Below are 56762 nucleotides of genomic sequence, written 5' to 3'. Positions count from 1 at the left end.
CGGGCGTCTGCCCGGAGCCCCAGGACTTCGCCGCCGCGTGGCGCCTGGACCGCCGCTTCGAGCCGCAGATGGACCCCGCGAGGCGCACCAGAAAGCTCGTCGGATGGCGTGGCGCGGTCCGCCGAACCAAGACGATCTCGGACTAAGTAGCCAGATCTCCACGCAAACGCGCGGACGGGAGGCCCCGGATCACGCGGCCGGCGTAGCCGTCACGGCGGCCTCGTCGCGGCGATAGCCGCGGCGGTGGTAGAGCAGTCCGTCGCGATGGTCGTCGGAGGCGTCGACGGCGTCGAGCTCCACGATCAGGATCGTGTGGCTGCCGATCTCGCGCGCCTCGATCACCCGGCCGTCGAACACGGCCACGGCGTCGATCAGCGTCGGCGCGCCGGTCGCCAGGACGCGCCACTCGCCTGTGGCGAAGCGATCGTCCTCGCGGCCGCCGGACGACCGAGCGAAGGCGCGCGCCACCGCCTCCTGATCGCCGGACAGCACGTTGACGGCCAGCACGGCGTTCTCCGTGACGCGGGTGTGGATCGTGCTGGCGCGGTTCAGGCAGACGAGCAGGGTCGGCGGCGAGTCCGTGACGCTCGCGACAGCCGTCGCCGTCGCGCCGTGCCGTCCGCCGGGGCCGTCCGTCGTCACCACATGCACCGGCATCGCCACCCGCGACATCGCCTCGCGGTAACGCGCGGCGTTCTTATCCTTGACGGTCAAAGCGCATTGCTCCGGGGATCACCTGCGGGGGCGCCTGAGCGGCGGCCGCTTGATCCCATATAGGCGAGGGCGTTCGCAAACGCAGCGCTTATCGCGCGCCATCGGCGCCGATCAGGTCAGCGGCGCGTTCGCCGATGAGCACGCAAGGGGCGAGCGTGTTGCCGCCCGCGATCGCCGGCATGATCGAGCCGTCCGCCACGCGAAGGCCCTCGATCCCGTAGACCTTGAGCGAACCGTCCACGACCGACAGCGCGTCGCGGCCCATCTTGGCGGTGCAGGTCTCGTGGAAGTAGGTTCCGGCGGCGTTGCGGAGAAAGTCGAGCCGGGCGGCGTCGGGCAGGACGCCGGGCATCAGCTCGCGCTTCACGAAGGGACGCAGGGCCTCCGAGTTTCCAATCTCGCGGCAGAGCTCGAGCGCGATCATGAGCGCGCGCACGTCCGCCTCCTCGCTCAGGAAATTGGCGTGGATCCGCACCGGGTCCTCGGGCCGCGGGCCCGTCAGCTCCAGATGGCCGCGGCTCTTCGGACGGATCAGGCCGGGCGCGAGCGTGAAGGCGAGCGAGGGATCGACCGGCAGGTCGTAGGCCGGCCGGGTGATCTCGGACCCGAAGGCGGTCTCCTCCAGCATCGGCTGGAGGTCGGGCGAGGGGAGGGCCGCGTCGCTCTTGCAGAAGAAGGTGAACTCCGCCGAGTTGTTTCGCGGCGGCTCCGGTGTGCGGTACTCGAAGACGCAGCCCGCCACCAGGATATGGTCCTGGAAGTTCTGGCCGACGCCGGGCAGGTGCTGGACCACGTCGATCCCGTGGCGCTTCAGCTCGCGCTCGTCGCCGACGCCCGACAGCATGAGGGTTTTCGGCGTGTTCACGCCGCCGAGTGACAGCACCACTTCGCGGTCCGCGCGGACGACCCGGATCTCGCCGTCGAGCTCGAACTCGACGCCGACGGCGCGCTTGCCCTCGATCACCACCCGGCGGACCGTCGCGCCGGTCAGGACCGTGAGGTTCGGCTGGTCGAGGCGCGGCGCGAGATAGGCCGCGGCGGTCGAGACCCTCGTTCCGTCCTTCGCCACGTTGACGTTCGCCACCGCGCAGCAGCCGTCGCCGGCCATCGCCTCCGCGTTGTGGTCCGCGACCTGCGGCACCCCGAGCGCCGAGGTCGCCTCCAGCAGTGCGCCGACCACCGGCACGGGATCCTTCGGCAAGGTGATCGCCATCGGCCCGGCGACGCCGCGCAGGGGGGAAGGCGGCCCGTCCCAGCTCTCGATCCGCCTGTAGAGGTCGATCGCCGCGGCGTAGCCCCAGCCGGCGTCGCCGCTCTCCGCCTCCCAGAGATCGAAGTCCGCCTTGTGGCCGCGCGCCCAGACGAGGCCGTTGACGGCCGATCCCCCGCCGAGCGCCCGGCCCATCGGCAGGGCGGCGCGGCGACCGTTCAGGCCGGGGCAGGGCTCCGAGGCGAAGGCCCAATCGCGCTCCGAACCGATGTTTCGCATCCAGATCGTCGGGTCGCGAACCTCGGGGACGTCGCCCCAGCCGCCGGCTTCCAGCACGAGCACCCGAAGCTCGGGATGGGCCGCGAGCCGTCCCGCGACGACGCACCCGGCCGCGCCGCCGCCGCAGACGACGATGTCGAAGGTGGCGATATCACGTGCGGTCATGGCGTTTGGTCCGGTGTGGTTAAAACGGAACGGCGCTGGCGCGCCGATTGCAGGCTTGATCGCCGTATCGTGGCGTGGCGAGGTCGCGGCGGACCTGCGCGAAGGGGCGAACCAAGGTGACATCAGCGGACACGAGCGCCACGACAGGCGACGACGCGCCGGGCGATTGGCGCCTGCGGCCGCTGCAGTCGCGGCCGGGCTTCCTGATCCGCCGCCTGCACCAGATCCATGTCGCGCTGTTCCTGGAGGAATGCGCGTCGGAAGGGCTGACGCCGGTGCAGTACAGCGTGCTGACCGCGCTCGACCAGATGGGGCAGGTCGAACAGGTCGCCCTGTCGCGCGCGGTCGGCGTTGACCGCACCAACGTCGCCGAGGTGATCGCGCGGCTGGAGCGCCGCCGCTTCGTGCGCCGGCGGCTGTCGCCGGACGACGGCCGCAAGAAGCTCGCGGTGTTGACGGACCTTGGTCGCTCCGTGCTCAAGCGCGTCGAGCAGGGCGCGGCGCGCGCCCACGAGCGCACGCTCGCCGCGCTCCCGGAGGCCCGGCGCGAGGGTTTCCTCGACGATCTGGCTCTGCTCGTCGAGAGCAACAACGCCATCAGCCGCTCGCCCGTCTCAGGCTGATCCCCCACGCGCCGACGCCCAGCGCGCAGTCCCGCAGCTTCGCGGCGTAAACCGCGCACTCCAAAGCCTCGTTGACCGGAGGCGCTTCGGGTCTCGTTCCGCGGCGCGCGGCTCTGCGACGTTAAAATCGTCAGTACCATGACGATTGCCTTCGGTTGAGGCGCCGGTGCGGCGTCGGAGGGCAGATCGACCCGCCGCCGTCACGCAGCGCCGGACGGCGTCTCGGGATTTCAGAACGGGTCCAAGGAACTCACCATCTGGCATGCAATTTGATTGCCAGCACCCCGACGGACGACGCCAAGCGAGCACGACGGCTGATCCGCAGGGCGCGTCTGCCAGGGCGGCCCCGAAACAAAATAGGACGTACACTGATGACCGTGGTCCGGTTCGAGGCTGTGTCCAAGCGATATGCGGGCGTCGAGGCGCCGGCCGTCGCGGACCTGAACCTCGTCTGCGGCGACGGCGAAATGATCGCGCTGCTCGGCCCCTCCGGCTGCGGCAAGAGTTCGACGTTGAAGATGGCGGCCGGCCTCGAGGACCTGTCGGCGGGCGAGATCTTTTTCGACGACGAGCCGGTCGCGCGGCTCGAGCCCGGTGCGCGCAACGTCGCGATGGTGTTCGAGGACTACAGCCTCTATCCGCGCATGACGGTGCGGGAGAACATCGCCTTTCCGCTCGCCGCCCGCGGCGTCGACCGCGCCACGGCCCGCGCCCGCGTGGACGACGCGCTCGACCTTCTGGGCCTCGTCGAGCTGGCGGATCGCCCCGTGACCGGCCTGTCCGGCGGCGCGATGCAGCGCATCTCGATCGGCCGGGCGCTGGTGCGCGACCCGCGCCTCATCCTGTTCGACGAGCCGCTGTCCCATCTCGACGGCGACCAGCGCGTGCAGCTCCGCACCGAAATCAAGCGGCTGCAGAAGACGCGCCAGGTCACATCGATTCTCGTCACCCATGACCAGACCGAGGCGACCGCGATGGCGGACCGCATCGCCGTGATGCGACACGGCGTGCTGCAGCAGGTCGACACGCCGGCCGCGATGTACGAGCGCCCCGCCAACGTGTTCGTGGCGAACTTCATCGGGGAGCCGCCGATGAACATGCTGGCCGGCCGCCCGGCCGGCGCAGGCGCGGTTCATGTGGAGGCGTTCGGCCGTGCGATCGCGGTCGAGCCGCTCCGCGCGGCGCGCGCGGAGCGCGGCGACGGCGAACTCATCGTCGGCATTCGGCCCGAGCATCTCGCCATCGCGCCCGCCGACGGCGACCGCGCCGACGCCGTCGTCAGCTACCGCGAATGCCGCGGCGACGCCGACTCCCTGATCCTGACTCCACGGGCCTCGCCCGACGTCCAGATCCTCGTCGAGATTCCAGGCCCCGCGGCGTTCCGGCCCGGCGACGCCGTCTCCGTGTCGGTCGCGCCGGACCGGGTCCACCTGTTCGAGCGCGGGAGCGAGCGCAATGTGGAGGCGCTCACGTGACGTCGTTTCAGCCGCGCGCCGGTCTCGCGCTCACGGGCGTCCGCAAACGCTTCGGCGCCACGCTCGCCCTCGACGGCGTCACGCTGTCGGTCGGGCCGGGAGAGGTGCTTGCGATCACCGGTCCCTCCGGCGCGGGCAAGACCACGCTCTGCCGCGTCGTCGCGGGCCTCGAAACGCCCGATGAGGGGTCGGTGCGGTTCGGGTCCGAGCCGATGGACGACGTAGCCCCGGGCAGGCGCCGCGTCGCCTTCATGTTCGAATCCTACGCGCTCTACCCGCATCTTTCGGTGCGCGACAACGCGCTCTCCCCGCTGCGCGCGCCGGGCGGCGGCATCCCGCGCGAACGTCACCGGGCGATCGTCGACGAGACGCTCGGACTGCTCGAGATCGCGCATCTGGCCGATCGTCTTCCCGGCGCGCTCTCCGGCGGCCAGAAGCAGCGCGCCGCGCTCGCCCGCGCGCTCGTCCAGCAGCCGCGCGCGTTGCTCCTGGACGAGCCGATCTCGCATCTCGACGCCAAGCTGCGCCACAAGCTCCGCGGCGCGATCCGCCAGCGGCTGATGACCCGCGACAGCCCGTCGATCTGGAGCACGCCGGACGGGTTGGAGGCGCTGTCGGTCGGCGACCGGGTGGCGGTGATCGACCGCGGCCGGATCGAGCAGATCGGCGCGCCGGAGGACATCTGGCTGCGCCCGGCGACCATGACCGTGGCGCGGCTGATCGGCGATCCGCCCATGAGCGTGCTGAACGGGGAGCTCGAGGGCGATGGCGACGGGCTCGTCTTCGCGCGCGAGGGTCTTCGGCTGCCGCTTCCCGCCGGGCTCGCGGCCGACGCGGCGCGGGCGACGAGCCGGCGGGTGTCGCTCGGCCTGCGCGCCGGCGCCTTGAGCCTCGCCGCCGAGGACGCGGCGGGGGCGGCGCGCGGCGAGATCTACTCGCACGAGCCGTTCGGCAAGCACGAGATCATCACTTTCAGCGTCGCGGGCGGCGCGCAGATCAAGATCAAGACGCGAACCGCCGCCCAGGTGCGCATCGGCGAGGCGGCGGGGCTGATCTGCCCGCCCGAGGCGCTGGCGCTGTTCGACACCGAGACCGGCCGCTCGCTGCCGGCCTCGGCCGCATGACACACGACACACGCGACCACGCCCGGCCCCGAGAGGCCGCGGCGACGACGGGGGACTTGGGACGATGACGAGCAGGACGTTCATGGCCGCGGCTTCGGCCGCCCTTCTGGCGGCGGGGCTCGGTGCGAGCGCGCGCGCCGCGGAATTCTCCTACGCGGAGGCGGCGAAGCCCTACAAGGGCGTCTCGATCCGCGTGCTGGACGAGGTCACGCCGCTGCAGGAGGTGCTGGCGAAGCTGGTTCCGGGGTTCGAGCAGGAGACCGGCATCAAGGTCGACTACCAGCTGCTCGGCCACATGGAGGTCATCAACCGCGGCCAGGCCGACATGCTGTCCGGCCGCGGCTATTTCGACGCGGTGATGCTGCATGGCTTCCAGATGGGTCAGATGCTGGAGGCGGAGGCGCTGCTGCCGATCGACGGCCTCGTCGCCGACACGAAGCTCTCGAACTCCAACCTCGAGACCGCGGACCTGATCGAACGGCCTTACAAGACCGTCGCCTTCTTCGGCGGCAAGCAGTACGGCTTCGTCAACTGGAACTACAACCACGTCTACTGGGCGCGCGCCGACCTCCTGAACGACGAGGGCGAGAAGACCGCGTTCAAGGCCAAGTACGGCTACGACCTCGCGCCCGCCAAGACGCTCGAGCAGCTCCGCGACATCGCCGAGTTCTTCACCCGCAAGAAGGGCGCGACGCTGGCCGGCAAGCCGCTCGACAGCGACTTCTACGGGGTCGTGTTCGACGGCGTGAAGGGCTCGGCCTCGCTGTTCTCCTTCGTGAACAACATCCTCAAGAACTACGGCGGCGACATCGTCGACGCCTCGGGCAAGCCGAACTTCGACACCCCCGCCACCGTCGCCGCGCTCAAGCTGTACGCCGACCTGTGGAAGTTCGCGCCTCCCGGAACCGCCGAGTACTCGCTGCTCGACGTGCCGACCGTGATGGGCAACGGCATCGCCGCGCAGTCGATGGCGTTCTCGGACTTCGTGCTCGGCGTCGATAAGCCGGGCGCCTCGCCCTTCGCCGGCAAGTTCGTCTACGCGGGCATCCCAGTGAAGGCCGACGTCGACCCGAAGTTCGCTTCCGCCGAAGCCGAGCCCTCGCTGGTCGCGATCGGCGCGAGCAGCAAGCATCCGGAAGCGACGTTCCTCTTCATCCAGTGGTTGACTGAGAAGAAGCAGCAGGAAGCCCTGCTCAACGCCGGCCAGGGCGGCGTGCCGATCCGCGAGAGCTCGTGGGAGCTTCCCGTGCTGAAGGCCTCCGCCAACCCCACGCTGTTCAAGGCCATGAAGGACACGCTGTCCGTCGCCGAGGCCAAGCCGCGCATGCCGAAGTATCTCGAGCTGTCGGACGCGCTGTCGACGGTCGTGCAGCAGGTCGGCATGGGCCGGCTGACGCCGGAGCAAGGCGCCGCCGAGGGCCAGAAGGCGCTCGTCCGGGTCTGCGGCGACAAGTGCACGCTCTGAACGCGACACGCGTGAGGCTCCGGGCGCGTCGCCCGGGGCCTTGGTCCGAGACCCGAACGGGACCTTCGCCATGTCCGTGATCACCGACACAGCCGTCGCGCCGGCCCGTGAAAAGCGGCGCTCCGGCCGGGGAGTCTGGTACCCCTACCTGCTGATCGCGCCGACGATGATCACGCTCGTGCTGGTCTCGCTGGTTCCGTTCGTCTACGCGATCTACCTCAGTTTCCATAAAGCCAAGTACGGCCGCGTCGGCGACTTCATCGGCTTCGACAACTACGCGAAGCTGCTGGCGGACCCGCAGTTCTGGAACTCGCTGAAGGTTGCGGGGCTGTTCGTCGGGATCGCGGTCCCGATCGAGTTCATGATCGGGCTGGGCGGCGCGCTGATCCTCAACTCGGGCGTCCGCGGCCGCTCCGTGCTGGTGCCGCTGCTGTTCATCCCGACCATGATGGCGCCTGTGGTCGTCGGCCTGTTGTGGAAGATCATGCTGGCTGGCTCCTGGGGCCTGATCTCGTACAATCTGCTGGAGCGGTTCGGGTGGCTCGGCGATCAGTCGATCTTCGCCTCGCCCGACCTCGCGCTCTACGCGCTGATGTTCGTCGACATCTGGCAGTGGTCGCCGTTCATGATGCTGGCGTTCTTCGCAGGGCTGCAGGCCCTGCCGCTCGGGCCCTACCGCGCGGCGGCCGTCGACGGCGCCTCGACCCTGCGCGTGTTCTTCAAGATCACGCTGCCGATGATGGTCCCGCTGCTGGCCGTGATCGGCCTGCTCCGGCTGATCGACGCGTTCAAAGTGTTCGACACGATCTTCATCCTGACCGGCGGCGGCCCGGGCGTCGCCACGCAGTCTCCGAGCGTGCTCGCCTACAAGATGACCTTCGAGTTCTGGAACATCGGCGAGGCGTCCGCGCTCGCCGTGCTGGTCTGGGCGGCGTTCTTCGTCTTCTGCAACGTGTTCTACCAGATCGCCAAGAAGAAGCTGAACGCCTTCTGAGAGACGGAACGACCATGAACGCGAACAAGACGAGCCTGCTCTGGACGACGGTCGCCGTGCTCTATGCGCTGGTGCTGCTGTTTCCGGTGCTGTGGATGGCGACGATGATGGTCAAGCCGGCGGACGTGATGTTCGCGCGGCCGACCGAGTTCCTGTTCACGCCGACGCTCGCGAACTTCGACTACGTCATCGCCGAAGGCTTCGCCTGGAACCTGCTGACGTCGTTCGTGCTGTGCACGGTCTCGACGCTGCTCGTGGTGTTGATCGGCACGCCGGCCGCCTACGCCTTCGCGCGCTTCGAGATGAAGGGCAAGGACGACCTGTTCCTGTTCATCCTGGCGAGCCGGATGGGGCCGCCGGTGTGCCTCGTCATCCCGTTCTACCTGATCTTCACGAAGGTCGGCCTGCTCGACACCTTCGCGGGACTGACCCTCGCTTACATGACGTTCAACCTGTCGTTCTACGTCTGGGTGCTGCGCAGCTTCTGCCGCGATCTGCCGGTCGAGCTGGAGGAAGCCGCCGCGCTCGAAGGCTGGTCGCGACCTCAGATCTTCATGCGCGTGGTGTTCCCGCTGCTGCGGAACGGCATCGTCGCGACGGCGGTGCTGTGCTTCATCTTCGCGTGGAACGAGTTCCTGTTCGCTTTCATGCTCGGCGGCGACCGCATCCAGACGCTGCCCGTGGCCATCCCGAAGCTCATCACGGCGCAGGGCGTGCGCTGGGGCGAGGTCGCCGTGGTCGGCATCGTGGCGCTGCTCCCCGTGCTCGCGGTGGTGCTGCTGCTGCAACGTCACATTGTCCGCGGCCTGACCCTCGGCGCCGTGAAGGGCTGACGGCAGCTCCGCCTGATTTCGACACGCTCCGCGGCTGACCGGGCCGCGATCCTCGCAGGAGACCGACATGAACCCCGCAGCCTTCGACGTCATCGACGGCGTGCCGCACTACAAGCTGTTCATCGACGGGAAGTGGACGGACTCGTCCCGGAACATGCTGGCGGACGACGTCAACCCGGCCACCGGCGAGGTCTTCGCCCGCACCCAGCAGGCCGGCGTCGAGGAGGTCGACGCCGCGATCGCCTCCGCTCACGCGGCGCAGGCCAAGTGGGGCGCCGCGATGGTGGGCGAGCGCGAGGCGATCCTGCTCAAGACCGCTGACGTCATCGTGCGCCGCACGCCGGAGATCCGCGACCTGTTGATTGAGGAGTGCGGCTCGGTGTTCTCCAAGGCGCTGTGGGAGATCGACTACGTGGTCGACGCCCTGCGGGTGGCGGCCGGCGACGCCCGGCACGTCATGGGCGAGACCATGCCGATGACCATGCCAGGCCAGATCTCGATCTCGGTGCGGAAGCCCCTCGGCGTCATCGCCGGCATCGCGCCTTTCAACTCGCCCTTCCTGCTGTCGATGAAGAAGATCGCCTACGCGCTCGCGGTCGGCAACGCCTTCATCCTCAAGCCCTCGGAGGAGACCCCGCTCTCGGGCGCGATCATCGCCGACCTGTTCGACGAGGCGGGCCTTCCCGCAGGGCTGCTCAATGTGGTGCCGGGCGTTCCGGCCGAAGTGGGCGAACGTCTGATCGCCGACCCGCGGGTCAAGATGATCACCTTCACCGGCTCCACCCGCACGGGGCGCCACCTCGCGGTGCAGGCGGCGACGCACCTCAAGCGATTCACGCTGGAGATGGGCGGCAAAAGCCCGCTGATCGTGCTCGCCGACGCCGACCTCGACTACGCCGTCGACGCCGCGGCCTTCGGCGTCTACCTGCACCAGGGGCAGGTCTGCATGGCGAGCTCGAAGGTCATCGTCGAGGCGCCGCTGTTCGACGCCTTCGCGGAGAAGTTCAAGGCGAAGACCGCTGGCATAAAGGTCGGCGACCCGCGCGATCCGGAGACGGTCATCGGGCCGCTCATCCGCGCGCGGCAGTGCGACTTCATCGACGGCCAACTTGAGGACGCCAAGCAGAAGGGCGCCGCCATCGTGTACGGCGGCACGCACGAGGGGCAGTTCTACCAGCCGACTGTCCTCACCGGCGTCACGCCCGAGATGCGGATCTACCACGAGGAGAGCTTCGGCCCCGTGGTCTCGCTCATCAGGGCGGAGGACTCCGAGGACGCCCTCCGCATCGCGAACGACACCGAGTACGGCCTCTCCGCCGCGCTGATCACCAACGACATGCAGAAGGCGCTCGACCTTTCGATGCGCCTCGAATCCGGCATGGTTCACGTCAACGACACCACCATCTCGGACGAGCCCCACGTGCCCTTCGGGGGCGTCAAGAACTCCGGCTTCGGCCGCGAGGGCGGACGCTATTCGCTCGAGGAACTCACCGAGGTGAAGTGGGTGACGCTGCAGATGGGCAAGCGGCAGTTCCCGTTCTAAGGCGCGCCCCGGCGCGACGGACCTTGCGCGCCTCCCTCGAAACCGGGCGCCCCGGCCCCAGAACCTCTGCGGGACATTCTGGCCGGGAGGAGACGAAGGCCCATGGCGCATTCGCTGTCGCACGATGGTTCGCTTCAGGCGTCTGACGCCGGCGCCAACCAGCCCGACCTCGACTCCGAGGCGGTCTGGGAGGCCAAGGTGGATCTCGCGGCGTGCTTCCGCATGGCGGCGCGCTGCGGGTTCGAGGAGGGCATCTGCAACCACTTCTCGGCGCTCGTTCCCGGCTACGACGCCCTCTTCATCGTCAATCCCTACGGCTACGCCTTCAGCGAGCTGACGGCGTCCAAGCTGCTCGTCTGCGACTTTCACGGCGCCGTGGTGGCGGGCGAGGGCGCGCCGGAGGCGACCGCCTTTTACATCCACGCCCGCGTCCATAAACGCGTGCCGCGGGCCAGGGTCGCGTTCCACACCCACATGCCCTACGCCACGGCGCTGTCCATGACGGAGGGCGACCCGCTGATCTTCGCGGGGCAGACGGCGCTGAAGTTCTATGGCCGGACGACGGTCGACCGGGACTACAACGGTCTCGCCCTGGACGAGCGCGAGGGCGACCGGATCGCCGCGGCGGTGGGCGACGCCGACATCGTCTTCATGAAGCACCATGGCGTGATGGTGCTGGGGCCGACGATCGCGGAGGCCTGGGACGATCTCTACTACCTCGAACGCGCCTGCGAGGTTCAGACGCTCGCGCTCTCGACGGGGCGTCAGGTTTTGCCCGTGGCTCCCGAGATCGCCGAGGCGGCCTACCGGCAGATGCGCGAGGGCGATCCGGACTCGGCGCGGCTCCATCTCGCGGCCGTGCGCCGGACGCTCGACCGCCAGGAACCGGAGTACAAGAGTTGACGCCGCGTTCGAGAGGCTCCCGACGAGCGCCGGTATGACCGCGGCCGCTGACGTGGAGCCTCGAACGCTGTCGCGCGGCTCCATGGCGATCGCGGCGTTCTCGACCGTCGTCGAGTGGTACGACTTCACGCTCTACCTCTACTTCGCGACGGTGCTGTCGCGGGTGTTCGTCGGGTCGGGCGAGGGCTCGCTGGCCGCCATCCTCGCAGGCTTCGCCGTGGCCTATCTGCTGCGGCCGCTCGGCGCGGTCGTGTTCGGCCACATCGGCGACCGGTTCGGGCGCAGGCGGGCGATGCTGCTGTCGGTCGTCGTCATGACGGCCGCGATGCTCGCCACCGCCCTGCTGCCGACGCACGCCCAGATCGGCCCCGCCGCGGCGTGGATGCTGCTGGCGCTGCGCTGCGTGATGAGCTTCTCCGTCGGCGGCGAGTACGTGGGCGTCGTGGCCTATCTGCTGGAGGGCGCGCCTGCGGAGCGGCGCGGTCTGATCACTTCGTCCGCGTCGGCCGCGAGCGAGGTCGGCGCCTTGCTCGCGGCCGGCGTGTCCGCCCTGACCGTCCACTGGCTCAGCCCTTCCGATCTCGACGCCTGGGGCTGGCGGATCCCCTTCTTCGTCGGCGCGGCGCTGGCGGGCAGCGTCTGGATCGCGCGCTCGGCCATGCACGAGTCGCCGGATTTCGAACGCCAGCGCGCTTTGGGGAGCGCGCCGGCGCAGCCGCTGCGCTACGCGCTCGCCCATCACCGCGCCGGCATCTTCCGCGGGTTCGCCATCTCGGCCCTCGGTTCGATCACCTATTACGTCGGCATCACCTACGTGCCCTCGTTCCTCACCTCGACGGGAGCCTTCGCGGAGGGGGCCTCGCTGTGGCTGTCGACGATCGCCGCCGTGGTCGTGATCCTGGTGACGCCGCTCGCGGGCGCGCTCTCCGACAGATGGGGGCGCAGGCCCGTCCTGACGGCGCTCGGCGTCGGCAGCGCGGTCCTGCCCATCGTCCTGTTCGCGCTCATGGCCAGCGGCTCGGGGACGCAGGCGCTCCTCGGCGCGGTCGTGCTTGCGGCCCTCGCGGGCGGCGTCAGCGCGGTCGGCGCGGTCGCGACCGCCGAGCAGTTCCCGGGCGAGGGGCGGCTGACCGGCCTCGCCCTCGGCGCCACGACGGCCACCGCCGTGTTCGGCGGCCTCACCCCCTATCTCGCGCATGTCCTCACCGAACGCACCGGCTGGGCGATGGCGCCGGGCGCGATGATCGGAGTCGTCGCTCTCGCGGTCCTACCGGTCCTGATGACGTTGAGGGCGCCGGCGACGACGTCGGACTGACGTCCCCACGCGTCCGCCCCCGACGGACCGGCGCAGCAAACGCTTCATCTCGCGAGCGCGCCAGAGTTTCCCAGACATCTGCGGAAACAAACGGCGCGATGTTCGGTCGAAGCAAGCTCGGCAAAGCGGCGAACGCGATGCAGTCGTCGCGTGCGGGCAGGACGTCCGGGCGATTTGAGAGTGCAGACCGCGTCAGAATCAGCCAATTATCTTGCTGTGCGACAAACGGTTCGAAAGATATCTATTGCGCTAGAGCGGCGGATGGATCATCTGACCACCATCTCATATGGAGTTTCCCCCAAAATGGAATACGAGACCGATTTCGTTTCGCTCGCCGCAGATGTCGTGAGCGCTTACGTCGGCAACAATTCTGTGCCGTCCGCCGACCTTCCCGCCCTGATCCAGTCCGTTCACGCCGCGCTCACTGCAACGGCGAAGGGCAAGGTCGAAGAGCCGGTCGTCGAGCTGAAGCCCGCGGTTCCGGTGAAGAAGTCCGTCAGCCCGGACTACATCATCTGCCTCGAGGACGGAAAGCAGTTCAAGTCGCTCAAGCGTCATCTGCGCACGAAGTACGACATGAGCCCCGAGGACTACCGCGCGAAGTGGGGCCTTCCGGCTGACTATCCGATGGTCGCCCCGAACTACGCGGCCGCACGGTCGGAACTCGCGAAGAAGATGGGCCTCGGGCAGCAGCGCGCCGCCGCGGCCGCCGCGCCGGCTCCCGCCAAGCGCGGCCGCAAGCCCGCTGCGAAGGCGGCGTAATCGACGTGCCGACCAGCGAGCGCTTTCGCGGCGCTCGCTGGTCGTTCTCGAGGCGGGAAGCCCAAGACCCGTCAGCGGCCGCGCGTTAACGGACCGTAAACCATGAAAGCGCTCCTCTATCGTGGTCGGATGAACACGATAGAGGAGCGCTCCATGGGCACGATCAGCGTCGGCGAGGTGATGGAACTCGTCGCGGCGCGGGCGGCCGTCTACGCCGCCGGCGGCGCCTCGGACCTTGAAGACCGCGTGTCCGCGCTGGCGGATGAACTCGAGCCGCTGATCAACGCGCCGATGGTCAACGTGCCGCGCTACTTTGAGGCCCTGTTCGAACGCCTCGACGCCGCGGCGGTTTCGCTGGCGGCCGTCGACGAGAACAAGCGCGGCCAGCCCACCGAAGACGAACTCCAGCGCCAGCGGCTGTTCTTCGCGGCCCTGGCGGAGCACTTCCATAAGCGGCTGGATCTCGCCGCCTGATCGCCGCGCGAAAGCGCCGTGCTGGCAGGCCTCGAGAGGCGCGTCTCCAGGCGACAACGCTTCAAAATCGGTCGCTTTGTCGGCGACTCCGGTACGGACCCTTCGATCGTTCTCGTTCCGGTCAGAGAATGACTTTGCGGGCGCCGCCTTTTTTAGTGATCATATGACTAAACAGAAAGTCTGATCCCGCAGGCGCCCTGTGACGTTGAATTGCCCAGCGATTTCGCTAGAGCAGACGCCCAAGGCTGCTAAAATCCTTATTATCCAGACACGTAGCAAACCACGAAATTGGTTCCGCTCCTTGGCTTTTTTGGGCGAATTTCGGGGCTGCCCAACCTCGATTCAAATGCAATCCTTCATGTAAGGAAATTGATCATCCGCCTAGTGATCTGCTGATCAACATCAGTGCACACCGATGTGGATGGTAACAATGTCAACGTACACCTCTGGAAGCTCGGCCGGTTTCGACAATCGTGATTTGTGGATTAACAATACGGGACAATCGACCGCAGAGACGTTCGCCAATCGGACGAGTGCGTCCGGCAATATTCTGACCGGAAATGCCCAGGAGACGTACTCGGAATACACGTTCGTGGCGAACGGGCTGACCTATCACTACATCGGCGAGTTCACTGCGAGCTTCACCGGATCGCTGCTGGCGGGGACGGTGAGCGCCAGCGGCTACTACGACCACATCACGGTCACCAACAGCAGCGGGGGGGTCGTCGCGAGCTATGCCGGCGACGCCGTCAAGGTCGATTTCGGCAGCGAGGCGAGCGGGGTGATCGGCACGGTCACCGGGCTGCTCGGGCTCGTCGGCGGGCTGCTCGGCGGCGAGGGCACCGAGGCGATCGACAACCTGCATCTCGACGCCACGCCGAGCCTGCCCGCAAGGGCCTTCAGCGGCGCGGACAACCTCAGCGGCGGCTCCGGCGGCGATCATTTGTTCGGCTACAACGGCAATGACGTGATTTCGGGTCTCGCCGGCGCTGATACGATCGACGGCGGCGCTGGCTCCAATACCCTTGACTACAGCGCGTCGAACGCGAAGGTCAGCATCAATATCAGCAACAGCAGCGCCTCAGGCGGGCACGCCACCGGCGACAGCTACACCAACATTCAGAACGTGACTGGCTCGGCGTTCAACGACAGCCTGGTAGGTGACTCAGGCGCCAATACCATCAATGGTGGGCTGGGCAACGACCAGTTGCGGGGCGGAAGCGGAAACGACCGTCTCGTGGGCGGCGCCGGCGATGACGCGCTCACCGGCGGCAGGGGCGTCGACGCGCTCTATGGTAAGGCTGGCGCCGACACCTTCATCTTCACCAACGTTGCCGATAGCGGCCTGGCTTCGACCACACGCGACACGATCGGCGACTTCAAATCGGCGGAGGGCGACAAGATCGACCTCAGCGGCCTCGACGCGAACGACGAACTTAGCTTCATCGGCACCGGGAGATTCACCGGCGCCGGCGACGAAGTGCGCTATCAAGTCTATCAGAACGCGCTCGTAGTGTTCACGGACGTCGACGGCGACCGTGTGGCCGACTTCTCGGTCAAGCTCGCGGGCCTCGGCAGCGTCGCCGCCGACGACTTCATTCTGTAGTCTTCGTCGCGACGCACCAAAACCACCCTGGATGGGGCGCTCCGCTTTCGGCTTCGGCCGAGCGGGGCGTTCTGGCGTCGATGCGGCGGGCCCTGACGGATTAGGTCAACTGCGCCGAGACGGCTGGCGCTCGCAGCGCAGGCCGATCTCGCCGCGCCGCGGACGGCGTCTCCGTCGCGGGCAGCATGATCGTCGCACGAAGACCGGCGGCGACGTTCGCGAGCGCGACGTCGCCGCCGTGGCGTCGCGCGATGGTGCGGGCGATGGCGAGGCCGAGGCCCATGCCGCCGGTCTCGCGGCTGCGGGATTCCTCCAGGCGGAAGAACGGCGCGAAGACCTGCTCCATCGCCTCCTGCGGAATGCCGGGTCCACGGTCTTCGACGACGATCTCCACGCTCTTTCCCACGCTCGCCACCCGCACCCGCGCCTCTCCGCCGTAGCGCACGGCGTTCTCGACCAGATTGCGGACCGCGCGGCGCAATGCGTCAGGACGGCAGCGCTGCGTCACGCGCGCGCTGTCCTCGAAGGCGACGTCCTGACCGATCTCGGCGAGGTCGTCGCAGAGGCTCTCCACCAGCGACCGGAGGTCGACCGCCCGCGTCTCCTCGACCAACGATTCCTCGCGTGCGAAGGCGAGGCCGGCCTCAGTCATGGACCGGAGCTCCTCGATGGTCGCGAGCATCTTCTCGCGGGTCTCCTCGTCCTGCACGAACTCGGCGCGCAGCCGAAGCGAAGTGATCGGCGTGCGCAGGTCATGGCCGATGGCGGCCAGCATCCGCGTGCGGTCATCGACGAAGCGCTGCAGGCGCGCCTGCATCAGGTTGAACGCCTCCGCGGTCCGCCGGATGTCGTCGGGGCCGGTTTCGGGGAGCGCGCTCTGCTCCCCGCGGCCGAGCGCTTCGGCGGCGGCCGCCATCCGGCGCATCGGCCGCGTGATGCCGCGGGCGATGAAGGCGGCGATGGCGCAGAGCAGGACCGCCGTCAGGCCGATCGAGACCATCGACTGCTCGGTCCAGAATCCGCTCGGCGCGGGCTTCGCGAGCGCAGTGTTGAGCCAGCCGCCGTCCTTCAGCCGCACGGCGAGGCCCATGCCGTTGGCGTCGTTCAGCGACAGGAATTTCGCCGGGCGGGACAGCGGCCACGCGTGCGCCGGGAGCTCGCGCCAGTTGGGGTCCGCGGGCGGGGTCGTCGGAGGCGTGAAGACGTTCGGGCCCGCGAGCTTCGCGGGGCTGCCGAGGCTCGTGAAGCTCGGCAGCGGTTGCGTCAGCTGTCGGAACGCCTCCTCGCGCCATGCCGCGGCGTCGCCCGGAGCCTCGGCTGTCACCCAGAAGCGGGAATAGGTCGTCCCGCTCGCGCGCAGAATGTCCTCGTGCACGCTGGCCGGCGTGGTCTCGAGCACCTGTGCGATCGACGCGCAGCGGCTGAGGAATTCGGACTTCGCGGCCTTCTGCAGCGCCTCGCCGCGCTCGCCGAGGAACATCGCGGCGCCGATCCCCTGGGAGACCGCGAGCGCCAGCAACATCAGGCCGATGAACTGCACCGTCAGGCTGCGCGTCCAGATCTGGATCATGGCGCCCGCACCTCCGCGCCGAAGCTGTAGCCCCCGCCCCAGTGGGTCTTGATGAGCGTCGGCGCCTTCGGATCCGCCTCGATCTTCTTGCGCAGGCGGCTCACCTGGTTGTCGATGCTGCGGTCGAAGGGATCGGCCGTGCGGCCGACCGTCAGGTCGAGCAATTGGTCGCGGCTCAGCACCAGCCCGGAATGGTCGATGAAGGCGGAGAGCAGCCGAAACTCCGCCGTGCTGAGGGGCACCGCGAGCCCGTTGTCGTCCACCAGTTCGCGTCGACCGACGTTGAGCAGCCACCGGTCGAACCGGATTTCGCGCGCCTTCGGCGTCGCCCGCTGCGGCGGCAGGCTCTGCACCCGGCGCAGCACGGCTTTGATCCGGGCCAGCAACTCCCGAGGGTTGAACGGCTTGGTCAGATAGTCGTCGGCGCCGATCTCGAGGCCGACGATGCGGTCGGTCTCGTCGGCCATGGCCGTCAGCAGGATGACCGGGAGGTCCGCGCCGCTGCGCAAGTCGCGGCAGAGCGACAGGCCGTCCTCGCCCGGCATCATCACGTCGAGCACCACGAGGTCGATGCCGTTCTTCTCCATCAGCCGGCGGAACGCCGCGGCGCTCTCGGCCTGACTGACGCGGTAGCCGTGCTTCACGAGATACTTGCCCACCAGATCGCGGATGTCCCGGTGGTCGTCGACGACGGCGATATGCGGTTGAGCGTCCATCTCGTCTTCGTTCTTCGAGCAGCGCTTCACCATAGCCGCATCGCCAGGCGCGCTCCTGGGAAAAGTGTATCGGAATGTATCGACACCGCGCTCCGCGACATCTGGCGACCAAGCCCGCGTTCCTTGGCAGAGCTCTGCGACAGACGGCGGTTAGAACGTCAGCATCGCCAGAGACGCTCTCCACGTCTCGACGACGGATCGTCCGACGGAGAAACAGAGGAGAAGATCGATGAAGAGCATCCTTTCAGCCATCGCCGCCACTCTGCTCGCGACCGCCGCGGCCCAGGCCGCCGAGCGCAACGCCGAGCCCGCCCGCGAGCGGACCCAGCAGTCGCGCATGCTCGACGAGCGCCTGCGCGATCGCGCCCCGGTTTCTCTCGAGCGGGCCTACGAGACCCAGCGCCCGGCGACGCCGGACGCGGCCTACCGCACCACGATCGAGTGGAGCGGAAACGACAACGAGGGCTAACCCCTCAGACGTTGGGGCGTGGATTCAGCGTCCCCGCCACGTCCCGAGGGATGCGAAGCCCCCCGCATCCCCGGCGGCCGTCGACGAGATAGTGATCACACGTCGACGGCCGCCGCCCTACCTTTGTTGCATTGCGACATTCAACACCGGTTCGGAGAGCAGCCCATGCGGGTCGTCCGCGTCATCGGCCTCACATGCGCGGGCCTCCTTGCCGCGGGCGCTGGATTCTACGGATGGGGACGGATGGACGCCTCGACGGCGCAGACCGCGGCGCCTCCGCCGCCGACGGTGACGGTGGCGAACCCCCTCGTGCGCGAGGTGACCGACTACGACGAGTTCACCGGGCGTTTCGAGCCGACGGCGATGGTCGAGGTGCGGCCGAGGGTGTCGGGCTATCTCACCGAGATCAACTTCAAGGACGGCCAGATCGTGGAGGCCGGGCAGGCGCTGTTCGTCATCGACAAGCGCCCCTACCAGACGGCGCTGGCGCAAGCCGAGGCGCAACTCGCGGGCGCGACGGCGCAGCTCGCTTTCGCGGAGGCGGACGCCAAGCGCAGCCAGGAACTGGTGAAGAGCTCCAACATCGCGGTCGCGACGCACGAGCAGCGCATCCAGCAGCGTCAGGCCGCCGACGCCGCGCGGAAGACCGCGGAGGCGGCGGTCGCGCGGGCGCGGCTGGACCTCGAGTTCACCGAGGTCCGCTCGCCGGTGCGCGGCCCGCTGCTCGTCTTCCTGCTGCTCGCGGCCCAGTACGAAAGCTGGACGCTGCCGCTCGCGATCATCCTGATCGTGCCGATGTGCCTGCTCGCGGCGGTCACCGGACTGACGATCCGCGGCATGCCGGTCGACATCCTCGCGCAGGCCGGCTTCGTGGTGCTCATCGGGCTCGCCGCGAAGAACGCCATCCTGATCGTCGAGTTCGCGCGCCAGAACGAGGACCGCGGGATCGGCCGGGCGAAGGCCGCGATCGACGCGGTGAAGACCCGGCTCCGGCCGATCCTGATGACCTCGCTCGCCTTCATCCTCGGCGTCGTGCCGCTGGCGCTCGCGACCGGCGCCGGCGCCGAGATGCGGCAGTCGCTCGGCACGGCGGTGTTCTACGGGATGATCGGCGTGACGATCTTCGGCCTGATCTTCACGCCGGTGTTCTACGTCGTCTGCCGGGCGCTCGCCCGCGACGGCAAGGCCGATGGCAAGGCCAAACCGGGCCTCGAACCCGAGACGCCCGCGCTCGCGCCGGGGGAATAGGCTCAGCCCGCGGCGTCGCGCCAAGCGGCCGGGGTCCGGCCGATGATCTGGCGGAAGACCCGGGTGAAATGGGGCTGATCCGAAAACCCGGTCTCGGCGGCGATCTCGGTGAGCGACGCGTCGCTGCGCGTCAGCAGGTCCTGCGCCTTGCGAATGCGCGCCTGCATCTGCCAGCGATGCGGCGGCACGCCGGTCGCCGCCTTGAAGGCGTGGCTGAAGTGGCTCTGCGTCATGCCGGTGAGGTCGGCGAGCTCCTGCAGACGGATGGGGCGGCCGCAGTGCGCCTCGATGTAGCCGATGGCGGCGTCGAGCTTGCGCTTGGGCAGGCCGCTGCGCTTGCGGGCGACCGGAACGGTCGCGCCCATCGCGGCTGAGATCAGCGCGGCCGTCAGGCTGTCGCCGTAGAGCGGGGGCAGGGGCGCTGCGCTGGCGCATTCCGCGGCGAGCATGCGCGCGAGCGATAGCGCGCGCTCGTCGCTCGCCATCAGCCGGGGTTCGCTCAGCGCGCCGTCCGCCCCGATCATCTCGCGGAGCCACTCGGCGGAGAGATGCACGTCTAGATGGAGGATCGACGTGGCGCCGGCGAAGCGGGAGGACAGTCGCACGCCTGCGGGCACGAAGCTGAAGCCGGAGCCCGTCGACACCGCGACCTGCCGCCCCGCCTCGCGGAACGCCATCGGAGCGGCGAGCGGCTCAAGCACCACGAACAGTCGGGGATCCTGCGAGACATAGTCGCCGCTGGCGCCTGACGCGCAGTTCGCCCGCCACAGCTCCACGCAGCCCGAGGCGCCGGAGCGTCGCCAGCCGTCGACGACCTCGATCCCGTCGCGCCGCGACTCCATCCGCGGTCGAAAGGCCGCCATCGCCCGCCTCCTCTGGCGTCCGCACTGTTGCGCCGCGGCATCGCTCAGCGACGCTTTCCCTACATTCAGCGAAACTGCCCAAAAGGCGACAACGTTCAAGCAAAAACGATCAATAAAAACTGAGATGCCGCTGTTAGGACACAATCTCCACGGGCGGCGTTGGTTTTAAGAGTTCTAATCTAGCTCTTTATAGTCGCTCTAAACTAACAATACATGGGCGTACGATGAGAAAGAGCCGCGGCGCTGGATTGAAGAGCGCACTGTTGATCGGGGTTGCAGCGTCCGCTCTCCTCGTTGCTCCGGCCGTGGCGCAGCAGGCCGCGGATGGCGGAACGGTCGCCCTCGACGAACTCACCGTCACCGGCCGCGGCGAGCAGACGGGGTCGGGCACGGCGCCGGTGCAGGGCTACGTGCCGGCCGCGACCACGACCGGCTCCAAGACCGACACCCCGGTCCAGCTGATCCCGCAGTCGATCGGCGTTGTCGGCCGCCAGCAGATGGACGACATCGGGGCGCAGAAGGCCGACGAGGCGGTGCGCTACTCCGCCGGCGTGTTCGCGCAGCCCTTCGGCGAGGACAGCGACAATAACTGGTTCTACATCCGCGGTTTCGACGCCACCCAGACCGGCACATACCGTGACGGCATGCAGTTGATGAACTTCGCGTTCGGCAACTTCTACACCGACAGCTATCTGCTGGAGCGCGTGGAGGTGCTGCGTGGCGCGTCGTCGTCCCTCTACGGCGGCGGCAACATCGGCGGCATCATCAACTACGTCAGCAAGCGTCCGCTCGATCATGACTTCAATCAGATCGAGGTCGGGATCGACAACTATCCGACCGGCTACGGCGCGTTCGACATCAACAGGGTCGTGCCGAGCGGCGTCGAGAGCAAGCTGAACCCGCTGCCGCCGGTCTGGAAGTATCGCTTCACCGGCAAGCTCGAGGGCGGCGACGGCTATTCGAAGCACGAGGACGGCATTCGCGGCGTCATCCAGGGCGCAGCGACCTATTCGCCCGACGCCGGCACCGACTTTACGTTTTACGCCAACTACCAGCACATGGATCAGAACCATGGCGGCGGCGACTTCCTCCCGTATTACGGGACGGTGAAGCGGGCGCGATCCCTGGACGGTTCGATCGATCTCGGCCACATCAACCGCAAGGAGAATTATTCGGACCCGGACATCGACCGGTTCGACCGCCGTCAGGCCATGGTCGGTTATGATCTGCGGCACGACCTGATCGAGACTTGGACCGTGAACTCGAAGGCCCGCTTCGCCTACGGCCATGTCGAGGAGGCCCAGCTCTACCCCTTCGGCTACGGCTTTGCGGAGAGGCCGAGCGCTGGCAACACCCAGCTGGCCCGCATCCGGTTCGACCACGACACTGAAGTGTTTAACTTTACGGCCGACAACAGCGTCGTCGGCAAGTTTGCGACCGGCGGCCTCGACCATACCTTGCTGTTCGGCGTCGACTACAAATTCTACCGCATCGACGAGGTTCAGGCCTCGACCTCCTTCGCCACCCCCGTCGACGTCCACAATCCTGACCTCAATCAGCCGCAGCCCGGCACGCTTCCCTATGTCGACGAGAACACCAACCTGCATCAGGCCGGCGTCTACATTCAGGATCAGATCCGCTTCGGCCGCGGCTTCATCGCGACCTTGAACGGCCGCTACGACCGCATCTGGCTCGACGCCGACTACAAGCGCCTTCCCGACGCCTTCGGCGGCCTCAACGACACCGGTGAAGACGCCAGCCTGAACAAGGGCCGGTTCAGCGGCCGGGCAGGTCTCGGCTACGAATTCTCGAACGGCCTGGTGCCGTATGTCAGCGTGGCGAGCACCTTCAACCCGCTGATTGGGTCCAACGTGGTCAACGTTCCCGGCGGCGTGCGCCGTACGCCGTTCCGGCCCGAGACTGGCATCCAGTACGAGGCTGGCGTCAAATACGCGCCGACCTGGTTCTCGGGGCTGTTCAGCGCCGCGATTTTTGATCTTGAGAAGGAGAACGTCGTCTCCGGGCCGTTCCGGGAGCAGACCCAGCTCGGCAAGGTTCGCTCTCGAGGGTTTGAGTTCGAGGCCCAGGCGAACCTGACCGAGAATTGGAAGTTCATCGGCTCGTTCACGGCCTATCAGCTCAAGATTCTGAAGGGCGTCGGCACGGACCCGTCCACGTTCGGGCCAGTCGACCTCAAGGGCGATCAGCCCTTCCTCGTGCCCGAGATCATCGGCTCGGCATTCCTAGACTATACGTTCACGACCGGATCGCTGAAGGGCCTTAGCCTCGGCGGGGGCGTACGCTACCTCGGCAAATCCAAAGCGACTCAGCCGAACGCCTATACGCTGCCGAATGGAACCAGAGTTCATCCCGAGGTCCCGTCCGCCACGCTGTTCGACGTCGCCGCTCGCTACGAGTGGGACGCCTACAAGGTCAGCCTCAACGTGACGAACCTGTTCGACAAGCGCTACGTGTCGGGCTGCCAGGGCATCAACGTCTGCTCCTACGGCGAGGGCCGCCGGGCGCTGGTCAAGGCGAGCTACACCTGGTGATCTGAGACACGTCTTCGATCTGGAAGGGGCCGGCTCGCCGGCCCCTTCGTGCGTTTGAAAGAGCTGGGCGTTTGAACGGACCACACTCCTTCGGCCTCACGCGGCGCTCGCTTTTGGCGTCGCTCGCGGGGACCGGCCTAGCCGGCGCCCTCGGCGCCCCCGCCGGCGCCGCAAACCTCCGGATCGCGGCGATCGACTGGGCGATGCTGGAGACGGCGCTGGCGCTCGGCGTGACGCCCGTCGCGGCGACCGAATTGAAGCTGTTCCGCCGGGCCGCGATCGAACCCGCCGTGCCCGCCGAGGTGGCGGACTTGGGGCTGCGGGGCGAGATCAACGCGGAGATGCTGCTCTACGCGCGGCCCGACCTGATCCTGAGCTCGCCCTGGTACGAGAAGTACCGCGCGCAGCTCGAGCGCGTCGCGCCGGTCGAGAGCTTTTCGATCTACGAGCCCGGCCGCTCGCCCTACGCCGCGGCGGAAGCTGCGAGCCGGGCGCTGGGCGCGCGCCTCTCCCGGGCGGCGGAAGCCGAAGCGCTCGTCGCCCGGGCTGACGCCGCCCTCGCCGCCGCCCGGAGCCGGCTCGCGCCGTTCGCGAACCGTCCGTTCCTCGTGACGAACTTCGGCGACGCCCGCCATTTCCGCGCGTTCGGGGCCGACAGCCTGTTCGTCGACGTACTGGCGCGGCTCGGCCTGCGCTCCGCCTGGGCGGGCGGCAGCGCCTATGGCGCGGTGGCGAGCGTGGGGTTGGAAGCGCTCGCCGGCATGCCCGAGGCCTGGATCGTCATCGTCGGGCCGACTCCGCCCGGCGTTTTGACGAGCCTCGACGGGAGCGCGTTCTGGCGGGCGATGCCGCAGGTCGCGGGCGGGCGCGTGGTCGATCTCGGCCCGATCAATCCGTTCGGCGCGCTGCCGGCCGCCCTGCGCTTCGCGCGCCTTCTCGACGAGGCTCTGGCGGGCCGCGACCATGCGTGAGGCGGCCTTGCGGGGATGGGCGCCCTGGCTGTTGCTTGGCCTCGTCGCGGCGGCCCTCTGGGCGGCGACGCTGGGCCGTCATCTCGGCGCCGGACTTACGCCGTCGAGCGAGCTCGACCGCCTCCTGCTGCTGCACAGTCTGATCCCGCGGGCGGCGACGGCGCTGCTCGCCGGGGCCGCGCTCGGGCTCGCCGGCGCGCTGCTGCAATCCGCGCTCGACAATCCGCTGGCGGAGCCCGCCACGCTCGGCGTTTCCGCGGGAGCGCAGCTCGCGCTGACGCTGGCCGCGCTGCTGGCGCCTGGTCTTGGCGGCTTGGGCCGCGAAGCGGTGGCTTTCGCCGGGGGCGCGGGGGCCGTGGCGGCCGTGCTGGCGCTGACCTGGCGGCGCGGGCTCGATCCGGTCTCGGTCGTCCTCACCGGCATGATCGTCGCGATGGTGGCGAGCTCGCTCAGCGCCGCGCTGATCCTGTCGCAGGGCGAATATCTGTTTGCGCTGCTGATCTGGGGCGGCGGTTCGCTTAGCCAGCAGAGCTGGGCGCCGGCCGGCGCGATTGCGGCGGCGCTCGCTCTCGCGGCGCTTCCCGCGGCGCTTCTGGCGCGGCCGCTCGGCGTGATAGCGACCGGCGACTCCGGCGCGCGCGGCCTCGGCGCGCCCGTCGCGGCGATCAGGCTTGCGGCGCTCGGCGTCGGGGTCGCCTTGGCGACGACGGTCGCGGCGGAGGTCGGGCTGATCGCCTTCGTCGGTCTGGCCGGTCCCGCGCTCGCCCGACTGTCCGGGGCGCGGACCACGAAGGCCGTCCTGCTGGCCTCGCCCCTCGTGGGCGCCGTGCTGCTGTGGCTCGCGGACGGCTTGGTGCAGAGCCTGCCCGCGGGCTTCAGCCAGATCCCCACGGGCGCCGCGACCGCGCTGCTCGGGGCGCCGCTGATGCTGTGGCTGCTGCCGCGCCTCAAGATGGCGGACCGCCCGCAGAGGCCGGTGCGCGCCTCGTCCCGACCGGCCGCGCGCACCTTCGCCGTGCTCCTCGCGCTCGCGGCCCTCGTGCTCCTGGCCGCCGTGGCCCTCGGCCGTGCGCCGGACGGCTGGCATGCGGCGACCGGCGCAGGCTTCGCCGAGGTCTGGCCGTTCCGCTGGCCGCGCACGGCCGCGGCGGCGGCGGCCGGCGCCATGCTGGGGGCCGCGGGCGTGATCGTGCAGCGCATGACGGGCAACCCGCTGGCGAGCCCCGAGGTGCTGGGCGTCAGCGCCGGCGCCGGGCTCGGCCTCGCGGTGGTGATGCTGCTTTCCGCCAGCACGGAGCTGCCGCTGCGGTTTGCAGGCTCGGCCTGCGGCGCGCTGGCGGCGCTCGTGCTGATGCTGGCGATGTCCGGCGCGCGCGGCGTCGGCGCCGAGCGCTTCCTGCTCGCGGGGGCGACGCTCTCCGCGCTGTGCCTCGCGGCGTTGAACGCGGTGATCGCCACGGCGTCGACCCGCGCCTTCGCGCTGCTCGGCTGGATCTCCGGCTCGACCAGCGCCATCGGGCCGGACGAGGCGCTTATCGCCTGCGCGGCCGCGGCGGCGCTCGCTCTGCCGCTCGCCTTCGTCGGCCGCTGGCTCGACGTGCTGCCGCTCGGGTCCCCGGTCGCCCGCAGCCTCGGGCTTGGGCTGCGGCCCGCGCGGCTCGCGCTCACCGCGCTCGCGGCCCTGCTCGCCGCCGCGGCGTCCCTGATCGTCGGGCCGCTGAGCTTCGTGGGACTGGTCGCGCCCCACGCCGCCTACGCCAGCGGGCTGACGCGGCCGACCGCCCATCTCGCCGGGGGCGCGCTCATCGGCGCGATCCTGATGGTGGCGGCCGACGTCCTGGCCCGCACGGTGATCTTCCCCTACCAGCTGCCGCTCGGGCTCTTCGCGTCGTTGATCGGCGGCGCCTATCTGGTATCGCTGCTGCGCACGCGGTGAGGCGGCGCGGCCGGCCTCCGCCCCGTTCAGCCGACAAGCACCTTGTCTAGCGTGATCGGGAACTCCCGCACCCGCACGCCCGTGGCGTTGAACACCGCGTTCGCGACGGCCGCTCCCGCGCCGCAGATGCCAAGCTCGCCCACGCCCTTTGCGCCCAGCGGGTTCGCCTTGTCGTCATGCTCGTCGACGAAGAAGGCGTCGACGTTCGGCACGTCGGCGTGGGCCGCCACGTGGTACTCGCCGAGGTCTCCGTTCACGACGTGGCCGAAGCGCGGATCGACCACCGCCTCCTCGAACAGCGCCGAGGACACGCCCCAGATCATGCCGCCGATCATCTGGGAGCGGGCGGTCTTCGCGTTCAGGATCCGGCCGGCCGCGAAAGCGCCGAGCATCCGCCGCAGACGGATTTCGCCGGTGTCCTCGTCGACCGCGACCTCGGCGAAGTGCGCGCCGAAGCAGTATTGCGAGTAGTCCTTGTAGGACTGGGTCTCGCGCATGCCCTTCACCGAGCCTGTCGCCTCGAACACCCGCGCCTCGTCGGTGCGCGCCATCTCGGCCTTGACCTTGCGCGCGGCGTCCAGCACCGCGGAGGCGGAGCTCGCCGCGCCCCAGGAGCCGCCGGAGCCGGGGCTGACGGGAAAGCGGCTGTCGCCGAGCTCGACCGTCACCGCCTGGAGCGGCGCGCCCAGCTCCTCGGCGGCGACCTGCGCCAGGATCGTGTAGGTGCCGGTGCCGATGTCGGTCATGTCGGTCCGCACCCGAACGGTGCGGTCTTCGGCGACGCGCACGGTCGCGGCGCAGGGGCCGAGATAGTTCGGGCGGATCGCGGCCGCGACGCCGTAGCCGATCAGCGTCGGCCCGTCGCGGCGTTCGCGCGGCGCCTTCGGCCGATCGCTCCAGCCGAAACGGGCCGCGCCCTCGCGCAGGCACTCGACCAGCTTGCGCGACGAGAACGGGACCTTCTTCTCCGGGTCGATCTGCGTGTCGTTCAGGATGCGCATCTCCACCGGGTCGAGGCCGAGCTTGTGGGCCAGTTCGTCGACCGCGCTTTCGAGCGCCAGGAGGCCGGGCGCTTCGCCCGGCGCCCGCACCGGCTCGCCGCCCTGCATGTCGAGATTCACCAGCCGGTGGCGCGTCAGGATCGACGGCGCGCCGTAGAGCGCCCGGGTGGAGCTCGCGGTCTGCTCGGCGAATTCCTCGATCGGCGAGGACTGCATCCAGACCTCGTGGGACACTCCGGTCAGCTTGCCGTCGCGCGTCGCCGACAGACGCACCTTCTGGATGGCCTCCGGGCGGTGACCGACATTCGAGAACACCTGCTGGCGGCTCTGCGCCACCTTCACCGGCCGCTTCAGCGCCCGCGCGCCGAATGCCGCGAGCACGACTTCGGCTCGCATGCCGAGCTTGCCGCCGAAACCGCCGCCGACATAGGGGCTCATGATCCGGACCTTCTCGAGCGGGATCTCGAGCGTGGCCGCGAGCGACTTCCGGGTGTTCGCGACGTTCTGGGTGGAGGTCCGCACCGTCACCTCGTCGCCCTCCCAGGAGGCGATCGCGGCGTGGGGCTCCAGGGCCATGTGGTGCTGCTGGGCGACGAGGTAGGTGGCGTCCACCGTCACGGGGCCTGCGGCGAAAGCCGCCTCGAAGTCGCCCTCGGAGGTGTCGGTCTTCATGCCGACGTTGATGGTCTCCGGCGCGTAGGCCGTATTCAGATGTTGCTCCAGCCCGAGAACGGGGGTCTCGGCCTCATACTCGACCGTCACCAGCGCGGCTGCGGCGCGGGCGGCTTCGAAGGTCTCGGCCACGACGAAGGCGACGGGCTCGCCCCAGTGCCGAACGCGGTCGTCGCCGAGATAGGGCCGCGCCCGGGCGAAGCGCGCGGAGGCCCGCGGCGGGCCGAACGCAGGCTGCTTCGGCGCGTTGCGGTGGGTCATCACCAGCAGCACCCCGGGCGTGGCCTCCGCGGCCGTCGCGTCGATAGCGCGGACGCGTCCCTTGGCGATGGTCGCGGGGACGATGACGCCATAGGCTGGCGCCCGTTCGAGCCGGTGCTCGTAGGCGTAAGGCGCGCCGCCCGTCACCTTGAGGCGCCCGTCGACGCGGTCGACGGGCTGGCCGATGGGATTCGCGGAGATGTCGAGCGGCATGTCCGGCCTCCTCACGACGACAGGCCGGCGGCGTCGGCGAGGGTGCGCCGGATCGTCCGCTTCGCAAGATCGATCTTGAAGTCGTTCGCGCCGTAGCCGCGCGCTCCCTTCAGCGCCGCGTCCGCCGCCGCGCCGAAGCTCGCCTCGGGCCGGGTCTCGGCGCCGAGCGGCCGCTCGCCCTCGGCGACGCGCCACGGCTTGTGCGCGACGCCGCCGAGGGCGAACAGGCCGCCCAGCACTTGCCCGTCGCGGGCGTCGACCACCGCCGCCACCGAGACCAGCGCGAAGGCGTAGGACGCCCGGTCGCGGACCTTGCGGTAGACCTGACGGCCGGGAGGCGGCGGAGGCAGCCTGACCGCCGTGATGAGTTCGCCGTGCGCCAGCACCGTCTCCGCGTCGGGCCCCTGCGCCGGGTCTCGGTAGAGCTCGGATACCGGTATCTCGCGCGTCGCGCCGTCGCCGGTCACCGTCCGCACCTGCGCGTCGAGCGCAGTCATCGCCACCGCCATGTCGGAGGGGTGCGTGGCGATGCAGGCGTCGCTCGCGCCGAGCACGGCGTGGATGCGGTTGAAGCCCCCGAGCGCCGAGCAGCCGGAGCCGGGCGTGCGTTTGTTGCAGGGCGTCGCCGTGTTGGTGAAGTACGGGCAGCGCGTCCGCTGCAGCAGGTTCCCGCCGGTCGAGGCCGCGTTCCGCAACTGCCCAGAGGCGCCGGCCAGCAGCGCGCGCGACAGCAGGGGATAGGCCCGACGCACCCGCGCGTCGGCGGCGAGCGCGGAGTTCTTCACCTGCGCGCCGATGACAAGGCCGCCGTCCTCGGACTCGGCGATCGCGTCAAGCTTCAGCCGCGAGATGTCGACCAGGTGCTTCGGCCGCGCGACCCCGAGCTTCATCAGGTCCACGAGGTTGGTGCCGCCGGCGATGAAGGCGGCGTCGGGGCGCTCCGCGACCGCCTTGGCGGCCGCCGCCGCGTCGGCGGCGCGTTCGTAGGTGAAGGGCGTCACAGGGCGCCTCCCTCGGATGCGTCGCGGATCGCGGCGACGATGTTGGGATAGGCGGCGCACCGGCAAAGGTTGCCGCTCATGCGCTCGCGGATCTCGGCGTCCGTGAGCTCGATCGTGATGCCCAGGTCCTCGGTGACGTGGCTCGGCCAGCCCGCTTCAACCTCCTTCAGCATGGCGACGCTGGAGCAGATCTGGCCCGGCGTGCAGTAGCCGCACTGGAAGCCGTCGTTGCGGAGGAAGGCGGCCTGCATCGGATGCAGCTCGGCGTCGGCGGCGAGCCCCTCGATGGTGGTCACCTCGTCGCCCTCGTGCATCACCGCGAGCGTCAGGCACGAATTGATGCGCTGGCCGCCGACCATCACCGTGCAGGCGCCGCACTGGCCGTGGTCGCAGCCTTTCTTCGAGCCCGTCAGATGCAGATGCTCCCGCAGCGCGTCGAGTAGCGTCGTACGGGGATCGAGGCTCAGCGTCGTCGGCGTCCCGTTGACGGTGAAGCGCACCTCGGAGGCGGGCGCCGCCGGCGAGGCTGCCGGCGAGGCCGCCGAGGCCCCTGCAGCAGCCGCGGCCGCTGGCGTGCAGACGCCCAGGGCCGCGGCGGCCACGGAGGCCTCCAGCACCTCCCGGCGCGAGAGGCGTAGCAATTCGGTCTCGGTCATCATGCGGCGTCCTCGCAGATCGGCGGGGGCCGCCCGTGCGAAGCGCGATCGAAGCCGTCCGGGCCAACGCCGCGTGCGGATGCGGTCGCGTTCCAACCCCGTCGGGGGTGCGGGCGCTGTCCATAACGGTTCTAGATTGGACGGTCCGCGCCGGCTTCCAGCATCCCGGCGCAAATTTCAGGATCGCGCGGCGATCTCCGCGCGGTAAGCGCCCGGCGTGCGGCCCGTGCGCTCCCGGAAGGCGGTCGCGAAATGGCTCTGGCTGGAGAAGCCGCAGGCGAGGGCGATCTCGGCCAGGCTCCCCCGCCGTTCGCCCAGCAGCCGCTCCGCCCGTCGCACGCGCCGCTCCAGCACGTAGGCGTAGGGCGCGACGCCCATCGCCGCGCGAAAGCGCCGGGCGAACCGGTCCACCGGCATGTCCAGCAGGCCGGCGAGGTCGGCGAGCGCGATATCTTCGCCGAGATGGTCTTCGACATGGTCGACGACCCGCGCCATCGCCCACGGGAGAGCCCGCCGCCGGCGTCGGTCGGGGCAGGGGCGCCGCCGAGCGCGGACAGCCGCAGCAGGATCAGCGCCGTCATGTGTTCGACGTAGGCGGCTCCCGGATCGCCTCCCTCGCCGACAGCGTCGCGCAGTCCCGTCAGCAGCGCCGCGATCACCGGATCTTCGCCGTTGACGAAGGCGTGCGGCGCGGAGAGGCCGGCGCAGCCCGCCAGGCTTTCGCCGAGGGCGGGGTCGATCCAGAGCGCGGCGTAGGAGAGGTCCGCCCGCCGATAGGATCCACGACGGCGCAGGCCCGCGGGCACGAAGCTCAGGGCGCCGGGGGCGTCGCGGCCGGCGTAGGGACCGCCGCCGTCGACGCGCACTTCCGTGGCGCCTGTCCCGCCGGCTTCGGTGAGGACGATCAGGTGCGAGGGCGATGTCCAGTCCAGCGTGGCGTGCTCGCAGACCCAGGCGCGGCGGTCGAAGGTGACAGCGCCGCCGGCCCAGCGGCGCGCGGCCGGCGCGCTCACCGCGCCGCCCCGCTCCGTCACCCTGCCGTGGCCGACCAGAGGCCGCATCGCCCTCACCTTCCGCGGATCGTCAGGCGGATGGTAGGGCGCCGAAGCGCAAGCGAGAAGCGGGGCCGCGCGCGGGAGCGCCCACGGCCCCTTGAGCCCGTCTCAGTTGGTGACGAGCCAGCCCGCCTTCTCGAACAGGGTGCGGGCCTCGGCCTGCTCCTTCTTCACCTGGTCGGCGAAGGCCTGGCCGGTGACGAAGCGGTCGGTCTGGGAGGTGCGGGCCAGCCACTCCTTCCACTCCGGCGTCTCGCGCACCTTGGCCATCACGCCGGCGTAGTAGGCGGCCTGTTCGTCGGTCGCCTTGGCGTTCAGCCAGACCGTGCGCGGCATCTGGTACTGCTCGACGGCGATCCCGGCTTCCTTGCAGGTTGGGATGTCAGCCCAGGACATGTCGGCCGTGACCTTCTGGTCGTAGGACATGCGCTGGGGCGAGAACACGCAGAGCGGCCGGACCTGGCCGCCCTTCCACTGGCCGACGTTCTCCTGCGGATTGTTGAAGTTCGCCTCGATGTGGGCGCCGGCGAGCTGAGTCGCGGCCTCGCCGCCGGACTTGAACGGGATGTAGGTGAACTTCGCGTCGGTCGCGTACTCGATCTTCTTCGAGAGGATCTGGTCGGTGTCCTTCGACTGGCTGCCGCCGACCTGCAGGGGCTTCTCCTTGGCCGCGGCGACGAAGGCGGCCGAGTCCTTATAGGGCGCGTCCTTGTGCGTCCAGAGCAGGAACTCGTCGACCGCCATGGCGGCCACGGGACGCAGATCGTCCGGCTGGTAGCCCGACTTCGTCACCAGCGGCAGCAGCCACTCGTTGTTGGTGCCGAAAATCACCTTGTGCGGATCGGCGCCGGCGAGCTTGCCGTAGACGAAGGCTTCGGTGCCCGCGCCGCCACCCTTGTTGGTGACGATCATGTTCACCGGCATCAGCTCGTGCTTCTGGATGATCGATTGGATCAGCCGGGCGAACTGGTCGGTGCCGCCGCCGGCGCCGGAGGCGACGACGAATTCGACGGGTTTCACCGGCTTCCACTCGGCCGCGGCGGGCGCGACGACGGCGGCGGTGGCGAGCAGGCCGAGAGCGATCTTGGGGGCGAGTGCAGGCATCAGCTGTTCCTCCAGGTCCAAAAGTCCGTCGCGCCCCTCTGGCGTGGGCGTTGATCGGATATGCGATGTCAGGCGGCGCGGTCGTCCGCGCCGTCCAGTCCGTTGCGGCGCTCGAGTTCGACCAGCAAGCCGGAGTGGTCGAGATCGCCGGCGTTCGCGAGCAGGCCGCGGAACAGGTCCGCCAGCAGCCCGGAGAACGGCAGGTCGAGCCCGAGCCCTTCGGCGGCCGAGAGCGCGTTGTCGATGTCCTTGAGATGGGTGACCGAGCGGCCCTTGGTGACGAAGTCGCGCTCGACCATCCGCTGGCCGTGCAGCTCCAGCACGCGGCTCTCGGCGAAGCCGCCGCGGAGCGCCTCGCGGACCTTGGCGGGATCGGCTCCGCCCTTGGCCGCCAGCATCAGCGCTTCGCCGACGGCGCCGATGGCGACGCCGACGATGATCTGGTTCGCGAGCTTCGCGAGCTGTCCCGCGCCCGAGGGCCCGACGTGGACCGGCCGGCCCATGGCCTTGAGCAGCGTCTCGACGCGGGCGAAGGCCTCGGGCTCGCCGCCGGCCATGATGGCGAGCGTGCCGGCTTCGGCGCCGACGGTGCCGCCCGAGACCGGCGCGTCCACATGCGCCACGCCGCGCCGGGCGAGCCGGGCCGCATGGTCCTGCGCTTCCGCGGGCTTGATCGAGCTCATGTCGACCACGACCGCGCCGGACTTCAGCGCAGCGTCCGCGCCGGAGCCGAACAGCACTTCGGCGACGATCGGGCCGTTTTCCAGCATGGCCACCACGACGTCGGCGTCGGCGACCGCCTCAGCCGGGCTGTCGGCGACGCGCGCGCCCAAGACTTCGAGCGCCTCGGCCTTGGCGCGGGAGCGGTTCCACGCCGTCACGTCGTAGCCGGCCTTCAGAAGGTTCGCGGCCTGATGGCGCCCCATCAAGCCAATGCCGAGGAACGCGACGGCGGGTTTGGCGTCGGTCATGACGGGCTCCGTTCGGCGTGGGCGGCTGCGACGGCCGCGACGCTGGCGCGGCGACGGCCGAGGAACATCGCGACGATCGGCCAGGCGAGCAGGATGAGGGCGATGGCGGTGAGCGTGCCGACGAGCGGGTTCGAGAAGAACACCCCCAGCGAGCCGCCCGACATCAGCATCGATTGCCGGAAGGCGTCCTCGGCCTTGTCGCCGAGCACCATCGCGAGCACGAGCGGGGCGATCGGGTATTCGAGCTTCTTGAAGAGGTAGCCGATCACGCCGAAGGCCAGCACGAGCCAGAGGTCGAACTCCGCGGAGGCGACCGTCCAGACGCCGATGAAGCACACGGAGACGATCAGCGGCGCAACCACCGCGAAGGGGATGCGCAGGATCGCGGCGAACAGCGGCACGGTGGCGAGCACCAGCACCACCGCGACGACGTTGCCGAGGTACATGCTGGCGATCAGGCCCCACACGAAGTCCGGACGCTCCACGAACAGGGTCGGGCCGGGCGTCAGGCCCCAGATCATAAGGCCGCCAAGCATGACGGCCGCCGTCGCGGAGCCGGGGATGCCGAGCGCGAGCATGGGCAGCATGGCGGAGGAGCCGGCGGCGTGGTCGGCGGTCTCGGGCGCCACCACGCCCTCCGGCTCGCCCTTGCCGAAGTTGGCCGAGCGCCGGGAGAAGCGGCGGGCGACGCCGTAGCTCATGAACGAGGCCGCGGTCGGTCCGCCGGGGGTCACGCCCATCCACACGCCGATCAGGCTGCCGCGTAGCAGAGCGAACCAGTAGCGTGGCATCTTGGCGATCGTCTGGAACACCTTCTTCGGCGAGATGCGGGAGGCGACGGCGTTGAAGCGCAGCCCTTCCTCCATGGTCAGCACCAGCTCGCCGAGGCCAAACAGGCCGATCACGGCGACCAGGAAGGAGATGCCGCGGAGCAGCTCGTCGAACCCAAAGGTGAGGCGGAGCGAGCCCGAGATCGTGTCCTGCCCGACGGTCGCGAAGGCGAGGCCGAGGGTCAGCGACACGATCGTCTTGAACGGGTTGCCGCCGCCGAGGCCGACGAAGCTCGCGAAGGCGAGCAGATAGACCGCGAAGAACTCCGGCGACGAGAACTTGAGCGCGAAGTCCGCGACGGCGCTCGACAGCAGCGTAATGACGATGACGCCGACCATAGCGCCGAAGCCGGCGGACATGAACGCGTAGGTGAGCGCCTCGGTCGCCTGGCCGTTCTTGGCCATGGGATGGCCGTCGAAGGTGGTGGCGACGGAGGAGGGCTCGCCTGGAATGTTGAACAGGATCGAGGTGGTGGAGCCGCCGAACAGCGCGCCCCAGTACATCGAGGTCAGCAGGATGATGGCCGAGACCGGGTCCATCGAGAAGGTCAGCGGCAGCAGCAGCGTCACGCCGTTCGGCGCCCCGAGGCCGGGGAGAACGCCGACCAGGATGCCGAGCAGCACGCCGCCGATCATCAGGGCGACGTGATGCCAGGAGAGCGCGATCTCGAAGCCGTGGAGCAGCAGCGGAACGTTGTCGAACATGGCCGCCGCTCCTCAGTACAGGCCGAGGGCCGCTTCGAGCGGACCCTTCAGCAGGGGGGTCTGGAACCAGCGTTCGAACAGGACGAACATCACGACCGGCGCGCCGATCGCGATTGGGATGGCCTTCACGAGCGGGAAGCGGCCCTGCAGCGTCGTGGTCGCCAGCAGGTAGATCGCGGTCGCGACGTAGAGCCCGAGAAACAGGGTGACGGGCACGAACAGCGCGACCGGAATGGCGAAGGCGGCGATCCGCTTGCCTTGCTCGCGCGTCATGAAGCTGTCGCCGGCGCCGACGCGCTGGACCAGCGTCTGGACCAGCACGGCGAGGCTCGCGGCCACGATGATGAGGCCGAGCCAGAACGGCACGTAGCCGGGCTCGGGGCCGGCGTCGCCCCAGCCGATGGAGTGCTCGTTCGCGCCGTAGATCACCAGGGCGCCGATGGCGGCGACGCCGAGCGCCGTCGCCACTTCCATGGTGAAACGCGACACGATCGTGCGGTCTTCGGCGGCGGACATGGACGCCCCTCCTCGAGCCGTTTCCTCAGGAACGGGGCCGCGTCTCGCGGCGGCTCTCCGCTTCGTCTCACAACGTCATCCCGGACGGCGGCGAAGCCGCCGATCCGGGATCGTCATCCGCGGATACCCCGACGGCGCCTCGTCCGGAGGACGATCCCGGCTCTCCGCTACGCTTCGGCCGGGATGACGCGCTTGCCGTCCGTCACGCCGCGCGCTGCGCCTTCGCGGCCTTGCGCGTCGCGCCCATGCGGGCGGCGAGCAGCAGCGCCTCGCGGGTCGCGCCGACGTTGGCGACCCCTTGGCCCGCGATTTCGTAGGCCGTGCCGTGGGCCGGGGTGCAGATCGGCACGGGGAAGCCGCCGAGCAGGGTCACGCCTTTGTCGAAGCCGATGAGCTTCATCGCGATCTGGCCCTGGTCGTGGTACATCGTCAGGACCGCGTCGAAGTGGCCGGCCACCGCGCGCACGAACACCGTGTCGGAGGGGTAGGGGCCCTCGCAGGCGATGCCCCGCGCCTTGCCTTCGCGCACCGCCGGCTCGATCTGCTCGATCTCTTCGGAGCCGAAGTTGCCGCCGTCGCCCGCATGCGGGTTGAGGCCTGCGACCGCGATCCGCGGACGAGCGATCCCCGAGGCCTTCAGCGAGGCGTCGGTCAGGGTTAGGCCCTTCAGCACCGCCTCTTTCGTGATGCGCTCGGAGACGCCGGACAGCGGCACGTGGCTGGTGACGCGCGCGTTCCAGAATTCGGGCAGGACGTTGAACTCGCTCGCCACCACGTCGACGCCGAGTTCGGTCGCCGAGAATTTGATCTCGTCGTCGTAGCCCGGGTTCGCGAGTCGCATCGCCTGCTTGTTGAACGGGGTGAAGGCGACAGCGTCCGCCACGCCTTCGCGGGCGAGCTTGAGCGCCGCGCGGTAGTTCTGGGAGGCGAATTCGCCGCCGGCGAGCGAGACCGTGCCCCGAGCGACGCTCGCCGGGTCCAGGTTCTTGAGGTCAACGAACACCGGCTTGTCCTGAGGCTGACGCGGGGCGTCGACGACGTCGAGGTCGAGCGTCACGCCGGCGGTCTCAGCGCCGTCCTGCAGCACGCGCAGGTCGCCGAACACGATGAAATCGGCGGCGTCCCGCACCTCGGGGAGGGCGAGCGCCTTGGCGGCGAGCTCCGGCGAAATGCCGGCGGGATCGCCCATGGCAAGCGCGATCAAGGGCTTCTGTGAGGTCTGCATGGAGGTGGTCACTGTCGCTCCCTATCCGTTCTTCGTTGTTGAGCGAACGGTAACGCCGGCGCCGTCCAAGATCAAGTATGCTGCATACAGCATGTTGCATGACGCGGAATTGACCTTCGAGGCCTGCTTGGCCATGCTGCGAACCGCGGTCTAGCCGGGACAGCCACTCGCCGGGCAGGCGACGCAGAGGGCCACATCGTTGACCGATCTCACATCCTTCGACGGACGCGTCGCGGAGACGCCGATCCTGCGACGGTCGTTGCACGACGAGACCGTCGCCCGGCTGCGCGACATGATCATCGACGGCCGGCTGGCGCCTGGGGATCGGGTGAACGAGGGCGACGTCGGCCGCCGTCTCGGCGTGTCGCGGACCCCCATGCGCGAGGCGCTGAAGACCCTCGCGGCCGAAGGGCTGATCGAGAACGTGCCGGGCCGCGGCGCGGTGGTGCGCGCCTTCACCCGTCACGACGTCTTCGACATGCTCGAAGCGCTGAAGATCATCGAGCAGGAGGCCGGACGTCTCGCCTGCGCCCGCGCGAGCGAGGCCGACATCGCCTCCCTCAGGGCTGTTCACGACCGGATGATGGAGCTCTACGCGGTCCGGAGCCGGCTGAACTATTTCAAGCTCAACCAGGACATCCATTCCGGCTTCGCCCGCATCTCCGGCAACGCCACGCTGCTCTGGGCGCACGAGTCGATCCAGGCGCGCATGAAGCGCATTCGGTTCGTCGGCAACGGCAGCGAGGACAAGTGGGCGGCGGCGGTCGCCGAGCACGAAGAGATGATCGTCGCGCTCGAAGCCCACGACGGCGACGCGCTGGCGGAGGTCATCGGTCGCCACATCGACCGCACCTGGGTGCGCGTGCAGGACGCTCTGCCCGAGCGCGCCCCTGCCGCACCCGCTGAGGAGCCGCTCGCGTCCTGAGCGGCTGACGCGTCAACCCGCCTCGAGCGCGCGGATGGCGCCGCGAAGCTCGGCGAGGCCCCGCAGGCGGCCGATCGCGGTGTAGCCCGGATTGGTGCGCTTGGTCGGGCCGAGATCGTCCAGCATCCGGTGGCCGTGGTCGGAGCGGAACACGATCTTCCGGTCCGACGCTCGGACGCGGTCCTCGGCGAGCAGCGCTTTCAGCACCGCGACCATGTCCACGTCGCCGTCGAGATGGTCGGCCTCGAAGAACGAGCCGTCGGCCTCGCGCCGCGTCGCGCGCAGGTGGGCGAAGGCGATGCGGGGGCCGAAGCGGCGGGCGATCGAGGGAAGGTCGTTCGCAGGGCCGGCGCCCAGCGACCCCGTGCAGTAGCACATGCCGTTCGCTGGCGAAGGGACGGCGTCGAACAGCGCGGCGTAATCGTCGCCGGAGGAGGCGACTCTCGGCAGGCCGAACAGCGGGCGCGGCGGGTCGTCGGGGTGCAGCGTCAACGTGATCCCCAACTCCTCGGCGCGCGGGGTGACCGCCTCCAGGAACTCGACCAGATGCCGGCGCAGAACCGCGGCGTCGACGCGGCCGTAAGCCGCGAGCTTTTCCCGGAAGGCGGGGATGGTCAGCGGCTCGGTGGTGGACCCTGGCAGGGCGCTCGCGATGTTGGTGACGAGGTCCGCGACGTCGTCCTCGGTCATCGCCTCGAACACGGCTTTCGCCCGCGCCCGCGTCGCCGGGTCGAAGTCGCGCTCGGCCCCCGGGCGTTTGAGAATGTGCAACTCGAAGGTGGCGAACCGGGGGAGGTCGAACCGCATCGCGCGGGCGCCGTTCGCGAGCTCCCATTCAAGATCGGTGCGGCACCAGTCCACGACGGGCATGAAGTTGTAGCAGACGATCCTTACGCCGCAGGCGGCGAGCGCCTCCAGGCTCGCGATCCACGCCGCAATCGAGCGCCTCGCGGCGGCCCCCGTGCGCTTGACGTCGTCGGGGATCGGGATCGACTCCACGACCGTCCAGTCGAGCCGCGACCGCGGTCCGCTCTCGATGATCCGCTTGCGCTCCTCGACCTCGGCCACGGTCCAGGCCTCGCCGATCGGAACCTGATGGAGCGCGGTGACGACCTCGCGCGCGCCCGCCTGGCGGACGTCGTCCAGGCTGACCGGGTCGTCCGGTCCGAACCAGCGCCAGGATTCCCGCATCGCGTCAGTCCGCCGTCAGCACGACCTTGACGCTCTGCGAGCGATCAAGCGCGAGGCGGAACGCCTGGGGAGCCTCGGAGAGCGGGCGCTCGGCGGTCACCAGCGCCATGACGTCGACCTCGCCGGCGACGATGAGGTCGACCGCCTCCGCGAACTCGGCGTCGAAGCGGAACGTGCCCCGCAGGTCGAGCTCCTTCGCCATGATGGCGTTCGCTGGAATTTCGATCTTGCCTCCCGGCAGGTTGCCGAGCTGGACGATCGTCGCGCCGCGCCGCACCGCCTTGATGGCGGAGGCAAGGCCCGCCGCCGTGCCGGAGGCCTCGATCGCGACGTCGAAGGCCTTGTCCTGCGCCAACTGGTCGAGCGCGGCCTCGCCTTGCGACAGATCGATCGCGTGGTCGGCGCCGAGCCGGGTGGCGAAGGCGAGGGGGGCCGCGGCCATGTCGACCATGGCGACCTCAGCGGCGCCTGCGCGCTTCGCCGCCAGCAGGGTCAGCAGGCCGATCGGTCCCGCTCCGAAGATCACCACGCTCCGTCCCGCGACCTCGCCTGCGCGGCGGACAGCGTGCAGGCACACGGCCAGCGGTTCGGCGAGCGCCGCGGCCGCGAAGGGCAGGTCCGCAGGCACCTTCACGCATTGCGCTGGGGTCGCGTCGAACAGGCTCGCGAAGCCGCCCTGCATGTGCGGGGTCTTGGAGGCCGAGCCCATGAAGTAGATGTTCTCGCAGAGGTTTGGCCGGCCCTCCCGGCAACGGACGCAGGATCCGCACCAGCGCGACGGGTTGACCGCCACGTGGTCGCCGACCGCGAGCCCCGCCGCGTCGCCCGCGATCTTCACCACCTCGCCGGCGACCTCGTGCCCCAGCACGAGCGGCGACGTGACGACGAAGTCGCCGGTCCGGGCGTGGCGGAAGTAATGCATGTCGGAGCCGCAGATGCCGCCGGCGCCGAAGCGGATGCGGACCATGCCGGGCTCGAGGTGCCCCAGCGGCCGGTCGACCATGCGGAGGTCTTCGGGGGCGTAGAGGGTGGCGGCGAGCGCTGTGGCGGCGGTCATTTCAGCAGTCCCATATGCCGAGGCAGCCAGAGGCTGAGCTCGGGGATGAAGGTGATCGCGAGCAGCGCGACGAACAGCGGGATCAGCCACGGCAGGATCGCCATGGTGGTGCGCTCCACCGAGAGCTTGGCCACCCGCGACAGGACGAACAGCACCATGCCGAGCGGCGGGTGCAGCAGGCCGATCATCAGGTTGAGGGTAATGATCAGTCCGAAGTGCACGGGGTCGATCCCGAGCTTCAGCACGATCGGCAGCAGGATCGGCACAAGGATGGTGATCGCCGCGATCGTGTCGAGGAAACAGCCGACGAACAGCACAAGCAGGTTCACCAGGATCAGGAACACCCACTTGTTCTCGGTGATCGACAGGAACGCCTCCGAGAGCAGGGCCGCGGCCTGGCTCACCGTCAGCAGCCACGCGAACACCGAGGCGGCGGTTACAATGAACAGCACCGAGGCCGTGGTCTCGATCGTGTCGAAGCCGGCCTTCGCCAGCGTCCTGAAGGTCATGGTGCGGTAGCGCACGAGGCCGAGGAACAGCGACCAGATCACCGCCGCGACCGCGGCCTCGGTCGGCGTGAACCAGCCGAGCGTCATGCCGCCGATCAGGATGACCGGCGTCATCAGCGCCATCACCGCCTCGAAGTCGAACCACCAGTCGAGCGCGAGCAGCGCCGCCAGCGCGACCAGCACCGCGACGTTGAGCGACACGCCTGCGAGCGTCATGAGGTAGATCGCGAGCGGGAACGAGAACACCACGACGATCTCGACCGTGGCCGAGAACAGCTTCCTGATCGCGAACGGCGTGTCGGAGCCCCAGCCGTACTTGTAGGCGAAGACGGCGACGGTGATCATCATCAGCAGCGTCATGACGATGCCCGGCAGGATGCCGGCCATGAACAGCGCGCCGATCGAGACGTTCGCCATCATGCCGTAGATCACGAAGGGCAGCGACGGCGGGAAAATCGGCCCCAGCGTGGCGGAGGCGGCGGTGACGCCGACCGCGACCTCGGTCGGATAGCCGTGGTCCTTCATCGCCTTGATCTCGATCGTGCCGATGCCGGCGGCGTCGGCGAGCGCCGTGCCGGACATGCCGGAGAAGATCACCGAGCCGATGATGTTCACCTGCGCCAGCCCGCCCTTCATCCAGCCGACCAGCGCGACGGCGAAGGAGTAGATGCGTCCGGTGACGCCGGCGATGTTCATCAGGTTGCCGGCGAGGATGAAGAACGGCACCGCGAGCAGCGGGAAGCTCTCGACGCCCGCGATCATGCGCTGGGCGACGATGATGTCGGGCGCGGCGCCGTAGGTGACGATGTAGAGCACCGACGAGACCGCCATGGCGATCGCGACGGGGACGCCGACGACCATCAGCACGAGGAAACAGCCGAGGAGAAGGAGCATCGGTCAGTCTCCGAAGCCGTCGAAGGCGCCGGGGCGCTCGAGCACGGAATAGCCGCGGCGCCAGTTGGCGATCGCGACCTGGATCGCGCGGGCGAGCATCAGCGCGAAAGCTGCGAGGATCAGGTAGAAGACCACGCTGCGCGGCAGGTCGATCGTGGTCATCCGCTCGCGCGACACGAGCCGGGCGTAGCGGAACATCAGGTAGGTCCCGTAGGCGAAGAAGCCGATCCGGACGAGGTCGACGCCGGTCGCCATCACCCGGCCGGCCGTCGCGCCGACGTAGTGGTAGAGCACGTCGACCTGGATGTGCCGGGACATGCGCACGCACATTACCGAGCCGAGGAAGACGACGAGGACGAGCGCGTTGATCGCGATCTCCTCGGTCCAGGCGAGGCTGTCGTTCAGCACGTAACGGGTGACGAACTGCAGCACGACGCAGCCCGCCATGCCGACGAACAGGGCCAGCGTCAGCCAGTCCTCGAAGGCGTATTTCGAGAGGTCGACGACGACCGGCTGGTCCTCGAAGGCGTGGGCGAGCTCTTCCGCCGTAACGGGCGTGTGGGGCTGGGCGAGATCGGCTGACATGGGCGGGATCCGGGAGGGAGGGGACGTCATCCCGGCCTTGGCGGCGCAGCCGCAAAGAGCCGGGATCGTCGTCAGGAGGGGCGCCTTATCGGAGGACGATCCCGGCTCTCCGCTCGCGCTTCGGCCGGGATGACGTCTCGCGCTTGCTCGGCCCTCACTTCACCGCGCGGATCGCGTCGTAATCTTCCTTCCGGTAGCCGTACATCTCGACCGGCGCCTTCTCGAGCACCGTCTTCTCGAAGTCCTTCTTGTCGACCTCGATGATGTTGAGGCCGCGCTCCTTAAAGGCGGTCAGCAGCTTGGCCTCGCGCTCCTCGACGATCTTGGTCGCCCGCTCCGCCGCCTGCTGCGTCACTTCCGTGAAGATCTTCTTGTCTTCGTCCGAGAGCGACGCCCAGCGGCTCTGGGAGATGATGATGTTGAGGTGGTCGGTGATGTGGCCGGTCAGGATGACGTTCTTCTGGACCTCATAGAACTTCTTGGCGTCGATCGCGGTCAGCGGGTTCTCCTGCGCCTCGACCGTGCCGTTCTGCAGCGCGAGATAGACCTCGGCGAAGGCGATCGGCGCGGTGTTGGCGCCGCAAGCCCGCGGCATGGCGAGGTAGGCCGGCGCGTCCGGCACGCGGATCTTCAGGCCTTTGAGGTCCGCGCAGGTCTTGACCACCCGGCTCGAGGTCGTCGTCTGGCGGGTGCCGTAGTAGGTGGCGGCCAGGATGTGGTGGCCGGTCGCTTCCTCGTAGCCCGCGGCGAGCTTCCGGAAGACGTCGCTCTTCGTGTAGGCGATGAGATGGGCCGGATCGCGGAAGATGTAGGGGTAGTAGGTCACCCCGATCGGCTTGTACTCCTTGGCGGCAAAGCTCGAGCCGGAGATGATGATGTCGACCGTGCCGAGCGTGAGGCCCTGGTTGATGTCGGCTTCCTTGCCGAGCTGAGAAGCCGGATAGACCGTGATGGTGTAGCGCCCGTTGGTGCGCTTCTTGATTTCCTCCGCCGCCCAGACCGACTCGGTCTGGAACGGCTCCGAGGCTTCGTAGACATGCGCCCATTTCAGCGCGGTCTGGGCCGTGGCCGGCGCGGCCGAAATCACGGCGAAGGCCGCGCCGAGCGCGGCGAGCGTGCGTTTCATCATTGGCGTTCCCTCGGATGTTCTTATTTGTTCTGTCGCGTTCGTTGACGCTGGAAGCGAAGCTGGAAGGTCAGGCGCCTCCGTAAGCCGCGACGGTCGCGGCGGCGCCGCGGTCGTAGAGCCGGGCCAAGGCGCGGGTGACGCCCTCGACGAAGCGCGGATCGCGGGGCAGGTCGTCGCCGAACACCTCGCGCACGCCGATCATCGCGGGGGCGAGCCGTTCCGCGACCGGCCCCGCGGCCTCGGCGATGGCGCGCAGCCGGGGCCCAAGCGGGTCCTGCACGTCGATCGGCTCGCCCTGTTCGTCGACGCCGGTCGCGTAGCGCATCCAGCCGGCGAGCCCGAGGGCCGAGGCGCCGATCGGAGCGCCCACGGCGAGACGCTCGCGCGCCACGGCGACGAGCCGCTGCGGCAGCTTCTGCGAGCCGTCCATGGCCACCTGCCAGGTGCGGTGGCGGAGCGCCGGATTGCGCCAGCGCTCGAACAGCGCGCGCTTGTAGGCTTCGACGTCCGCCTCCGCAGGCACGGCGATCGTGGGCGTCGCCTCCCGGTCCATGTAGGCGCCGACGAGGGCCGCGAGGGCCGCGTCGGAGGCCGCCTCCGCGATGGTCTCGTAGCCCATGAGGTAGCCGAGGTAGGCCATGATCGAATGGCTGCCGTTGAGCAGCCGCAGCTTCATGTTCTCGTAAGGCTCGACGTCGGCGACGATCTCCGCGCCCACCGTCTCCCACGCCGGGCGTCCGGTCGGAAAGCGATCTTCGATCACCCACTGCGAGAACGGTTCGGCCGTCACCGACCAGGCGTCCTCGACCCCGAGCGCCTCGGCCACGCGGGCGCGGTCCACGTCGGTCGTCGCGGGCACGATGCGGTCGACCATGGTGCAGGGGGCGGCGAGTTCGCCCTCGACCCAGGCCCCGAGATCGGCGTCGCGCAAGGCCGCGAGCCGCGCGATCACGCGCTTCGCCATGCGTCCGTTCGACGGAAGGTTGTCGCAGGTGAGCACCGTGAACGGCGCCGCGCCGGCCTCCCGCCGCCGCCGCAGAGCCTCGACGATCATCCCCAGCGCCGAGCGGGGCGCGTGTGGATTTTCGAGATCGTGGCGGATGTCGGCATGGTCTTCGTCCAGCTCTCCGGTGGAGGGCCGGTGGCAATAGCCCTTCTCGGTGACGGTCAGGCTCACGATCCGGACAGCCGGGTTGGACATTGTCCGGAGCAGTTCGTCGCGGTCGTCGGGCGCGGCGAGGAGGCGCGTGATCGAGCCGATCACCCGCGGCGCGTCGCCCGCGCCGGAGCGCACCAGCAGCGTGTAAAGCCCGTCCTGCGGGGCGAGGGCGTCGCGGGTGTCGGGATTGCGCAGGCTTGCAGCGGCGATGCCCCAGCTCGGATCCCGCGCCAGCAGGTCGTCCGTATAGACGGCTTGGTGCGCGCGATGGAACGCGCCGACGCCGAGATGGACGATCCCCGTGGAAAGGGCGCCGCGGTCGTAGGCGGGCCGGCGCACACCAGCCGGCAGCCCGGCGAGCGCGTCGGCGTTCAGCCGCGCCTTCGGCGCAGCGCCTGCGTCAATTTTATGCGCCGTATTCGGCGTCATGACGCTCCTCCCAGAGAGAGCTTTTCGCTATGCTAGTATGGTAGTTAAACAACGGCAACCGTGACCGAGCGCAAATGTTCGTCTCTCGAACTTATCTATCCCAGGCGCTGCGATGAACGCTCTAGGCTTCGCCTTCGACGACGCCGTCCCCGTGACTCGGCAGCTCACCCGCGCCCTGCGCAACGCGATCGTGACCATGCGGCTGCGGCCGGGCGAGATGATCTCGGAACAGGAGATCGCGACGCGGTATGGCGTGAGCCGGTCGCCCGTGCGCGAGGCCTTCATCCGGCTCGGTGACGCAGGGCTGCTCAGGATCCGCCCGCAGCGCGGAACGCTGGTGGTGAAGATCTCGCGCATGGCCGTGGAGAACGCCCGCTTCGTGCGCGAGGCGATCGAATGCGCCGTGGTGAGGGAGGCGGCCCAACGCGTCGACCGCGAGGCGCGCGCCTTGCTCAAGGCGAGCCTGAAGCGCCAGGGCTCCGCGGTCGCCGCCCGCGACGGCGCCGCGCTGTTCGCGTTGGACGAGGATTTTCACCGCCTGCTGGCGGACATCGCCGGCCGCACCGCGGCCTGGGACGTCCTGGAGGACGTCAAGGCCCAGATGGACCGTGTCCGCTACATCGACATGGCCGAGGCCGTCCCGATGGCGATCGTTGTGGCGCACCATACGGCGATCGCCGAGGCCGTCATCGCCGGCGATCCGGACGCGGCGGAGAGCGCGATGCGCGCGCACCTCACGCTCATCCTCGAGTCGATGCCGCGGCTCGCCGCGGCGCATGCGGAGCTGTTCGAGCCCTGACACACGTTGGCCCGCCGGTGTGCGGCGGGCGAACGGTCTCGTCGGTCTCGTCGTCGGCGGTCAGCGCGCCGGGGCGGCGCCGTCGACGCGGCGCGGCGCGCCGAGCGGGTTGTCGCTCTTCAGCGGAGCCGGCAGCAGATCGTCCGGCAGGTCCTGGTAGCTCACCGGCCGCAGGAAGCGGTGGATGGCGAGGCTGCCGACCGAGGTCGTGCGGCCGTCGGAGGTCGCGGGGAAGGGGCCGCCATGCACCATGGCGTGCGCCACCTCGACGCCCGTGCCGAAGCCGTTCACGAGGATGCGCCCGACCTTGCGCTCCAGCAGCGGCAGCAGCGAACGGGCGGCGTCGTGGTCCGCCTCGTCGATGTGGATGGCGGCGGTGAGCTGGCCTTCGAGGCTCGCGAGCACGCGGCGCAGTTGGTCGAGGTCGGCGCAGCGCACCACGAGGCCAGTCGCGCCGAAGATCTCCTCCTGCAGCGACGGGTCGGCCAGGAAGGTCTTGGCGTCGACCTCGTAGAGGCCGGCCTGTCCCGCCGTCGCGGCGCCGGGCTTGCCGCGTGCGATCTCCTTCACCGCCGCATGGCCGGCGAGCTTCGCCACGCCTTTCTCGTAGGCCGCGTGGATTCCCGGCGTGAGCATGGTGGAGGCCGGCGTCTCGGACAGCGCCGCGCCCGCGGCGGCGACGAAGCCCTCGAGCCCTTCGCCTTCGAGCCCGAGGATCAGGCCGGGATTGGTGCAGAACTGTCCGGCGCCGAGCGTGACCGATCCGGCGAAGGCCTTGGCGATCGCGTCGCCGCGCGCGGCGAGCGCGCCGGGGAACAGCACGACCGGGTTGATGCTGCTCATCTCGGCGTAGACCGGGATCGGCACGTCGCGCTCCCGGGCGATCTTCATCAGCGCGAGACCGCCGGCGCGGGAGCCGGTGAAGCCCACCGCGGCGACGCGCGGGTCGGCGACGAGCGCCTGGCCGATGGTCCGGCCGGCGTCGAACAGCAGCGAGAACACGCCCTCGGGCAGGCCGCAGGCCGCGACCGCCTTCTGCACCGCCCGGCCGACCAGCTCCGACGTGCCGGGATGCGCGGGATGCGCCTTCACCACCACGGGGCAGCCCGCGGCAAGCGCCGAAGCGGTGTCGCCGCCGGCGACGGAGAAGGCGAGCGGGAAGTTCGACGCGCCGAACACCGCGACCGGGCCGACCGGGATATTGCGCAGGCGCAGGTCCGGCCGGGGCATCGGCTTGCGCTCCGGCAGCGCGGGGTCGATCCGAAGGTCGAGGAACGTTCCGTCGCGCACGACGCCGGCGAACATCTTGAGCTGGCCGACGGTGCGGCCGCGCTCGCCCTCGAGCCGTGGGCGCGGCAAGCCGCTCTCCGCCATGGCGCGCTCGACCAGCTCGTCGCCGACGGCGAGGATCTCGTCGGCGATGGTCTCGAGGAATGTCGCGCGCGTCTCGAGGTCGGTCTCGGCGTAGGTCTCGAAGGCCTCGGTCGCGAGCGTGAGCCCCCGGTCGAGGTCCTCCAGCGAGGCCCCGCCGAACGCCGGCTCGATCGGCTTCCCGGTCGCGGCCTCGATCGCCTCGAAGCTCTCGCCAGTTCCGCGGACGGCGCTCGCGCCGATCAGGTTCTCGCCGGTGATGGACATTTTTTTGCTCCTCGGCAGGTCTGGACGCCCGACGCAGGCGGGCGTGGCGGTCAATGCGACGCCGTCACGTGCCCCAGCGCAGCACGACCGGGTCGAGGCGCTTGGCGATCTCGATCAGGCCGGCCCGCGTGGCGGGATGTAACGGCGGAAGGGGCGAGCGCAAGGTCTCGTGCTTGATGACGCCGCCCTCCTTCATGAGCGCCTTGCAGGCGGCGAGCCCACACTGACGGTTCTCGTAATTGATCAGCGGCAGCCAGCGCTCGTAGGCCTGCGCGGCGGCCTCGCGGTCGCCGGCGAAATAGGGGTCGACGATCTGGCGGATGCCGTCGGCGTAGGCGCCGCCGGTCATGGCGCCGGTCGCGCCGGCGTCGAGGTCGGCCATCAGCGTGATCGCCTCCTCGCCGTCCCACGGGCCGACGATGGCGTCGCCGCCCTCCTCGATCAGCGCGCGGAGCTTCGCGGCGGCGAAGGGCACTTCGATCTTGAAATAGGAGAGGTGCTCGATCTCCTTCGCCATCTTCGCGAGGAACGGCACCGAGAGCGGCGTGCCCGCGACGGGCGCGTCCTGCACCATGATCGGGATGTCGATCGCGTCCGAGACCGTCTTGAAGAAGGCGTAGATCTGAGGCTCCGGCACCCGGAAGGTGGCGCCGTGGTAGGGCGGCATCACCATGACCATCGCGGCGCCGGCGTCCTGCGCGCGCTTCGAGCGCTCGGCGCAGACATGGGAGCCGAAATGCGTCGTGGTGACGATCACCGGCACGCGGCCGGCGACGTGCTCGAGCACGCAGTCCAGCACCTGGTCGCGCTCGGCGTCGGTGAGCACGAACTGCTCCGAGAAGTTGGCGAGGATGCAGAGGCCATTCGACCCCGCGTCGATCATGCAGTCGACGGCGCGGCGCTGGCCCTCGAGATCGAGCCGCCCGTCGGCGTCGAACACGGTCGGGGCGACGGGAAACACGCCGCGATAGGGAGCGGGGCTGGCCATATCAAATGATCCTCAATCGAACATTTGTTCGAGGGTGAGATAGCGGAATGCGCGGGAGAGGGGAAGCCGGACGTGCGATTGCAGGGACGGCCGCCCCCGGCCGGCGAGAACCCTGCGCTGGAGCCGCCGCGCAGTGAGCCCGCGGTCATCCACGCTCCGCGGTCGCCCCGGGCTTGGCCCGGTGTCCATCAGCCCGCCGGTCGAGGTCGGTCGTCGCCCGGCGGGCTGATGGAGTCCGGGACTTCGCTCGGAATGACGCGGGGTTCAGGGCGTCATGAAATCAGTTGGTGAACTCGGCCGGCAGCGCCATGCCGAAGTACTTCTGGTAGATGCCGTTGAGCTTGCCGTTCTTGAGGTTCGCCGACACCCACTCGTCGAGCTTGGCCTGGAACGCCTCGTCGTTCTTGCGCAGGCCGATCGCCATCGGGTAGGCGGCCATGGTCAGCTTCACCTCGAGGTTCTTGCCGGGGTTGGCGTCGCGCACGGCGTTCGCGGTCGAGAGCGCCGCGGCGAGGATGTCCTGCTGGCCGGTGGCGACCGCCGCGTTGGCCGTGGCCTCGTCCTCGTAGCGGACGACGCGGGCGCCGGGGGCCGAGGCCTTCGTCACCTTGGTCAGTTCGATGTCGGCGGTTGTGCCGCGGGCGACTGCGATCGTCTTCCCGTCGAGGTCCTCGGGCTTCGCAATCGTCGCGTCCTTCGGCGCGGAAACGACGACGGGCACGACGCCGTAGGGCTTCGAATAGGCCACGACCTTCTTCCGCTCCTCGGTGATCGAGAACGAGGCGATCACGACGTCCGCCTTGCCGGAGAGCAGGAAGGGCACGCGGTTGGCGCCGGACACCTGCACGACCTGCAGCTTCACGCCGAGGTCTTCGGCCAGCAGCTTGGCGGTCTCCACGTCGGAGCCGGTCTCCTTAGCGGAGGAGTCGAGCATGCCGTAGGGCGGATGGCTGACGTCGATCGCGACCAGGATCGCGCCGCGCTCCTTGATGGTCTCGAGCGTGCCGGCGTGGGCGGGCGCGGCGAATGCGGCGAGGCCGAGCGCAAGCGCAAGCGCGGAGCGGCGGGAGACGGTGGCGAAGGTCATGGGCAGTTCCTCTCGAGGGTGGGCCGTCTTGCCGCGGCCGATTGGTTGAAGGCGTGACGCGTCAAAGACGTCGTGAGACGTCAGAGATCGGTGGCGACGAACTGCTGCAGTTCGGGCGTCTGGGGCGCGCGCAGCATCTCCGCGCCGCCGCGCTCCCAGACCTTGCCGTGGTGCATGAAGACGATCTGGTCGGCGACGCCGCGGGCGAATCCCATCTCGTGGGTCACCAGCACCATGGTCATGCCGTCCTGGGCGAGCCGCTCGATCACGCGCAGCACCTCGCCGGTAAGTTCGGGATCGAGCGCCGAGGTCACCTCGTCGAACAGCATCAGCTTCGGCTTCATGGCGAGCGAGCGCGCGATCGCGACGCGCTGCTGCTGCCCGCCGGAGAGCTGCTCGGGGTAGCTCTGCGCCTTCTCGGACAGGCCGACCTGCGCCAGCACATGGGCGGCGAGCTCCTTCGCCTCCTTCGCGCCGACCTTCATCACCTTGCGCGGGGCGAGGGTAACGTTCTGCTCGACGGTGAGATGCGGGAACAGGTTGTAGCTCTGGAACACGATCCCGACCTCCTGGCGCAGTTTGCGCAGGTCGGTCTTGCCGTCGTGGAGCTTCTCGCCGCAGACGTGGAGTTCGCCGCCGTTCACCGTCTCGAGCCCGTTGATGCAGCGGAGCGCGGTGCTTTTGCCCGAGCCGGAGCGCCCGACGAGCACGACGACGTCGCCGCGCGGCACGTCGAGCGTGATCCCCTTCAACACCTCGACGGCGCCGAAGGATTTGTGGACGTCCTGGAAGCGGACCATGGGCTCCATGGAAGATGTCTCCTCAGACGCGTTTCAGCTTGCGCTCGAACCGACCGGCGAGCAGCGACAGCGGGTAGCAGATGACGAAGTAGAGCGCGGCGGCGATCGAGAAGACGAGGAATGGCTTGTAGGTCGAGTTGTTCAGGACCTTGGCCGAATAGGTCAGGTCAAAGAAACCGATAACGACCGAATACGACGTGTTCTTCACGATCTGGACGAGGAAGCCGACGGTGGGGGGCACCGCGATCTTCAGCGCCTGGGGCAGGATCACATGGACGAAGCGCTGCGTTCCCGTCAGGGCGAGGCACTCCGCCGCCTCCCATTGGGTCTTCGGCACCGACTGGATGCAGCCCTTCCAGATCTCGCCGAGATAGGCGCTGGAGTAGGCGGTCATTGCGAGCCCGGCCGCGACCAGCGCCGGCACCTCGAAGCCGCCGATCGACAGCCCGAAGTAGACCACGAACATGATCACCGGCAGCGGAATGCCCTGAATCAGCTGGACATAGGCGCTCGAGATCATCCGCAGCGCCTTGAGCTTCGACGAGCGGGCGAGCGCCACCGGCAGGCCGAGGATGGCGCCTCCGACGAAGCCCAGCAGCGACAGAACCAGGGTCCAGCCGGCGCCGCGGACGAGGAAGAGGAGTTGGTCGACGGTCAGTCCGAGCATCGTGCCGATCCCTCTAAAGCGGCGTGCCGAGCCGCCGCCGCCGCGGGAACGCGGCGAGCGCGACCCCGTGCAGGGTGAGGCGGAGCATGGTGACGAGGGCGAGGTAGATCGCGGCGGTGACGAGGTAGGCCTCGAAGCCCCGGAAGGTGAAGGACTGGATCTGGTAGGCGACGCCCGTGAGTTCCTCGGCCGAGATCTGCGACATGATCGAGGTCGCGAGCATCATCAGGATGAACTGGCTGACGAGGGCGGGGTAGACCCGCTCCACCGCCTGGGGCAGCTCGACATAGAGCACCCGCTGGGGGCCGCTGAGCGCGAGGCAGGAGGCGGCCTCGCGCTGGCCGCGAGGGATGCTCTCGAAGCCCGCCCGCATGATCTCCGCGGTGTAGGCGCCCACGTTGATCGAGAGCGCGATGATCGCGGCGGTGAAGGCGTCGAGACGGGCGCCGAGCACCGCGAGCCCGAAGAACAGCCAGAACACCTGGATGACGAGCGGCGTGTTGCGGATCGCCTCGACGTAGACCGTCGCCGCGCGTCGCACCGGCGTGGAGCCGTAGATCCGGCCGATGGCGCAGAGGGTCCCGAGGACGAAGCCGGGCACGATCGAGACGACCGTCATCCAAAGCGTCAGCCACACCCCGCGCCATAGGTCGGGGGCGTACTCGCTCAGAAAACTGAAGTCGAACTCGTAGCCCATTCCTTGATCCGTTCCAGACTGGCTGTCGTCAATCCACGCTTCGTCTTCAAGACAAGTCGCACTGCGACGTCGTCTTGAAGGTTAGGGGCATGAATACGAGCCGAAAGAACGTGAAGACGGTCGAAACGATCGATCCGTCCGATTTCCTCATGATCAGCGCTCTGACGTCGCTGTTGACTTTCATCGCCTATCATGGTCGTACATTGCACGCAATAGCCAATAAATTGATCGACCCGGCGCACCCAGGGTCGGCGCATCGCCCCGAGGAGGCGCGCACATGCCCGTGGAAACCCTTGATCGTCAGGCCCAGGCCATCCTTCTGAACCCCGTCGACAACGTCGCCGTGGTCCGCTCCGGCGTCGCGGCGGGAACGCCCATCGGAGTCGCGGGCGTCGTGACCTCCGGCGAGGTGCCGCGCGGCCATAAGGTCGCCGTAGGGGGCATCGCGAGCGGCGCGGAGGTCATCAAGTACGGCCAGACCATCGGCTACGCGACGCGCGACATCGCGGCCGGCGATCATGTGCATCTGCACAACATGGCGATGCACGACAGCGAGGTGGTCCACCACTTCGCCGCCGACGCCCGTCCGACGCCGCTCCTGCCGGAGGGCGAACGGCGCACCTTCCTGGGCTTCGGCCGCGCGAACGGCGACGTCGGGACCCGCAACTACATCGGGATCGTGAGCTCGGTGAACTGTTCGGCGACGGTCGCGAAGGCGGTCGCCGACCACTTCAACAACAAGGGCGGGCTCGCGGGCCATCCGAACGTCGACGGCGTCGTCGCGCTGACCCACGGCGGCGGCTGCGCCATCAACACAGCCTCCGAGGGCTATCGCTTCCTGATCCGGACGCTCGCGGGCTACGCGCGCAACCCGAACTTCGGCGGCATCCTGATGATCGGGCTTGGTTGCGAGACCAACCAGATCGACATGCTGCTGGAGCGGTCGGGCCTTGCGGAGGGGCCATTCCTCAAGACCATGACGATCCAGCGCACGGGGGGCACGCGCAAGTCGATCGAGGCGGCGTCGGAGGCGATCCGCGGCATGCTCGACACGGTCAACGCGGCCGAGCGCGCCCCACAGCCGCTGTCGAAGCTCAAGCTCGCGCTCCAGTGCGGCGGGTCTGACGGCTACTCCGGCATCTCGGCGAACCCCGCGCTCGGCCACGCCGCGGACCTGATCGTGCGCCACGGCGGCACGGCGGTGCTCTCGGAGACGCCCGAGATCTACGGCGCCGAGCATCTGCTGACCCGCCGGGCCCAGACGCCTGCGGTCGCCCAGAAGCTGATGGACCGCATCGAGTGGTGGCGCGACTACACCGCGAAGAACGACGCGGAGCTCAACAACAATCCGTCCCACGGCAACAAGGCCGGCGGCCTGACGACCATCCTGGAGAAGTCTCTGGGCGCGGTCGCCAAGGGCGGCACGATGCCGCTCGAAGCCGTCTACGAATACGCCGAGCCGATCGACCGCACCGGCTTCGTGTTCATGGACACGCCGGGCTACGACCCGGTGGCGGTCACGGGCCAGGTCGCGGGCGGCTGCAACATCATCTGCTTCACCACTGGTCGCGGCTCGGTCTCGGGCTTCAAGCCGGCGCCCTGCATCAAGATCGCGACCAATGACGCCATGTACGAGCACATGGAAGAGGACATGGACGTGAACTGCGGCGGGATCGTCACCGGCGCCGACACCATCGAAGCGGCGGGCGAGCGCATCTTCGAGAAGATCATCGCGGTCGCCTCCGGCGAGCCGTCCCTGAGCGAAACCTTCGACTACGGCGACAACGAGTTCGTCCCCTGGCCGCTCGGCGCGGTGACCTGAAGGCTGTTTCGTCGCTCTTCATCATCCCCGGATAAACCGGGGCAGGACGCTCGGAGCTTGAGGCGGCTTCATCTCTAAGCGGCCGTGAGATGCCCGGGAAAAACCTGTCTCCGGAAACGAGACGCATGTTCGAACGCAAGCGCCCGGCCTACGCCCTGATCGCGGACACGTTGCGCGAGACGATCGCGTCCGGGCGGCTGCCTGCGGGCGCGGTGCTGGCCGAGGGCGCGCTGGCGAGCCTGTTCGGCGCCAGCCGCTCGCCGGTGAAGCAGGCCTTCGCGCAGCTCGAGGCGGAAAAGCTGGTGCGGCGGTTCGACGGGCGCGGGGTCCTCGTCGGCGATGGGCCGCCGAAGCGGGTCGCGCTTACCGCCGAGATCCTGGGCCTCGCGACAGGCGCCGCGCGCGACGACGCCTGGGACACGCTCTACTATGCGCTGGAGCGCGCGGTCATCGAGGCGTCCGTCTTCGGCCGCTTCCGCATCAACGAACTGGCGTTGGCGCGTCACTTCGGCGTCGGGCGGACGGTGGCGCGCAACCTGCTGCTGCGGGCGCAGGGCGCGGGCATCGCGGTCAAGACCGACAGCGGCCACTGGCAGATCGTGCCGATGGACGAAGCCCGCATCAGCGATCTCTACGAGCTCCGGCTGATGCTGGAGCCGCCCCTGATCAGGAGCGCCGCCGGCCGCGTGCCAGCCGCCCAGCTCCGTGAAATGATGACCCGGCACGCCGCCGCGAACCGGGCGGCTCCGGACTACGGCGTCGCCGAACTCGACGCGCTCGAAGCGGACATCCACGTGACGTGCTTAGGTTTCGGCCGCAACGCCGAGGCGCGCGCCGCGCTCGAGCGCACGCGTTGCCTGCTGGTCGTCGGCAAGCACATCCAGGCCGCGATCGCCAAGGCGCCGCGCATCGATCCCTTCATGGACGAGCATCTCGCCATTCTCGCGGCGCTGAAGGCCAACGACGGCGACCGCGCCGCCACGGCGCTCAGCGACCATCTGCTGTCGAGCATGCGCAAGGCGGCGGAGCGCGTCGCGGCGTTCCGCGCGCAAGGCGGCCCCTCCGCCCCGGCGTTCCTGATGGCGTGAACGCGAGCCGGCTGCGCGTCGATTGGGCGGTTGACGCTGTTTTAAGCTGTGCGGCCGTCAGCTTGACCGCAGGCTCCGTTCGTTCCGAGCGCCGCGCGTTTGGCACGGGCGTTGCTGGTCTGCGACCCAGCCCGGAGCACAGATGCCGCAAGCCGCCGAGATCGACCTCGCCTCGGTCACCAAGCGATACGGCGACGACGCCGTCGCGGTTGACGCGATCAGCCTGAAGATCAAGGCCGGGACCTACTGCTGCCTGCTCGGTCCCTCCGGCTGCGGCAAGACCTCGACGCTGCGCATGATCGCCGGCCACGAGAGCGTCACCTCCGGCGACATCCGCCTCGGCGACGTCGTCGTGACGGACCTGCCGCCCGCCCGGCGCGCGACCTCGATGATGTTCCAGTCCTACGCGCTGTTCCCGCATCTCGACCTCGTCGACAACGTCGCCTTCTCGCTGAAGATGAAGGGCGTGGCGAAGGCCGAGCGGCGGGAGAAGGCGCTCGGGATGCTCAAGCTCATGCACATGGACCAGTACGCCTCGCGGCGTCCGGCGCAGCTCTCCGGCGGCCAGCAGCAGCGCGTCGCGCTCGCCCGGGCGCTGATCACCAGCCCGCAGGCGCTGCTGCTCGACGAGCCGCTGTCGGCGCTCGACCCCTTCCTCAAGGTCCGCATGCGCGCCGAGCTGAAGCGCCTGCAGCGCGACCTCGGCGTCACCTTCGTCCACGTCACCCATAGCCAGGAGGAGGCGATGGCGCTCGCCGATCTGGTGGTGGTGATGTCGAACGGGCGGATCGAGCAGGCGGCGGCCCCGCGCGAGATCTTCCACCGTCCCGCCACCGCCTTCGTGGCGAGCTTCATGGGCGAGCACAACGTGCTGTCCGGCAAGGTCACCGCGCTCGACGACGCCGGCGCGATCCTCACCTGTTCGGGCGGCGCGGCGTTCCGTCTGCCCGCGGCGGCCCATCTGGAGCTCGGCGCCCCGGCGCAGGCCGCGGTTCGGCGCGATCGCATCCGGATCGGCGAGGCCGCCGCGCCGGGCCTCGGCTTCACCGGCCATGTCCGCAACGTCGAGTACCGCGGCGGGTCCATGAAGATGACCCTCGACGCGCCCGGGGTGGAGGACTTCACCGTCTACGCCGACGAGGCGGTCTTCGACTCCGCGCCGCACGAGATCGGCCAGGCCGCGCCGCTCGCCTGGAGCCTCGCCGACGTCCACGTGCTCCGCCCCTCGTTGCAGTGATCCCGACCCCGCATGACCCAAGGACCGGCCCATGACTGATCCGAAGACCATTGATCCGACCACCGGCCTCGACCGCCGCGCCGTTCTGAAGGGGGTGGCCGCCGCGGCCGGCGCCGCCGCCGGCTCCGGCGCGGTGACCGGGTTCCCGACGATCTGGGCGCAGAACATCAAGGACGTGACGCTGCGCCAGTTCGGCACCGGCGTCTCCAACCTCAACGCCATCGCCGACCAGGTGAAGAAGGACCTCGGCTTCACCCTGCGCATGACGGCGCTCGACAGCGACAGCGTCACCCAGCGCGCGGTGACCCAGCCCGACAGCTACGACATTGCCGACATCGAGTACTGGATCGCGAAGAAGGTGTTCCCGAGCGGCGCGCTGCAGCCGATGGACGTCAAGAAGATCAAGTACTACGACCAGATCGTCCCGATCTTCACCACCGGCAAGCTGACGCCCGACAGCGTGGTCGCCCAGGGCACAGCGCCCAGCACGGTCGGCTTCGTGGAAGGCCCCGGCGCGAAGACCTTCGCGAAGGCGCCGACCGAGTGGATGACGCTGATCCCGACGATCTACAACGCCGACACGCTCGGCATCCGGCCCGATCTCGTCGGCCGGCCGATCGAGAACTGGAAGGACATTCTCGACCCGAAGTTCAAAGGCAAGACGTCGATCCTCAACATCCCCTCGATCGGCATCATGGACGCCGCGATGATCTGCGAGAGCGCGGGCATCATCAAATACGGCGACAAGGGCAACATGACCGAGGCGGAGATCGACACGACGATCGCCACGCTGATCGAGGCCAAGAAAGCCGGTCAGTTCCGCGCCTTCTGGAAGACCTTCGACGAGAGCGTGAACCTTATGACCTCCGGCGAGGTCATCATCCAGTCGATGTGGTCTCCGGCCGTCACCGCCGTGCGGTCGAAGGGCGTGCCTTGCGTCTATCAGCCGCTCGCCGAAGGCTATCGCGCCTGGGGCGGCGGCCTCGGCATCGGCAAGAACGTCAAGGGCCTCGTGCTCGACGCGGCCTACGAGTACATCAACTGGTACCTGTCCGGCTGGTGCGGCGCCTATCTCAACCGCCAGGGCTACTACTCCGCCTGCCTGTCGACCGCGAAGCAGCACATGTCGCCGGACGAATGGGGCTTCTGGATGGAGGGCAAACCGGCCGCCTCCGACATTCTCTCGCCCGACGGCAAGGTGCTGGAGAAGGCCGGCGCGGTGCGCGACGGCGGTTCGTTCGAGGAGCGGATGGGCAAGGTCGCGTGCTGGAACGCCGTGATGGACAAGGACCGCTACATGGTCCGCAAGTGGAACGAGTTCATCGCCGCGTGAGCGTCGCGACGCCCCTCTCTCGCGTCCCGGAGACAGCCGGGACCCCGCAAGGCCAGGCGCGACGGCGGGGCGACGTCCGCGCTCGCTCCGACGCGCGCTCATGACCGGCCGTCTCGCCCCCTATCTGCAGGCCGCGCCGCTCGCGCTGATCCTCGGCGCCTTCCTGCTGTTGCCGCTCGCCGCCATCGTGGCGGTAAGCTTCTGGGACTACGACAGCGTCCAGATCTACCCGGATTTCATCACGCTCAATTACGCCGAGACGCTGGGCTCCTGGGTGACGTGGAAGACCTATCTGAACACGCTGAAGTTCGTGGCGATCGTCTGGGCGATCACGACCGTCGTCGGCTTTCTCGTCGCCTATTTCCTCGCGTTCCATGTCCGCAGCACGACCATGCAGATGGTCCTGTTCCTGATCTGCACGGTGCCGTTCCTGACCTCGAACATCATCCGCATGATCTCGTGGGTGCCGTTTCTCGGCCGCAACGGACTGCTGAACACGACGCTGATCGAACTCGGGATCGTCCCGGCTCCGCTGGAGTTCCTGCTGTTCTCGGAGTTCGCCGTCGTGCTCGCGATGGTGCACCTCTACGTGCTGTTCATGGTCACGCCGATCTTCAACTCGCTGATGCGCATCGACCGCGCGCTGGTCGAGGCCGCGCGCGACGCCGGCGCGAACGGTTGGCAGACTTTGACCAACGTCGTGATCCC

General features: G+C 69.2%; 50 protein-coding genes and 2 pseudogenes (2 of these 52 cut by a window edge). 26 read left to right on the top strand and 26 right to left on the bottom strand.

Annotated features, from left to right (window positions below; all coding sequences use genetic code 11):
• A protein-coding gene (gene glpK, locus K244_RS0111930) for a glycerol kinase GlpK (RefSeq protein WP_020186503.1) crosses the window boundary here: on the top strand, positions 1 to 146 show its end. 1354 nt of this gene lie to the left of the window's left edge; only the last 146 of its 1500 coding nucleotides appear in the window; its start codon lies beyond the left edge, outside the window; its stop codon occupies positions 144 to 146.
• A 43-nt stretch (positions 147 to 189) separates the two neighbouring features.
• Here the strand turns inward: glpK and K244_RS0111925 are convergent, their stop codons facing one another.
• Both K244_RS0111925 and K244_RS0111920 read right to left on the bottom strand, forming a co-directional pair.
• Entirely contained in the window at positions 190 to 714 is a 525-nt protein-coding gene (locus K244_RS0111925) for a flavin reductase (protein ID WP_020186502.1), read from the bottom strand.
• Positions 715 to 802: 88 nt separating this feature from the next.
• Positions 803 to 2368, bottom strand: a complete 1566-nt coding sequence (locus K244_RS0111920) for a GMC family oxidoreductase N-terminal domain-containing protein (protein ID WP_020186501.1) — start codon at positions 2366 to 2368, stop codon at positions 803 to 805.
• Positions 2369 to 2484: 116 nt separating this feature from the next.
• Here K244_RS0111920 and K244_RS0111915 point away from each other — a divergent pair, with 116 nt between their 5' ends.
• The 12 genes from K244_RS0111915 to K244_RS21900 all read left to right on the top strand — a co-directional run bounded on the left by K244_RS0111915 (position 2485) and on the right by K244_RS21900 (position 15485).
• Positions 2485 to 2991, top strand: coding sequence for a MarR family winged helix-turn-helix transcriptional regulator (locus K244_RS0111915; protein ID WP_020186500.1), 507 nt, complete (start codon positions 2485 to 2487; stop codon positions 2989 to 2991).
• Positions 2992 to 3362: 371 nt separating this feature from the next.
• A complete protein-coding gene (locus K244_RS0111910; RefSeq protein ID WP_020186499.1) occupies positions 3363 to 4466 on the top strand; it encodes an ABC transporter ATP-binding protein in 1104 nt (367 codons plus the stop codon).
• On the top strand, positions 4463 to 5590 hold the full coding sequence (locus K244_RS0111905; RefSeq protein ID WP_020186498.1) for an ABC transporter ATP-binding protein: 1128 nt from the start codon (positions 4463 to 4465) through the stop codon (positions 5588 to 5590). Before K244_RS0111910 ends, K244_RS0111905 begins: the two co-directional genes overlap by 4 nt.
• A 64-nt stretch (positions 5591 to 5654) precedes the next feature.
• Positions 5655 to 7055 carry an extracellular solute-binding protein gene (locus tag K244_RS0111900; RefSeq protein WP_024816469.1) on the top strand — a complete coding sequence of 467 codons (1401 nt, stop codon included), beginning with the start codon at positions 5655 to 5657 and terminating at the stop codon, positions 7053 to 7055.
• Positions 7056 to 7125: 70 nt separating this feature from the next.
• Positions 7126 to 8049, top strand: coding sequence for a sugar ABC transporter permease (locus tag K244_RS0111895; protein WP_020186496.1), 924 nt, complete (start codon positions 7126 to 7128; stop codon positions 8047 to 8049).
• A gap of 14 nt (positions 8050 to 8063) precedes the next feature.
• Positions 8064 to 8882 carry a carbohydrate ABC transporter permease gene (locus K244_RS0111890; protein ID WP_020186495.1) on the top strand — a complete coding sequence of 273 codons (819 nt, stop codon included), beginning with the start codon at positions 8064 to 8066 and terminating at the stop codon, positions 8880 to 8882.
• A gap of 67 nt (positions 8883 to 8949) precedes the next feature.
• A complete protein-coding gene (locus K244_RS0111885) occupies positions 8950 to 10425 on the top strand; it encodes an aldehyde dehydrogenase family protein (RefSeq protein WP_020186494.1) in 1476 nt (491 codons plus the stop codon).
• A gap of 102 nt (positions 10426 to 10527) precedes the next feature.
• Complete coding sequence (locus K244_RS0111880; RefSeq protein ID WP_020186493.1) at positions 10528 to 11328, top strand: aldolase; 801 nt, start codon at positions 10528 to 10530, stop codon at positions 11326 to 11328.
• A gap of 34 nt (positions 11329 to 11362) precedes the next feature.
• Positions 11363 to 12643: an MFS transporter gene (locus K244_RS0111875; RefSeq protein ID WP_020186492.1), complete on the top strand. Its 1281-nt coding sequence runs from the start codon at positions 11363 to 11365 to the stop codon at positions 12641 to 12643.
• Between the two features lie 303 nt (positions 12644 to 12946).
• Positions 12947 to 13405, top strand: a complete 459-nt coding sequence (locus tag K244_RS0111870; RefSeq protein WP_020186491.1) for a MucR family transcriptional regulator — start codon at positions 12947 to 12949, stop codon at positions 13403 to 13405.
• A gap of 153 nt (positions 13406 to 13558) precedes the next feature.
• Positions 13559 to 13879: a hypothetical protein gene (locus tag K244_RS0111865; RefSeq protein ID WP_020186490.1), complete on the top strand. Its 321-nt coding sequence runs from the start codon at positions 13559 to 13561 to the stop codon at positions 13877 to 13879.
• 430 nt (positions 13880 to 14309) lie between these two features.
• Positions 14310 to 15485: a calcium-binding protein gene (locus K244_RS21900; protein WP_197027166.1), complete on the top strand. Its 1176-nt coding sequence runs from the start codon at positions 14310 to 14312 to the stop codon at positions 15483 to 15485.
• Between the two features lie 100 nt (positions 15486 to 15585).
• On the opposite strand, the gene K244_RS0111855 is transcribed toward K244_RS21900, so the two are convergent.
• Positions 15586 to 17055, bottom strand: coding sequence for a HAMP domain-containing sensor histidine kinase (locus K244_RS0111855; protein ID WP_020186488.1), 1470 nt, complete (start codon positions 17053 to 17055; stop codon positions 15586 to 15588).
• On the bottom strand, positions 17052 to 17771 hold the full coding sequence (locus K244_RS0111850; RefSeq protein ID WP_024816466.1) for a response regulator: 720 nt from the start codon (positions 17769 to 17771) through the stop codon (positions 17052 to 17054). The genes K244_RS0111855 and K244_RS0111850 overlap by 4 nt, the downstream gene beginning before the upstream one ends.
• A gap of 229 nt (positions 17772 to 18000) precedes the next feature.
• Here K244_RS0111850 and K244_RS0111840 point away from each other — a divergent pair, with 229 nt between their 5' ends.
• The 3 genes and pseudogenes from K244_RS0111840 to K244_RS24180 all read left to right on the top strand — a co-directional run.
• Positions 18001 to 18240, top strand: a complete 240-nt coding sequence (locus tag K244_RS0111840; protein WP_020186486.1) for a hypothetical protein — start codon at positions 18001 to 18003, stop codon at positions 18238 to 18240.
• A gap of 165 nt (positions 18241 to 18405) precedes the next feature.
• A pseudogene (locus K244_RS24185) lies at positions 18406 to 18945 on the top strand (efflux RND transporter periplasmic adaptor subunit); the annotation flags it as partial.
• 15 nt (positions 18946 to 18960) lie between these two features.
• Positions 18961 to 19488 (top strand): annotated as a pseudogene (locus K244_RS24180) (efflux RND transporter permease subunit); the annotation flags it as partial.
• Between the two features lie 2 nt (positions 19489 to 19490).
• On the opposite strand, the gene K244_RS0111830 reads toward K244_RS24180, so the two are convergent.
• Entirely contained in the window at positions 19491 to 20351 is an 861-nt protein-coding gene (locus K244_RS0111830) for an AraC family transcriptional regulator (RefSeq protein ID WP_036305717.1), read from the bottom strand.
• 263 nt (positions 20352 to 20614) lie between these two features.
• Here K244_RS0111830 and K244_RS0111825 point away from each other — a divergent pair, with 263 nt between their 5' ends.
• The 3 genes from K244_RS0111825 to fhuB all read left to right on the top strand — a co-directional run bounded on the left by K244_RS0111825 (position 20615) and on the right by fhuB (position 25810).
• Positions 20615 to 22903: a TonB-dependent siderophore receptor gene (locus K244_RS0111825; protein ID WP_020186483.1), complete on the top strand. Its 2289-nt coding sequence runs from the start codon at positions 20615 to 20617 to the stop codon at positions 22901 to 22903.
• 71 nt (positions 22904 to 22974) lie between these two features.
• Positions 22975 to 23874, top strand: a complete 900-nt coding sequence (locus tag K244_RS0111820; protein WP_020186482.1) for an ABC transporter substrate-binding protein — start codon at positions 22975 to 22977, stop codon at positions 23872 to 23874.
• Entirely contained in the window at positions 23867 to 25810 is a 1944-nt protein-coding gene (fhuB, locus tag K244_RS0111815) for a Fe(3+)-hydroxamate ABC transporter permease FhuB (RefSeq protein WP_020186481.1), read from the top strand. Before K244_RS0111820 ends, fhuB begins: the two co-directional genes overlap by 8 nt.
• A 26-nt stretch (positions 25811 to 25836) precedes the next feature.
• Here fhuB and K244_RS0111810 read toward each other — a convergent pair whose 3' ends face one another.
• The 9 genes from K244_RS0111810 to K244_RS0111770 form a co-directional block, all read right to left on the bottom strand.
• The gene (locus K244_RS0111810) at positions 25837 to 27957 is read right to left on the bottom strand and encodes a xanthine dehydrogenase family protein molybdopterin-binding subunit (RefSeq protein WP_020186480.1); all 2121 of its coding nucleotides are present in this window, start codon (positions 27955 to 27957) and stop codon (positions 25837 to 25839) included.
• 11 nt (positions 27958 to 27968) lie between these two features.
• Positions 27969 to 28958, bottom strand: a complete 990-nt coding sequence (locus K244_RS0111805) for a xanthine dehydrogenase family protein subunit M (protein WP_020186479.1) — start codon at positions 28956 to 28958, stop codon at positions 27969 to 27971.
• Complete coding sequence (gene paoA, locus K244_RS0111800; protein WP_024816465.1) at positions 28955 to 29614, bottom strand: aldehyde dehydrogenase iron-sulfur subunit PaoA; 660 nt, start codon at positions 29612 to 29614, stop codon at positions 28955 to 28957. Before paoA ends, K244_RS0111805 begins: the two co-directional genes overlap by 4 nt.
• A 177-nt stretch (positions 29615 to 29791) precedes the next feature.
• Entirely contained in the window at positions 29792 to 30109 is a 318-nt protein-coding gene (locus K244_RS22715; RefSeq protein ID WP_020186477.1) for an AraC family transcriptional regulator, read from the bottom strand.
• 668 nt (positions 30110 to 30777) lie between these two features.
• Entirely contained in the window at positions 30778 to 31773 is a 996-nt protein-coding gene (locus K244_RS0111790; protein WP_036305711.1) for a tripartite tricarboxylate transporter substrate-binding protein, read from the bottom strand.
• A gap of 68 nt (positions 31774 to 31841) precedes the next feature.
• Entirely contained in the window at positions 31842 to 32828 is a 987-nt protein-coding gene (locus K244_RS0111785) for an NAD(P)-dependent oxidoreductase (protein WP_346430354.1), read from the bottom strand.
• A complete protein-coding gene (locus K244_RS0111780) occupies positions 32741 to 34279 on the bottom strand; it encodes a tripartite tricarboxylate transporter permease (protein WP_020186474.1) in 1539 nt (512 codons plus the stop codon). The genes K244_RS0111785 and K244_RS0111780 overlap by 88 nt, the downstream gene beginning before the upstream one ends.
• Positions 34280 to 34291: 12 nt before the next feature.
• Positions 34292 to 34795: a tripartite tricarboxylate transporter TctB family protein gene (locus K244_RS0111775; RefSeq protein WP_020186473.1), complete on the bottom strand. Its 504-nt coding sequence runs from the start codon at positions 34793 to 34795 to the stop codon at positions 34292 to 34294.
• A gap of 202 nt (positions 34796 to 34997) precedes the next feature.
• Complete coding sequence (locus K244_RS0111770; protein ID WP_020186472.1) at positions 34998 to 36020, bottom strand: 4-hydroxythreonine-4-phosphate dehydrogenase PdxA; 1023 nt, start codon at positions 36018 to 36020, stop codon at positions 34998 to 35000.
• A 199-nt stretch (positions 36021 to 36219) separates the two neighbouring features.
• On the opposite strand from K244_RS0111770, the gene K244_RS0111760 reads away from it, so the two are divergent.
• Entirely contained in the window at positions 36220 to 36945 is a 726-nt protein-coding gene (locus K244_RS0111760) for a GntR family transcriptional regulator (protein ID WP_020186470.1), read from the top strand.
• A 12-nt stretch (positions 36946 to 36957) separates the two neighbouring features.
• On the opposite strand, the gene uxuA is transcribed toward K244_RS0111760, so the two are convergent.
• The 6 genes from uxuA to K244_RS0111730 form a co-directional block, all read right to left on the bottom strand.
• Entirely contained in the window at positions 36958 to 38136 is a 1179-nt protein-coding gene (gene uxuA, locus K244_RS0111755) for a mannonate dehydratase (protein ID WP_020186469.1), read from the bottom strand.
• Between the two features lie 4 nt (positions 38137 to 38140).
• Entirely contained in the window at positions 38141 to 39193 is a 1053-nt protein-coding gene (locus K244_RS0111750) for an L-idonate 5-dehydrogenase (protein WP_020186468.1), read from the bottom strand.
• Positions 39190 to 40596 (bottom strand): TRAP transporter large permease, encoded by a 1407-nt coding sequence (locus K244_RS0111745; protein WP_020186467.1) that lies wholly within the window; start codon positions 40594 to 40596, stop codon positions 39190 to 39192. Before K244_RS0111745 ends, K244_RS0111750 begins: the two co-directional genes overlap by 4 nt.
• Before the next feature lie 3 nt (positions 40597 to 40599).
• On the bottom strand, positions 40600 to 41181 hold the full coding sequence (locus K244_RS0111740) for a TRAP transporter small permease (protein ID WP_020186466.1): 582 nt from the start codon (positions 41179 to 41181) through the stop codon (positions 40600 to 40602).
• A gap of 154 nt (positions 41182 to 41335) precedes the next feature.
• A complete protein-coding gene (locus K244_RS0111735; RefSeq protein WP_020186465.1) occupies positions 41336 to 42310 on the bottom strand; it encodes a sialic acid TRAP transporter substrate-binding protein SiaP in 975 nt (324 codons plus the stop codon).
• A gap of 67 nt (positions 42311 to 42377) precedes the next feature.
• Positions 42378 to 43898 (bottom strand): mannitol dehydrogenase family protein, encoded by a 1521-nt coding sequence (locus tag K244_RS0111730; protein WP_020186464.1) that lies wholly within the window; start codon positions 43896 to 43898, stop codon positions 42378 to 42380.
• Between the two features lie 112 nt (positions 43899 to 44010).
• Here K244_RS0111730 and K244_RS0111725 point away from each other — a divergent pair, with 112 nt between their 5' ends.
• Positions 44011 to 44697 (top strand): GntR family transcriptional regulator, encoded by a 687-nt coding sequence (locus K244_RS0111725; RefSeq protein ID WP_020186463.1) that lies wholly within the window; start codon positions 44011 to 44013, stop codon positions 44695 to 44697.
• A 60-nt stretch (positions 44698 to 44757) separates the two neighbouring features.
• Here the strand turns inward: K244_RS0111725 and K244_RS0111720 are convergent, their stop codons facing one another.
• The 6 genes from K244_RS0111720 to K244_RS0111695 form a co-directional block, all read right to left on the bottom strand.
• The gene (locus tag K244_RS0111720) at positions 44758 to 46335 is read right to left on the bottom strand and encodes an aldehyde dehydrogenase (NADP(+)) (protein ID WP_020186462.1); all 1578 of its coding nucleotides are present in this window, start codon (positions 46333 to 46335) and stop codon (positions 44758 to 44760) included.
• 64 nt (positions 46336 to 46399) lie between these two features.
• Complete coding sequence (locus tag K244_RS0111715) at positions 46400 to 47323, bottom strand: dihydrodipicolinate synthase family protein (RefSeq protein ID WP_020186461.1); 924 nt, start codon at positions 47321 to 47323, stop codon at positions 46400 to 46402.
• A gap of 280 nt (positions 47324 to 47603) precedes the next feature.
• Positions 47604 to 48410: a transporter substrate-binding domain-containing protein gene (locus K244_RS0111710; protein ID WP_020186460.1), complete on the bottom strand. Its 807-nt coding sequence runs from the start codon at positions 48408 to 48410 to the stop codon at positions 47604 to 47606.
• 80 nt (positions 48411 to 48490) lie between these two features.
• Positions 48491 to 49219, bottom strand: a complete 729-nt coding sequence (locus tag K244_RS0111705) for an amino acid ABC transporter ATP-binding protein (protein ID WP_020186459.1) — start codon at positions 49217 to 49219, stop codon at positions 48491 to 48493.
• A 13-nt stretch (positions 49220 to 49232) separates the two neighbouring features.
• Positions 49233 to 49877: an amino acid ABC transporter permease gene (locus K244_RS0111700; protein WP_020186458.1), complete on the bottom strand. Its 645-nt coding sequence runs from the start codon at positions 49875 to 49877 to the stop codon at positions 49233 to 49235.
• Between the two features lie 13 nt (positions 49878 to 49890).
• Positions 49891 to 50574 (bottom strand): amino acid ABC transporter permease, encoded by a 684-nt coding sequence (locus K244_RS0111695; RefSeq protein ID WP_020186457.1) that lies wholly within the window; start codon positions 50572 to 50574, stop codon positions 49891 to 49893.
• Between the two features lie 277 nt (positions 50575 to 50851).
• On the opposite strand from K244_RS0111695, the gene K244_RS0111685 reads away from it, so the two are divergent.
• From K244_RS0111685 to K244_RS0111665, 5 genes are all read left to right on the top strand, one after another.
• A complete protein-coding gene (locus tag K244_RS0111685) occupies positions 50852 to 52396 on the top strand; it encodes an altronate dehydratase family protein (protein WP_020186455.1) in 1545 nt (514 codons plus the stop codon).
• Positions 52397 to 52521: 125 nt separating this feature from the next.
• Positions 52522 to 53484, top strand: a complete 963-nt coding sequence (locus K244_RS0111680; protein WP_020186454.1) for a GntR family transcriptional regulator — start codon at positions 52522 to 52524, stop codon at positions 53482 to 53484.
• 142 nt (positions 53485 to 53626) lie between these two features.
• Positions 53627 to 54721 (top strand): ABC transporter ATP-binding protein, encoded by a 1095-nt coding sequence (locus K244_RS0111675; RefSeq protein ID WP_020186453.1) that lies wholly within the window; start codon positions 53627 to 53629, stop codon positions 54719 to 54721.
• A 31-nt stretch (positions 54722 to 54752) separates the two neighbouring features.
• Complete coding sequence (locus K244_RS0111670) at positions 54753 to 56054, top strand: PotD/PotF family extracellular solute-binding protein (RefSeq protein ID WP_020186452.1); 1302 nt, start codon at positions 54753 to 54755, stop codon at positions 56052 to 56054.
• A gap of 100 nt (positions 56055 to 56154) precedes the next feature.
• A protein-coding gene (locus K244_RS0111665; RefSeq protein WP_020186451.1) for an ABC transporter permease crosses the window boundary here: on the top strand, positions 56155 to 56762 show its 5' portion. It continues 241 nt past the right edge of the window; only the first 608 of its 849 coding nucleotides appear in the window; the start codon lies at positions 56155 to 56157; the stop codon falls past the right edge of the window.

Origin of the sequence: Methylopila sp. 73B (assembly GCF_000526315.1) — a bacterium.
Lineage (GTDB): Bacteria > Pseudomonadota > Alphaproteobacteria > Rhizobiales > Methylopilaceae > Methylopila.
Note: the sequence above shows the minus strand (reverse complement) of the source record. Positions and strands in the feature narration are given on the sequence as shown.

What these genes read in the sequence shown, in the direction of transcription:
- K244_RS0111885 (WP_020186494.1), top strand. Translation starts at nt 8,950, where the DNA reads ATGAACCCCGCAGCCTTCGACGTCATCGACGGCGTGCCGCACTACAAG.
- K244_RS0111750 (WP_020186468.1), bottom strand. Translation starts at nt 39,193, where the DNA reads ATGACCGCCGCCACAGCGCTCGCCGCCACCCTCTACGCCCCCGAAGAC.
- paoA (WP_024816465.1), bottom strand. Translation starts at nt 29,614, where the DNA reads ATGACCGAGACCGAATTGCTACGCCTCTCGCGCCGGGAGGTGCTGGAG.
- K244_RS0111875 (WP_020186492.1), top strand. Translation starts at nt 11,363, where the DNA reads ATGACCGCGGCCGCTGACGTGGAGCCTCGAACGCTGTCGCGCGGCTCC.
- K244_RS0111735 (WP_020186465.1), bottom strand. Translation starts at nt 42,310, where the DNA reads ATGATGAAACGCACGCTCGCCGCGCTCGGCGCGGCCTTCGCCGTGATT.
- K244_RS0111725 (WP_020186463.1), top strand. Translation starts at nt 44,011, where the DNA reads ATGAACGCTCTAGGCTTCGCCTTCGACGACGCCGTCCCCGTGACTCGG.
- K244_RS0111680 (WP_020186454.1), top strand. Translation starts at nt 52,522, where the DNA reads ATGTTCGAACGCAAGCGCCCGGCCTACGCCCTGATCGCGGACACGTTG.
- K244_RS22715 (WP_020186477.1), bottom strand. Translation starts at nt 30,109, where the DNA reads ATGGCGCGGGTCGTCGACCATGTCGAAGACCATCTCGGCGAAGATATC.
- K244_RS0111910 (WP_020186499.1), top strand. Translation starts at nt 3,363, where the DNA reads ATGACCGTGGTCCGGTTCGAGGCTGTGTCCAAGCGATATGCGGGCGTC.
- K244_RS0111730 (WP_020186464.1), bottom strand. Translation starts at nt 43,898, where the DNA reads ATGACGCCGAATACGGCGCATAAAATTGACGCAGGCGCTGCGCCGAAG.
- fhuB (WP_020186481.1), top strand. Translation starts at nt 23,867, where the DNA reads ATGCGTGAGGCGGCCTTGCGGGGATGGGCGCCCTGGCTGTTGCTTGGC.
- K244_RS0111780 (WP_020186474.1), bottom strand. Translation starts at nt 34,279, where the DNA reads ATGTTCGACAACGTTCCGCTGCTGCTCCACGGCTTCGAGATCGCGCTC.
- K244_RS0111830 (WP_036305717.1), bottom strand. Translation starts at nt 20,351, where the DNA reads ATGGCGGCCTTTCGACCGCGGATGGAGTCGCGGCGCGACGGGATCGAG.
- K244_RS0111675 (WP_020186453.1), top strand. Translation starts at nt 53,627, where the DNA reads ATGCCGCAAGCCGCCGAGATCGACCTCGCCTCGGTCACCAAGCGATAC.
- K244_RS0111810 (WP_020186480.1), bottom strand. Translation starts at nt 27,957, where the DNA reads ATGCCGCTCGACATCTCCGCGAATCCCATCGGCCAGCCCGTCGACCGC.
- K244_RS0111850 (WP_024816466.1), bottom strand. Translation starts at nt 17,771, where the DNA reads ATGGACGCTCAACCGCATATCGCCGTCGTCGACGACCACCGGGACATC.
- K244_RS0111670 (WP_020186452.1), top strand. Translation starts at nt 54,753, where the DNA reads ATGACTGATCCGAAGACCATTGATCCGACCACCGGCCTCGACCGCCGC.
- K244_RS0111840 (WP_020186486.1), top strand. Translation starts at nt 18,001, where the DNA reads ATGAAGAGCATCCTTTCAGCCATCGCCGCCACTCTGCTCGCGACCGCC.
- K244_RS21900 (WP_197027166.1), top strand. Translation starts at nt 14,310, where the DNA reads ATGTCAACGTACACCTCTGGAAGCTCGGCCGGTTTCGACAATCGTGAT.
- K244_RS0111700 (WP_020186458.1), bottom strand. Translation starts at nt 49,877, where the DNA reads ATGCTCGGACTGACCGTCGACCAACTCCTCTTCCTCGTCCGCGGCGCC.
- K244_RS0111920 (WP_020186501.1), bottom strand. Translation starts at nt 2,368, where the DNA reads ATGACCGCACGTGATATCGCCACCTTCGACATCGTCGTCTGCGGCGGC.
- K244_RS0111775 (WP_020186473.1), bottom strand. Translation starts at nt 34,795, where the DNA reads ATGTCCGCCGCCGAAGACCGCACGATCGTGTCGCGTTTCACCATGGAA.
- K244_RS0111890 (WP_020186495.1), top strand. Translation starts at nt 8,064, where the DNA reads ATGAACGCGAACAAGACGAGCCTGCTCTGGACGACGGTCGCCGTGCTC.
- K244_RS0111745 (WP_020186467.1), bottom strand. Translation starts at nt 40,596, where the DNA reads ATGCTCCTTCTCCTCGGCTGTTTCCTCGTGCTGATGGTCGTCGGCGTC.
- K244_RS0111685 (WP_020186455.1), top strand. Translation starts at nt 50,852, where the DNA reads ATGCCCGTGGAAACCCTTGATCGTCAGGCCCAGGCCATCCTTCTGAAC.
- K244_RS0111740 (WP_020186466.1), bottom strand. Translation starts at nt 41,181, where the DNA reads ATGTCAGCCGATCTCGCCCAGCCCCACACGCCCGTTACGGCGGAAGAG.
- K244_RS0111770 (WP_020186472.1), bottom strand. Translation starts at nt 36,020, where the DNA reads ATGCAGACCTCACAGAAGCCCTTGATCGCGCTTGCCATGGGCGATCCC.
- K244_RS0111880 (WP_020186493.1), top strand. Translation starts at nt 10,528, where the DNA reads ATGGCGCATTCGCTGTCGCACGATGGTTCGCTTCAGGCGTCTGACGCC.
- K244_RS0111870 (WP_020186491.1), top strand. Translation starts at nt 12,947, where the DNA reads ATGGAATACGAGACCGATTTCGTTTCGCTCGCCGCAGATGTCGTGAGC.
- K244_RS0111865 (WP_020186490.1), top strand. Translation starts at nt 13,559, where the DNA reads ATGGGCACGATCAGCGTCGGCGAGGTGATGGAACTCGTCGCGGCGCGG.
- K244_RS0111895 (WP_020186496.1), top strand. Translation starts at nt 7,126, where the DNA reads ATGTCCGTGATCACCGACACAGCCGTCGCGCCGGCCCGTGAAAAGCGG.
- K244_RS0111710 (WP_020186460.1), bottom strand. Translation starts at nt 48,410, where the DNA reads ATGACCTTCGCCACCGTCTCCCGCCGCTCCGCGCTTGCGCTTGCGCTC.
- K244_RS0111695 (WP_020186457.1), bottom strand. Translation starts at nt 50,574, where the DNA reads ATGGGCTACGAGTTCGACTTCAGTTTTCTGAGCGAGTACGCCCCCGAC.
- K244_RS0111715 (WP_020186461.1), bottom strand. Translation starts at nt 47,323, where the DNA reads ATGGCCAGCCCCGCTCCCTATCGCGGCGTGTTTCCCGTCGCCCCGACC.
- uxuA (WP_020186469.1), bottom strand. Translation starts at nt 38,136, where the DNA reads ATGCGGGAATCCTGGCGCTGGTTCGGACCGGACGACCCGGTCAGCCTG.
- K244_RS0111705 (WP_020186459.1), bottom strand. Translation starts at nt 49,219, where the DNA reads ATGGAGCCCATGGTCCGCTTCCAGGACGTCCACAAATCCTTCGGCGCC.
- K244_RS0111900 (WP_024816469.1), top strand. Translation starts at nt 5,655, where the DNA reads ATGACGAGCAGGACGTTCATGGCCGCGGCTTCGGCCGCCCTTCTGGCG.
- K244_RS0111855 (WP_020186488.1), bottom strand. Translation starts at nt 17,055, where the DNA reads ATGATCCAGATCTGGACGCGCAGCCTGACGGTGCAGTTCATCGGCCTG.
- K244_RS0111790 (WP_036305711.1), bottom strand. Translation starts at nt 31,773, where the DNA reads ATGCCTGCACTCGCCCCCAAGATCGCTCTCGGCCTGCTCGCCACCGCC.
- K244_RS0111720 (WP_020186462.1), bottom strand. Translation starts at nt 46,335, where the DNA reads ATGTCCATCACCGGCGAGAACCTGATCGGCGCGAGCGCCGTCCGCGGA.